Annotated in this window: 47 protein-coding genes and 1 pseudogene; 31 read left to right on the top strand and 17 right to left on the bottom strand. The window is 71.5% G+C overall.

The window, feature by feature from the left end:
- The coding region (gene sdhC / locus ACFE8Y_RS06765) for a succinate dehydrogenase, cytochrome b556 subunit (protein ID WP_375463629.1) at positions 1–331 on the bottom strand (331 nt) is incomplete at its 3' end.
- 161 nt (positions 332–492) lie between these two features.
- Complete coding sequence (locus tag ACFE8Y_RS06770; RefSeq protein WP_375463630.1) at positions 493–1,794, bottom strand: SLC13 family permease; 1,302 nt, start codon at positions 1,792–1,794, stop codon at positions 493–495.
- Between the two features lie 214 nt (positions 1,795–2,008).
- Here ACFE8Y_RS06770 and ACFE8Y_RS06775 point away from each other — a divergent pair, with 214 nt between their 5' ends.
- The 3 genes from ACFE8Y_RS06775 (at position 2,009) to ACFE8Y_RS06785 (ending at position 6,046) form a co-directional block, all read left to right on the top strand.
- Positions 2,009–2,914 carry a LysR substrate-binding domain-containing protein gene (locus ACFE8Y_RS06775; protein ID WP_375463631.1) on the top strand — a complete coding sequence of 302 codons (906 nt, stop codon included), beginning with the start codon at positions 2,009–2,011 and terminating at the stop codon, positions 2,912–2,914.
- Between the two features lie 189 nt (positions 2,915–3,103).
- Positions 3,104–4,291 carry an FAD-dependent oxidoreductase gene (locus tag ACFE8Y_RS06780; protein ID WP_375463632.1) on the top strand — a complete coding sequence of 396 codons (1,188 nt, stop codon included), beginning with the start codon at positions 3,104–3,106 and terminating at the stop codon, positions 4,289–4,291.
- Between the two features lie 66 nt (positions 4,292–4,357).
- A complete protein-coding gene (locus ACFE8Y_RS06785; RefSeq protein ID WP_375463633.1) occupies positions 4,358–6,046 on the top strand; it encodes a thiamine pyrophosphate-binding protein in 1,689 nt (562 codons plus the stop codon).
- 23 nt (positions 6,047–6,069) lie between these two features.
- Here ACFE8Y_RS06785 and ACFE8Y_RS06790 read toward each other — a convergent pair whose 3' ends face one another.
- Positions 6,070–7,404, bottom strand: a complete 1,335-nt coding sequence (locus ACFE8Y_RS06790; protein WP_375463673.1) for an Nramp family divalent metal transporter — start codon at positions 7,402–7,404, stop codon at positions 6,070–6,072.
- Between the two features lie 233 nt (positions 7,405–7,637).
- Here ACFE8Y_RS06790 and mntR point away from each other — a divergent pair, with 233 nt between their 5' ends.
- Positions 7,638–8,099: a manganese-binding transcriptional regulator MntR gene (gene mntR, locus ACFE8Y_RS06795; protein WP_375463634.1), complete on the top strand. Its 462-nt coding sequence runs from the start codon at positions 7,638–7,640 to the stop codon at positions 8,097–8,099.
- Between the two features lie 48 nt (positions 8,100–8,147).
- Here the strand turns inward: mntR and ACFE8Y_RS06800 are convergent, their stop codons facing one another.
- Entirely contained in the window at positions 8,148–8,591 is a 444-nt protein-coding gene (locus ACFE8Y_RS06800) for a DUF488 family protein (RefSeq protein ID WP_375463635.1), read from the bottom strand.
- 204 nt (positions 8,592–8,795) lie between these two features.
- Between ACFE8Y_RS06800 and ACFE8Y_RS06805 the strand changes: the two genes are divergently transcribed.
- The 6 genes from ACFE8Y_RS06805 to ACFE8Y_RS06830 all read left to right on the top strand — a co-directional run bounded on the left by ACFE8Y_RS06805 (position 8,796) and on the right by ACFE8Y_RS06830 (position 16,273).
- Positions 8,796–9,644, top strand: coding sequence for a GH25 family lysozyme (locus tag ACFE8Y_RS06805; protein WP_375463674.1), 849 nt, complete (start codon positions 8,796–8,798; stop codon positions 9,642–9,644).
- 241 nt (positions 9,645–9,885) lie between these two features.
- Positions 9,886–10,275 (top strand): response regulator, encoded by a 390-nt coding sequence (locus tag ACFE8Y_RS06810; protein ID WP_375463636.1) that lies wholly within the window; start codon positions 9,886–9,888, stop codon positions 10,273–10,275.
- On the top strand, positions 10,275–10,745 hold the full coding sequence (locus ACFE8Y_RS06815; RefSeq protein WP_375463637.1) for a GNAT family N-acetyltransferase: 471 nt from the start codon (positions 10,275–10,277) through the stop codon (positions 10,743–10,745). The genes ACFE8Y_RS06810 and ACFE8Y_RS06815 overlap by 1 nt, the downstream gene beginning before the upstream one ends.
- Before the next feature lie 206 nt (positions 10,746–10,951).
- Positions 10,952–14,002 (top strand): excinuclease ABC subunit UvrA, encoded by a 3,051-nt coding sequence (gene uvrA, locus ACFE8Y_RS06820; RefSeq protein WP_375463638.1) that lies wholly within the window; start codon positions 10,952–10,954, stop codon positions 14,000–14,002.
- 478 nt (positions 14,003–14,480) lie between these two features.
- Positions 14,481–15,473 (top strand): transporter, encoded by a 993-nt coding sequence (locus ACFE8Y_RS06825; RefSeq protein ID WP_375463639.1) that lies wholly within the window; start codon positions 14,481–14,483, stop codon positions 15,471–15,473.
- 221 nt (positions 15,474–15,694) lie between these two features.
- Positions 15,695–16,273: a fasciclin domain-containing protein gene (locus ACFE8Y_RS06830; protein WP_375463640.1), complete on the top strand. Its 579-nt coding sequence runs from the start codon at positions 15,695–15,697 to the stop codon at positions 16,271–16,273.
- Positions 16,274–16,393: 120 nt separating this feature from the next.
- Here ACFE8Y_RS06830 and ACFE8Y_RS06835 read toward each other — a convergent pair whose 3' ends face one another.
- On the bottom strand, positions 16,394–17,089 hold the full coding sequence (locus tag ACFE8Y_RS06835; RefSeq protein WP_375463641.1) for an anti-sigma factor domain-containing protein: 696 nt from the start codon (positions 17,087–17,089) through the stop codon (positions 16,394–16,396).
- The gene (locus tag ACFE8Y_RS06840) at positions 17,086–17,637 is read right to left on the bottom strand and encodes a sigma-70 family RNA polymerase sigma factor (RefSeq protein ID WP_375463642.1); all 552 of its coding nucleotides are present in this window, start codon (positions 17,635–17,637) and stop codon (positions 17,086–17,088) included. The genes ACFE8Y_RS06835 and ACFE8Y_RS06840 overlap by 4 nt, the downstream gene beginning before the upstream one ends.
- 386 nt (positions 17,638–18,023) lie before the next feature.
- On the opposite strand from ACFE8Y_RS06840, the gene ACFE8Y_RS06845 reads away from it, so the two are divergent.
- The 5 genes and pseudogenes from ACFE8Y_RS06845 (at position 18,024) to ACFE8Y_RS06865 (ending at position 23,006) form a co-directional block, all read left to right on the top strand.
- Positions 18,024–18,998 (top strand): S1C family serine protease, encoded by a 975-nt coding sequence (locus tag ACFE8Y_RS06845; protein ID WP_375463643.1) that lies wholly within the window; start codon positions 18,024–18,026, stop codon positions 18,996–18,998.
- A 209-nt stretch (positions 18,999–19,207) separates the two neighbouring features.
- Positions 19,208–19,510 (top strand): annotated as a pseudogene (locus ACFE8Y_RS06850) (GCG_CRPN prefix-to-repeats domain-containing protein).
- Positions 19,511–19,932: 422 nt separating this feature from the next.
- Positions 19,933–20,079 carry a DUF1127 domain-containing protein gene (locus ACFE8Y_RS06855; protein ID WP_375463644.1) on the top strand — a complete coding sequence of 49 codons (147 nt, stop codon included), beginning with the start codon at positions 19,933–19,935 and terminating at the stop codon, positions 20,077–20,079.
- 58 nt (positions 20,080–20,137) lie between these two features.
- Positions 20,138–21,571 carry a methylenetetrahydrofolate--tRNA-(uracil(54)-C(5))-methyltransferase (FADH(2)-oxidizing) TrmFO gene (gene trmFO / locus ACFE8Y_RS06860; protein ID WP_375463645.1) on the top strand — a complete coding sequence of 478 codons (1,434 nt, stop codon included), beginning with the start codon at positions 20,138–20,140 and terminating at the stop codon, positions 21,569–21,571.
- 133 nt (positions 21,572–21,704) lie between these two features.
- Positions 21,705–23,006, top strand: a complete 1,302-nt coding sequence (locus tag ACFE8Y_RS06865; RefSeq protein ID WP_375463646.1) for an MFS transporter — start codon at positions 21,705–21,707, stop codon at positions 23,004–23,006.
- A gap of 94 nt (positions 23,007–23,100) precedes the next feature.
- Here ACFE8Y_RS06865 and ACFE8Y_RS06870 read toward each other — a convergent pair whose 3' ends face one another.
- The 7 genes from ACFE8Y_RS06870 to ACFE8Y_RS06900 all read right to left on the bottom strand — a co-directional run bounded on the left by ACFE8Y_RS06870 (position 23,101) and on the right by ACFE8Y_RS06900 (position 29,461).
- Positions 23,101–23,631 (bottom strand): GNAT family N-acetyltransferase, encoded by a 531-nt coding sequence (locus ACFE8Y_RS06870; protein ID WP_375463647.1) that lies wholly within the window; start codon positions 23,629–23,631, stop codon positions 23,101–23,103.
- 117 nt (positions 23,632–23,748) lie between these two features.
- Entirely contained in the window at positions 23,749–25,212 is a 1,464-nt protein-coding gene (locus tag ACFE8Y_RS06875; RefSeq protein WP_375463648.1) for a pyruvate dehydrogenase complex dihydrolipoamide acetyltransferase, read from the bottom strand.
- A gap of 4 nt (positions 25,213–25,216) precedes the next feature.
- Positions 25,217–25,828, bottom strand: a complete 612-nt coding sequence (locus tag ACFE8Y_RS06880) for a Uma2 family endonuclease (protein WP_375463649.1) — start codon at positions 25,826–25,828, stop codon at positions 25,217–25,219.
- Positions 25,829–25,844: 16 nt separating this feature from the next.
- Positions 25,845–26,120, bottom strand: a complete 276-nt coding sequence (locus tag ACFE8Y_RS06885; RefSeq protein ID WP_375463650.1) for a DUF5076 domain-containing protein — start codon at positions 26,118–26,120, stop codon at positions 25,845–25,847.
- Positions 26,121–26,380: 260 nt separating this feature from the next.
- Positions 26,381–27,832: a pyruvate dehydrogenase complex E1 component subunit beta gene (locus ACFE8Y_RS06890; RefSeq protein WP_375463651.1), complete on the bottom strand. Its 1,452-nt coding sequence runs from the start codon at positions 27,830–27,832 to the stop codon at positions 26,381–26,383.
- Positions 27,833–27,894: 62 nt separating this feature from the next.
- Positions 27,895–28,992 carry a pyruvate dehydrogenase (acetyl-transferring) E1 component subunit alpha gene (gene pdhA / locus ACFE8Y_RS06895; RefSeq protein ID WP_375463652.1) on the bottom strand — a complete coding sequence of 366 codons (1,098 nt, stop codon included), beginning with the start codon at positions 28,990–28,992 and terminating at the stop codon, positions 27,895–27,897.
- Between the two features lie 157 nt (positions 28,993–29,149).
- Positions 29,150–29,461, bottom strand: a complete 312-nt coding sequence (locus ACFE8Y_RS06900; RefSeq protein WP_375463653.1) for a septum formation initiator family protein — start codon at positions 29,459–29,461, stop codon at positions 29,150–29,152.
- A 164-nt stretch (positions 29,462–29,625) separates the two neighbouring features.
- Between ACFE8Y_RS06900 and ACFE8Y_RS06905 the strand changes: the two genes are divergently transcribed.
- The 9 genes from ACFE8Y_RS06905 to ACFE8Y_RS06945 all read left to right on the top strand — a co-directional run bounded on the left by ACFE8Y_RS06905 (position 29,626) and on the right by ACFE8Y_RS06945 (position 37,776).
- On the top strand, positions 29,626–30,501 hold the full coding sequence (locus ACFE8Y_RS06905) for an STAS domain-containing protein (RefSeq protein WP_375463654.1): 876 nt from the start codon (positions 29,626–29,628) through the stop codon (positions 30,499–30,501).
- A gap of 4 nt (positions 30,502–30,505) precedes the next feature.
- On the top strand, positions 30,506–30,910 hold the full coding sequence (locus tag ACFE8Y_RS06910; protein WP_375463655.1) for an STAS domain-containing protein: 405 nt from the start codon (positions 30,506–30,508) through the stop codon (positions 30,908–30,910).
- Positions 30,891–31,295 (top strand): anti-sigma regulatory factor, encoded by a 405-nt coding sequence (locus tag ACFE8Y_RS06915; protein ID WP_375463656.1) that lies wholly within the window; start codon positions 30,891–30,893, stop codon positions 31,293–31,295. Before ACFE8Y_RS06910 ends, ACFE8Y_RS06915 begins: the two co-directional genes overlap by 20 nt.
- Before the next feature lie 2 nt (positions 31,296–31,297).
- Positions 31,298–32,305, top strand: coding sequence for a SpoIIE family protein phosphatase (locus ACFE8Y_RS06920; protein WP_375463657.1), 1,008 nt, complete (start codon positions 31,298–31,300; stop codon positions 32,303–32,305).
- Positions 32,302–34,209, top strand: a complete 1,908-nt coding sequence (locus ACFE8Y_RS06925; protein WP_375463658.1) for an ATP-binding protein — start codon at positions 32,302–32,304, stop codon at positions 34,207–34,209. The genes ACFE8Y_RS06920 and ACFE8Y_RS06925 overlap by 4 nt, the downstream gene beginning before the upstream one ends.
- Positions 34,210–34,404: 195 nt before the next feature.
- On the top strand, positions 34,405–35,445 hold the full coding sequence (dinB, locus tag ACFE8Y_RS06930; RefSeq protein WP_375463675.1) for a DNA polymerase IV: 1,041 nt from the start codon (positions 34,405–34,407) through the stop codon (positions 35,443–35,445).
- Positions 35,446–35,549: 104 nt separating this feature from the next.
- Positions 35,550–36,428, top strand: coding sequence for an SDR family oxidoreductase (locus ACFE8Y_RS06935; protein ID WP_375463659.1), 879 nt, complete (start codon positions 35,550–35,552; stop codon positions 36,426–36,428).
- Between the two features lie 88 nt (positions 36,429–36,516).
- Positions 36,517–36,810, top strand: coding sequence for a hypothetical protein (locus tag ACFE8Y_RS06940; RefSeq protein WP_375463660.1), 294 nt, complete (start codon positions 36,517–36,519; stop codon positions 36,808–36,810).
- 405 nt (positions 36,811–37,215) lie between these two features.
- Entirely contained in the window at positions 37,216–37,776 is a 561-nt protein-coding gene (locus ACFE8Y_RS06945; RefSeq protein ID WP_375463661.1) for a hypothetical protein, read from the top strand.
- A 57-nt stretch (positions 37,777–37,833) separates the two neighbouring features.
- On the opposite strand, the gene ACFE8Y_RS06950 is transcribed toward ACFE8Y_RS06945, so the two are convergent.
- On the bottom strand, positions 37,834–38,997 hold the full coding sequence (locus tag ACFE8Y_RS06950) for an iron-containing alcohol dehydrogenase (protein ID WP_375463662.1): 1,164 nt from the start codon (positions 38,995–38,997) through the stop codon (positions 37,834–37,836).
- 661 nt (positions 38,998–39,658) lie between these two features.
- On the opposite strand from ACFE8Y_RS06950, the gene ACFE8Y_RS06955 reads away from it, so the two are divergent.
- The 6 genes from ACFE8Y_RS06955 to ACFE8Y_RS06980 all read left to right on the top strand — a co-directional run bounded on the left by ACFE8Y_RS06955 (position 39,659) and on the right by ACFE8Y_RS06980 (position 47,606).
- Positions 39,659–41,155, top strand: a complete 1,497-nt coding sequence (locus tag ACFE8Y_RS06955) for a CoA-acylating methylmalonate-semialdehyde dehydrogenase (protein WP_375463663.1) — start codon at positions 39,659–39,661, stop codon at positions 41,153–41,155.
- A 161-nt stretch (positions 41,156–41,316) separates the two neighbouring features.
- Complete coding sequence (locus tag ACFE8Y_RS06960) at positions 41,317–42,459, top strand: acyl-CoA dehydrogenase family protein (protein WP_375463664.1); 1,143 nt, start codon at positions 41,317–41,319, stop codon at positions 42,457–42,459.
- A complete protein-coding gene (locus ACFE8Y_RS06965; RefSeq protein ID WP_375463665.1) occupies positions 42,459–43,520 on the top strand; it encodes an enoyl-CoA hydratase/isomerase family protein in 1,062 nt (353 codons plus the stop codon). The genes ACFE8Y_RS06960 and ACFE8Y_RS06965 overlap by 1 nt, the downstream gene beginning before the upstream one ends.
- 222 nt (positions 43,521–43,742) lie before the next feature.
- Positions 43,743–44,642 (top strand): 3-hydroxyisobutyrate dehydrogenase, encoded by a 900-nt coding sequence (gene mmsB / locus ACFE8Y_RS06970; RefSeq protein WP_375463666.1) that lies wholly within the window; start codon positions 43,743–43,745, stop codon positions 44,640–44,642.
- Positions 44,643–44,644: 2 nt separating this feature from the next.
- Positions 44,645–45,415, top strand: coding sequence for an enoyl-CoA hydratase (locus ACFE8Y_RS06975; protein ID WP_375463667.1), 771 nt, complete (start codon positions 44,645–44,647; stop codon positions 45,413–45,415).
- A 469-nt stretch (positions 45,416–45,884) separates the two neighbouring features.
- A complete protein-coding gene (locus tag ACFE8Y_RS06980; protein ID WP_375463668.1) occupies positions 45,885–47,606 on the top strand; it encodes an AMP-binding protein in 1,722 nt (573 codons plus the stop codon).
- Positions 47,607–47,634: 28 nt separating this feature from the next.
- Here the strand turns inward: ACFE8Y_RS06980 and ACFE8Y_RS06985 are convergent, their stop codons facing one another.
- Both ACFE8Y_RS06985 and ACFE8Y_RS06990 read right to left on the bottom strand, forming a co-directional pair.
- Positions 47,635–48,072 carry a DUF3291 domain-containing protein gene (locus tag ACFE8Y_RS06985; protein WP_375463669.1) on the bottom strand — a complete coding sequence of 146 codons (438 nt, stop codon included), beginning with the start codon at positions 48,070–48,072 and terminating at the stop codon, positions 47,635–47,637.
- A 67-nt stretch (positions 48,073–48,139) separates the two neighbouring features.
- Positions 48,140–48,505 (bottom strand): hypothetical protein, encoded by a 366-nt coding sequence (locus ACFE8Y_RS06990; protein WP_375463670.1) that lies wholly within the window; start codon positions 48,503–48,505, stop codon positions 48,140–48,142.
- A gap of 236 nt (positions 48,506–48,741) precedes the next feature.
- On the opposite strand from ACFE8Y_RS06990, the gene ACFE8Y_RS06995 reads away from it, so the two are divergent.
- Positions 48,742–49,515: an outer membrane protein gene (locus ACFE8Y_RS06995; RefSeq protein WP_375463671.1), complete on the top strand. Its 774-nt coding sequence runs from the start codon at positions 48,742–48,744 to the stop codon at positions 49,513–49,515.
- Between the two features lie 75 nt (positions 49,516–49,590).
- Here ACFE8Y_RS06995 and ACFE8Y_RS07000 read toward each other — a convergent pair.
- The coding region (locus tag ACFE8Y_RS07000; RefSeq protein WP_375463672.1) for a branched-chain amino acid ABC transporter permease at positions 49,591–49,996 on the bottom strand (406 nt) is incomplete at its 5' end.

Below are 49,996 nucleotides of genomic sequence, written 5' to 3' on the forward strand. Positions count from 1 at the left end.
CGAGCGCCATGCGCTTGTCGCGGTCGAAGCCGTAGCCGGCATCCCACACGAAGTGGCGCAGGCCCCCCAGCATGTGGTGCAGCAGGACGAAGGTGTAGGAAAACAGCACGATCCGGCCGAGCCACGAGCCGAAGGCCCACGCCACCCAGCCGTAGGCGGCCGGCCCCGAGGCGAGCGCCACCAGCCAGACCGCGACGAGCGCCGTGCCGCCGTAGAGCGCCGTGCCGGTGATGCGGTGGAACACCGACATCGCCATGGTCCAGGTCCAGCGGTAGATCTGGAGATGGGGCGAGAGCGGCTGGGCGACCGAGGGGCGGGCGGTGGGTGCCATCGTGCTGGGGGTCTCGTGCTGCTGCGAACTGGCGGTTGCGAACTGGCGGTTGCGAACTGGACTGTCTCTAATCTGGTAGCGCTAGAGAACGGGCAGGCAAGCCGCAATGCGGCATGGCGGGCCGGTGCTGACGATTCCCGCGCGGTCTCGCATCCGCGTCCTCACGGCAGCCGCCCGATGAGCCGCCACCACAGGAAGTCGAGCGGGGCGGCGATCAGCAGCGACGCGAGGCCGTAGGCGAAGGTCAGCCGGGTCGCTGCGGCCAGCGACACGCCCCCGAGTTCCCGCGCGAACACGATCGGCGGGGCTTGGTAGGGGAAGAACAGGGTCGCGTAGCCCGCCACCTGCGCCATCACCACGTCGATCGGGGAGAACCCGCTCGCGCCCGCCATCTCGCCGGCGAGCGCGGTGTAGAGGGCCGGCGCGCCGTTGGCGGTGACGACCAGCGTCAGCACCGTACTGATGCCGGTGAGCACGGCGAAGTTTTGCGCCGTGGCGCCGGGACTCAAGGGTGCGACCGCGAGCAGGGCGTGGCCGAGCCGCGCGCCCAGCCCCGTCTCGGTGACGAGCGCGACGAGGCCGAGCAGCGCCGCGATGTAGAAGCAGGTGCGCAGCGAGACCTGCGAAAAAGCCTCGGGCGGCAGCACGCCGATCCGCGGCATCAGGCAGATCACGGCGGCCGAGAGGCCGACCCAGGCCGGCGCGATGCCGTGCAGGCCGTCGGTCAGCCACAGGGCCAGCGTGCCGGCAAGGATCAGCGCGAGGCGGCGCTCCGCGCCCGAGGCCGGCGGCAGGGCGGGGAGCGCCGCGGCCCCCGCCGCCAGCCGGTCGGGGAGCATCCGCACGATCACCGCGACCAGCAGCGCGCCCTTGACGAGCGCCAGCACCGGCGCGTGCAGCCACAGGTAGGGCAGGTAGGTGAGGTGCAGGCCCTGGAGCCGCTCGGCGGCGCCGGCCATGACGAGGTTCGGCACGTTGGCGGGCAGGATCGCCGCCGACAGCACCGGGGTCGCCAGCCCCACCGCCATCACCGCGCCGACGCGGCCGTTGCGCCCCGCCGTGAGCCCGAAGGCGTCGCACAGCGCCAGCGTCACCGGGATCATCAGGGCGATGCGCCCGAGGTTCGACGGCATCACCAGCGCGAGGGCGAAGCTGAACGCCACGAGCCCGCCGATGAAGCGCGGGTACGACCCCGAGAGCCGCCCGCTCAGGCCCTGCGCCAGCCGCGCGCCGAGGCCGGTGCGGGTCATCGCCTGCCCCACCACCATCCCCGACATCACCAGCCAGAAGGCGGAGGCGGCAAAGCCCGAGAACACCGTCGCGGCCGAGCCGAGCTTGAGCAGCATGGCGAGCGCGAAGAACAGCAGCGCGGTCACGATCTCCGCCGTGAGCGCGCTCGCCCACAGCCCCATGCACAGCACGAGAAGGGCGCCGGTCGCGAGGATCGCCGCCTCGCTGCCCATGCCGTCCTGCCCTCCCGCGCTGGTTCCGCGTCCAGCTTACGCACCAGTTCGGAGCGGTTCGCAATTCGGCTCTCGTTGACGGAACCTTCGTCGTTGGCGAAGGATCAGGGTTATCGGCGGACCGGGCGGAGGCGGCTCAGACGCTTTCCCTCTCCCGTTCGCGGAGAGGGTTCTTCGGTCGAGGCTTCGTCGTCGACGCAAGGACGCCCCCGCCATGATGCGCTTCGACCTCGTCGACCTCGCGCTGTTCCGCCACGTCGTCGAGGCCGGCTCGATCACCCACGGGGCGGCGCGGGCGAACCTCGCGCTTGCCGCCGCCTCGACCCGAATCCGGGCCATGGAGACCTCGCTCGGCGCCGCGCTGCTCACCCGCACCCGCCTCGGCATCACCCCGACGCCCGCCGGCCGGGCGCTGCTGGCGCACGCCCGCGGGCTCATCGCCGGGATCGAGCGGATGCAGGGTGAGTTGTCGGGGTTCTCCGACGGCACGGTCGGCCAGATCCGGGTGATCGCCAACACCAACGCGCTCACCGAGTTCCTCCCCGACGCGCTCGCCGCCTACCTCGCCAGGAATTCCGGCGTCAGCGTCGCGATCGACGAGCACACCTCCGACGAGATCGTCGGCTTGGTGGCCGAAGGGGCGGCCGATCTGGGCATCCTGTCGGGCACGGTCGACACCGGCGACCTCCAGACCTTCCCGTTCCGGAACGATCGCTTCGTGCTGGTGGCCGCGCGCGGCCATCCGCTGGCGGAGCGCGAGGCCGTCACCTTCACCGAGGTGCTGGCGCACGACCTCGTCGGCCTGGATCGCACCAGCGCGCTGACCCGCTTCCTCGCCGACAAGGCGGTCCGCGTCGGACGCCCGATGCGCCTGCGGGTGCAGTTGCGGGGCTTCGATGCGGTCTGCCGCCTCGTCGAGGCTCGCGTTGGCCTCGGCATCGTGCCCGAGGGCATGGCCCACCGGGTGGCGCGCGGCCTCGATATCCGCGTCGTGCCCCTGGACGAGCCGTGGGCCGCCCGCGACCTGACCCTCTGCCTGCGCGACCTCGGCGCGCTGCCGGTCTTCGCCCGGGATTTCGTGATGCACCTGCGCGGCGGATCGAGCAGCGAGGGACGCTGAGTTGATCGCGATCACGGGATGTACGCTGTGTTTCCGCGTGCCACCGGTGGTCGCCAAGTATCATCCTTGGGCTTGGTAGCATCGAAGCGCTGAAGACTACGTAAACGTCTTCCCAGCCGGAAGGCCCTGCCAATCTGGCCGTAAAATGTAGTGTGCGAAGTCGCCCGCTCCCAGCCGGACCTGCCCGCGATGCACGACCAGACGGACCGTTTCGATGTCGTGGTGATCGGCGCGGGACTGGCCGGGACGTCGCTGGCCGGGTGCCTCGCACGCGACGGCCGGCGCGTCGCCCTGATCGACACCCACGCCACGCATCCGCGTGATTTCCGGGCGGAGAAGTACGGCTCCGCCCAGATGGCCCTGTTCGAGCGGCTCGGGTTCGGAGCGGCGGCCCGCGCCTGCACCACCATGACCGAGGAGGTCCGCGTGGTGCGGTTCGGCCGCCTCGCCCAGTGGGAGCGCAGCACCGAGTACGGCGCCGGCTATCCCGACCTGATCAACGCCCTGCGTGCCGCCCTGCCCGCGGGCCTCCTCACCGTCGGGCGCGTCGCCGACCTCGACCTCGGTCCGGACACGCAGGCGGTGACCCTCTCCGACGGGCGCCGGTTCGAGGGCCGCCTCACGGTGCTGGCGACGGGCCTCGGCGACATCCTGCGCCGCAGGGCCGGGGTGTCGCGGCAGGTGCTCGGCCAGCAGCACTCCCTGGCGATCGGCTTCGACATGGCCGCGCCCCGCGCGGCCTTCCCGTTCCCGGCGCTGACCTACTTCTCCGAGCGGTTCGGCGGGCAGGACGCCTACGTCACGCTGTTCCCTCTCGGCGACACGATGCGGGCGAACCTGTTCTGCTACCGCCAGCCGAACGAACCCTGGACGCGGGCGTTCCGCGCCGATCCGGAGGCGGCCCTGCGCGCGCTGATGCCGGGGCTCGCCCGCCATTGCCCGACCCTCGCCATCGCCGGCCCGGTGGAGGTGCGCCCGATCGACCTCGCCCGCGCGCGAGGCCACGTGCGCGACGGCCTCGTCCTCGTCGGCGACGCCTTCCAGACCGCCTGCCCGGTCCCCGGGACGGGGATCGGCAAGGTGCTCAACGATGTCGAGCGGCTGGCCGGCGTGCACCTTCCGGGCTGGCTCGCGACGCCGGGCATGGGAGCGGACAAGATCGCACGGTACTACGCCGACCCGGTCAAGCGCGCCTGCGACGCCGCGAGCCTGCGCGCCAGCCTCTACGCCCGCGCCCTCGCCACGCAGGCCGGCCTGCCGTGGGCGGCGCGGCGGGCCCGCAACCGCGCCGCGCGCCACGCGATCCGGTACGCGGCCGATGCCGCGCGGGGGGCCACCCGCGCCGCCGCGGCGCTGGCCGCCCTGCTCGCGGTCTGACGGTCCCCGCCTGTCGCTCGACCCGCTCTTCGCGTAGCCTCGACCGCGCAGGCGGGAGGGGCGTTCATGACGATCGCGACGGTGGATGCGCCGGGCCGCCGCCGCGGGGCGCAGGTGCTGCTGGAGGTGCTGCGCTCGGAAGGGGTGCGCTACATCTTCGGCAATCCCGGCACCACCGAGCTGCCGCTGATCGACGCGCTGACCGAGACGCCGGACGTCGCCTACGTGCTGGCGCTCCAGGAGGCGAGCGCGGTGGCGATGGCCGACGGCTACGCCCACGCCGCGCGGCGCCCCGCCTTCCTCAACCTCCACACCGCGGGCGGGCTCGGCCACGGCTTCGGCAACCTGATCAACGCCGGCGTCTCCGGCACGCCGCTCGTCGTGACCGCGGGGCAGCAGGATTCGCGCCACGCCATCACCGACCCGCTGCTGTTCGGCGACCTCGTCAGCCTCGCCACGCCCGCCGTGAAGTGGGCGCGCGAGGTCGCGAGCCCCGACCAGTTGCCGATCCTGCTGCGGCGGGCCTTCCACGACTGCACCGCCGCGCCCTCCGGCCCGGTCTTCCTGTCGCTGCCGATGGACGTGATGGAGGCGATGACCGAGGCGCCCGCCGGCGAGCCCTCGACCATCGACCGCTGCGCGGTGGCCGGCTCCCTCGACCGGCTGGCCGGGCACCTCGCCGCGGTGGCGCCGGGCCGGCTCGCGCTGATCGCGGGCGACGAGATCGAGGCGAGCGACGCCTCGGCCCAGGCCGTGCGGCTCGCCGACCTGCTGGCGGCGCCGGTCTACGGCTCGTCCTGGCCCGCCCACATCCCCTTCCCCACCGCGCACCCGCTCTGGGCGGGAAACCTGCCCACCAAGGCGACGGAAATCGCCGCGATCTTCGGGGCTTACGACGCGGTGTTCGCGCTGGGCGGCAAGTCGCTGATCACGGTCCTCTACACCGAGGGATCGGCGGTGCCGGCCGGCACCCAGGTGTTCCAGCTCTCGGCCGACGTGCGCGACCTCGGGCGCACCTACCAGACCACCCTCTCGATGGTCGGCGACGTCCGCGCCTCGCTCGACGTGCTGCTGCCGCTGCTCGGGGCGCGCCTCGCGGACCGGGCCGAGGCCTACGCGCGCCTGCGGGTCGAGGCGGCCCGCGCCTACGCGGACCGGCGCACCCGCCTCGCGGCGGCCGCCGACGCGGCGTTCTCCGATCCCGTCATCGCGCCGCTGGTCGCTGCCCGCGAGATCGCTCGCGCGGTGGGCGCCGAGACGACAATCGTCGACGAGGCCCCGGCGACGCTGGCGCACCTGCGCATCTTCCTCCACAGCCCGTCCGCGCACCAGTACGCCTCGATGCGCGGCGGCGTGCTCGGCTGGGGCATGCCGGCCGCGGTCGGCTACTCCCTGGGCCTCGACCGGGCGCCGGTGGTCTGCGTCGTCGGCGACGGCGCGGCGATGTACTCGCCCCAGGCGCTGTGGACCGCCGCGCACGAGAAACTGCCCGTGACCTTCGTGGTGATCAACAACGCCGAGTACAACATCCTGAAGACCTACATGAGATCCCAGGCGCACTACGCCTCGGCGCGCGCCGGCCGCTTCATCGCCATGGACCTGACCGACCCGCGCATCGATTTCCTGGCGCTCGCCGCCTCGATGGGCGTGCCGGCTCGGCGGATCGCGCGGGCGGGCGACATCGCGGCCGCGATCGAGGCGGGCATCCGCTCCGGCGCGCCGAACCTCGTCGAGGTGGTGGTGCGGGCGACCTGAACCCCGTGCCGGTGTGCCGCGCGTCAGCCGCCCAGGGTGTCGAACAGGAGCTTGACGTTGAGCACCACGATGACGGCGGCGATGGCCCACGACAGCAGCTTGAGCCAAGCCGGCACGACCAGCGCCCCCATCTTGGCCGGGTCCGAGACGAAGCGGACCAGCGGGATCACCGCGAAGGGCAGTTGCATCGACAGCACCACTTGGCTCAGCACCAGCAGGCGCGCCGTGCCCTGGTCGCCGTAGAGGGCGGTGACGATCACGACCGGCACGATCGCGAGGCCGCGGGTGATCAGCCGGCGCGCCCAATCCGGGATGCGCAGGCGCAGGAATCCCTCCATCACGATCTGGCCGGCCAGCGTCGCCGTGACCGTCGAGTTGAGCCCCGAGGCCAGCAGCGCCACGGCAAACAGCGTCGAGGCGATGCCGACGCCCAGCAGCGGCGAGAGCAGCTCGAAGGCCTGCTCGATCTCCTGCACCTCGGTGCGGCCGGCGCCATGGAACACGGCTGCGGCCAGGATCAGGATGGCGGCGTTGACGAAGAGCGCCAGCATCAGGGCGATGGTGGAATCGGCGACCGCGAAGCGGATTGCCGCGCGGCGTCCCTCCAGGTCGCGCGGATAGGCCCGCGTCTGCACGATGGCTGAGTGCAGGTAGAGGTTGTGCGGCATCACGGTCGCCCCGATGATCCCGATGGCGATGTAGAGGGCGGCCGGGTCAGTCACGATCCGCGTGGTGGGGAGGAAGCCGGACAGCACCGCCTGGATCGGCGGCGCGGCGAGCGCGATCTGCACGCCGAAGCAAACGAAGATCACCGCGAGCAGGCCCATCACGAAGGCCTCGAGCGCCCGGAAGCCGCGCCGCAGCAGAAGCAGGACCACGAACACGTCGAGCGCGGTGATCACGGCGCCGAGGATGAGCGGGATGCCGAACAGGAGCTTGAGGGCGATCGCGGTGCCGATCACCTCGGCGAGGTCGCAGGCGATGATCGCCGCCTCGCAGGCGAGCCAGAGCAGGATGCCGACGGGGCGCGGATACGCGTCGCGGCAGGCCTGGGCGAGGTCGCGGCCCGTGGCGATGCCGAGGCGCACCGCGAGCGCCTGCAGCACGATCGCCATCAGGTTCGAGAGCAGGATGACGGCGAGCAGCGCGTAGCCGAACTGCGCGCCGCCCGCGATGTCGGTCGCCCAGTTGCCGGGGTCCATGTACCCGACCGAGACCATGTAGCCCGGCCCGAGGAAGCCGAGGAGGCGGCGCAGCCACGTGCCGTCGGCCCGGACCGGCACGCTGCCGTTCAGGCCGCCGAGGCTCGGCGCGTCCTGCGTCCCGCGGCTGAACCGCCAAGTCCGATCGTGAGGCATCAGGTTCAAGGCAAAGCGTCCCGTCCGGGCCTCGCGCAATGCGAGGCGTCGGATATAGCTAAGGCTATAACGAATGTGAAGAGCTACAGCGGAGGGCCGCCCTCGACGGGTTGCCGCGCGCACGGGCCGCGCGGCGGCGCGCACGGCCGGTCTGGGACTCCCCGACCTCCTTCGCCTGCGATATGAAGGGACGACGCGGCGCCCTGCCGTCCTTGCGCGAGATGTCTCGACCGATGCAGGCTCGTCGTCCGAACGCCGTCGCCGAGGCCCACCTCGTCGATCCGGAAATTCACGTCGAGAGCTTCCGGCAGGCCCGCGAGGCGCGGCGCTCCGAACTCGTCGAGGACTACGTCGAATTGATCGCCGACCTGATCGGCGACGGCGGCGAGGCGCGGCAGGTCGACATCGCCGCCCGCCTCGGGGTGGCGCAGCCCACCGTCGCCAAGATGCTGAAGCGGCTCTCCGAGGACGGCCTCGTGCAGCAGCGCCCCTATCGCGGCGTGTTCCTCACCGAGGCCGGCCGGGCGTTGGCCGATCAGGCGCGCGAGCGCCACCGCATCGTCGAGCGCTTCCTGCGCGCCCTCGGCGTGAGCCCGGAAACGGCGCGGCGCGACGCCGAGGGCATCGAGCACCACGTCAGCAGCGAGACGCTCGACGCGTTCCGGCGCTTCGCGGAGGGATTGCCGGACGCCTGAGACCGCGCGGGCGCGGGCCGGCACGTCGTCGTCGTGCGCGGGCCGGCCTCATCCGAACAGGTCGACCGTGGCGAAGCCGCGCGCCTCCAGGCGCTCGGCGAGCACGCGCCTGTGGCAGCGGGCCGGGTCGCGCTCGAAGCAGAGCAGGCAGGTCGGTGCCGCCTCGGCCATCCGGGCGAGGTCGTCGAGGGCGAGGCCGCTGTCGGCGGTGTCGAGCACCGCCTCGCAGTAGATCTTGCGCATCAACGCGGCGTCGTGGCCGCGCGCGGCCTCGCGGCCGGCCTTCGGCGTGCCGAGGCCGCGCAGGTGCGCGTAGGACAGCCCCGCCGCCTCGACCCCCGCCTTGAGGGCGCCCTTCGAGAAGCCGCGCTTGCGCGAGTTGGCCACCGCCCGCACGTCCGCGAGCAGGCCGACGCCGGCATTCCCGAGCGCGGCCGTGAGCCGCTCCGGGTCGAGGCCTTCGTAGCCTATGGTGAACAGAACCTTACCCACGGCGCGCGCTCCGAAGAACCGAGGCGGGTCCGCCACTTGACCGCCGCTGCGCGGGCCCGAGCCCGACCGTCTGGCGCCTCCATGTCTCCCTGCCGCAACGGGTTCCGGAATTCCGCCGCATTGAAGTCAAACCTCTGTTAACCGCGCGGAGGGCATCAAGTAGCTCTGTTGGAGCGCTTGGTTGAGATGGCGGGCCGGGCATCGATGTCGCTGAGGAACGGGTTTGCTGTGAGGCCGGCCGCCGCGCGCGCCCTGGTCAGGCGCGTCGTCTCGGCAGCCCTGCTGGCGAGCCTCGCGGCCTGCGCCGCCAACACCGACTTCTACCCGACGAACGGCGATGCCAAGCCCCATCCGGGCGTCGCCCGGGCCAAGAGCCACCCGATCCAGGGCATCGACATCTCGAAGTGGCAGGGTCCGGTGGACTGGGCCTCCGTGCGCGGGGCCGGCACCCAGTTCGCCTTCATCAAGGCGACGGAAGGGGGCGACCACGTCGACGAGCGGTTCCGCGACAACTGGGACGCGGCCGGCCGCGCCGGGGTGCCGCGGGGGGCCTACCACTTCGTGTTCTGGTGCCGCTCGGCGCGCGAGCAGATGGACTGGTTCAAGAAGAACGTCCCCAACGACCCGAGCGCCCTGCCCCCCGTCCTCGACGTGGAGTGGAACGGCCACTCGCAGACCTGCCCGAAGAAGCTGCCCAAGGCCGAGGCGCTGGCGATGACGACCTTCATGCTGGAGGAGATGGAGCGCTACACCGGCAAGCGGCCGATCATCTACACCGACATCACCTTCCACAAGGACGTGCTGGAGGGCGAGCTGCCGGACTATCCGCACTGGCTGCGCTCCACCGCGGCCGAGCCCGAGCAGCGCTTCTCCAACCGCAAGTGGATGCTGTGGCAGTTCACCTCCACCGGCCGGGTGCCGGGGGTGCGCGGCGACGTCGACCGCAACGCCTTCTACGGCACGCCGGCCGAGTGGGCCTCGTTCCTCTCGACCGACTGCGACCCGCGCGAGCACGGACGCCTGACCGAGCAGGGCCTCTGCACCGGGAAGTAGCCTCCAGGCCATCGCCGCGAAGACCCTGCGCGACGCCAGCGCGGAGACCGGAGGGGGATCGCGGGGCGCCCGCGTGTCGCGACGTCGGAGAGCCCGGCCCCGCCGCGCTGAACCGGCTGCGATCGGGGCCGGACCGGAGGCGGTGCGAATGCGAGCGCGTCCCGACGGCGTGGAAACCGGTTCGGCCCTCGGAATCGTCGGGATTTCAGGCAACGTTTCACCATCCCGCCGATTGTCGCGGATGAATCCTGTCGCACCGGCCCTCGCTTCGCGACCCCTGGCGCTCCTCGTCGACGACGACGCGATCATCCGGATGGAGGCGGCCGACCTGCTGGACGAAGCCGGCTTCGCCGTCGTCGAGGCCTGGAGCGCGGCGAGCGCGCTGGACCTGCTGGAGCGCCGCCCCGACATCGGCCTGCTGCTCACCGACGTCTGCATGCCCGGCGCGGCGGACGGATTCGGTCTCGCCCGCGAGGTGGCGCGACGCTGGCCGGGCATCCGGATCGTCGTCATGTCCGGGCCGATGACGCCGGCTGGCCACGACCTGCCCGACGGGGCCCTGTTCATCGACAAGCCGTTCAGCGCAAGGCACGTGCTCGACGCCGTGCGCGGGATCGAGGGCCTGAGCTGATGCCGCGTGCCGTGCCGACGGAGATCCGCCTCGCCCGGGCGGCCGACCGGGCGGCGGTCGAGGCGATCGTGGCGGCGGCCTACGCGCCCTACGTCGCCCGGATCGGCCGCAACCCCGCACCCATGGACGACGACTACGCCGCGCTGATCGCGGCCGGCCGCGTCCACGTCCTCGTCGTGGAGGGCGCCGTCCGCGGCCTCGTCGTCCTGATCCCCCGGGCGGACGCGCTGTTCATCGACAACGTCGCCGTCGCCCCCGAACTCCGAGGCCGCGGTCTCGGCCGATCCCTGCTGCGCTTCGCCGAGGCCGCGGCCCGTCGCTCCGGCCTCGACACGATCCGGCTCTGCACCAACGAGGCGATGACCGAGAACCGCGCGCTCTACGCCCGCATCGGGTTCGCGGAGACGGGACGCGGCGAGCAGGCGGGCTTCAAGCGCATCGACATGGTCAAGCGCTTGGCTCCCGTCTGACGGTGCGGGCGTTCCCGCAGCGCTCCGTCGCGAAGCGGAAGCCCGACCGGGGTCGTGTTGCCCTCGTACTCACTTCGTTCTAGCACGGCCCTGTGCATGCGAGGCGTGCGTCTTGCCTGTCGCGCCTTGCCCGCGGACGGGGACCGGCCGACATGAGCCGGCGTCGCGGCCTTGCCGTCCGCCCCCGCCGAAAGACCTGCCGCCCCATGGCCGACGCCAAAGCTGCCGCCAAGAAGCCTGCGACCAAGGCGCACGAGACGAAGAAGTCCGCCCCGAAGAGGACCGCCACGAAAACAACCGGGGTCGCGGCCGCATCCGCCGAGGCCGGTATCGATGCTCGCCTCGAAGCTCTGTTCGACGCAGCCCCCGCTGCCCGCGACCAGCGGGTGATCACGGTGCGCGGCGCACGCGAGCACAACCTCAAGAACGTCGACCTGACGATCCCGCGCGACAAGCTCGTGGTGTTCACGGGGCTCTCCGGGTCCGGCAAGTCGTCGCTGGCCTTCGACACGATCTACGCGGAAGGCCAGCGCCGCTACGTCGAGTCGCTCTCGGCCTATGCCCGCCAGTTCCTGGAGATGATGGCCAAGCCCGACGTCGACCAGATCGACGGGCTGTCGCCCGCGATCTCCATCGAGCAGAAGACGACGTCCAAGAACCCGCGCTCCACGGTGGGCACCGTCACTGAGATCTACGACTACATGCGCCTGCTGTGGGCGCGGGTCGGCATCCCGTACTCGCCGGCCACCGGGCTGCCGATCGAGAGCCAGACGGTGAGCCAGATGGTCGACCGGGTGCTGGCGCTGCCGGAGAAGAGCCGGCTCTACCTGCTGGCGCCGGTGGTGCGCGGGCGCAAGGGCGAGTACCGCAAGGAGATCGCCGAGTTCCAGAAGAAGGGCTTTCAGCGCCTGCGGATCGACGGCGAGTACCACCCCATCGACGACTGCCCGAAGCTCGACAAGAAGCTCAAGCACGACATCGACGTGGTGGTGGACCGGATCGTGGTCCGCGCCGACATCGCGAGCCGGCTGGCGGATTCGTTCGAGACGGCGCTGGAGCTTGCCGACGGCATCGCCCTGATCGAGTTCGCCGACACCCCCGAGGGCGAGGCGGCGCAGGAGGCCGTCACGTTCTCCTCGCGCTTCGCCTGCCCGGTCTCCGGCTTCACCATCGCCGAGATCGAGCCGCGGCTGTTCTCGTTCAACAACCCGTTCGGGGCCTGCCCCACCTGCGGCGGCATCGGCCACGAGATGCGGATCGACGCCGACCTCGTCATCTCGGATGCGGCCTTGAGCCTCAAGCGCGGCGCGGTCGGGCCGTGGGCGAAGTCCACCTCGCCCTATTACGGGCAGACGCTGGACGCGCTGGCGGGCCATTACGGCTTCAAGACCACCGTGCCGTGGGGGCAGCTCCCGGAGGCGGCGCGCGCGATCATCCTCTACGGGTCGGGTCGTCAGTCGATCCGGTTCGACTACAACGACGGCATGCGGGCCTACGCGGTCAACAAGCCGTTCGAGGGCGTGATCCCGAACCTGGAGCGGCGCTACAAGGAGACCGAGAGCGACGCCGCCCGCGAGGAGATCGGCCGCTTCATGAGCGAGACGCCGTGCGCGGCCTGCGCCGGCAAGCGGCTGAAGCCCGAGGCGCTCGCGGTCAAGGTCGCGCTGGCGGATATCGGCGCGGTCACCGCGCTGTCGGTCAGCGACGCCCACCGCTGGTTTTCGGACCTGCCGGGCAAGCTGACGGACAAGCAGAACGAGATCGCGGTGCGCATCCTGAAGGAGATCCGCGACCGGCTCTCGTTCCTCGTGGATGTCGGGCTCGAATACCTCACCCTCGCGCGCGGCTCGGGCACGCTCTCGGGGGGCGAGAGCCAGCGCATCCGGCTGGCCTCGCAGATCGGCTCGGGGCTGACCGGCGTGCTCTACGTGCTCGACGAGCCCTCGATCGGCCTGCACCAGCGCGACAACGAGCGCCTGCTCGGCACGCTCAAGCGCCTGCGGGATCTGGGCAACTCGGTGATCGTGGTCGAGCACGACGAGGACGCGATCCTGAGCGCCGACTACGTCGTCGATGTCGGCCCCGGCGCGGGCATCCACGGGGGCAGGATCATCGCCCAGGGCACGCCCGAGGAGGTGCTGGCCCACCCGGACTCGCTCACCGCCAAGTACCTCACCGGCGCGATGAGCGTGCGCACGCCCGCCGCGCGCCGGAAGGGCCGCAAGGGCCGGCTCGGGCTCGTCGGCGCCCGGGGCAACAACCTCAAGGACGTCGACATCGCAATCCCGCTCGGCACCTTCACCTGCGTCACCGGCGTCTCCGGCGGGGGCAAGTCGACGCTCATCATCGACACCCTCTACAAGGCGGTGGCGAAGAAGCTCAACGGTGCCCTCGAACACCCGGCCCCGTTCGAGCGGCTGGAGGGATTGGAGCACCTCGACAAGGTGATCGACATCGACCAGTCGCCGATCGGGCGCACGCCGCGCTCGAACCCGGCGACCTACACCGGCGCCTTCACCCCGATCCGGGACTGGTTCGCGGGGCTGCCCGAGGCCAAGGCGCGCGGCTACCAGCCGGGGCGGTTCTCGTTCAACGTCAAGGGCGGGCGCTGCGAGGCGTGCTCGGGCGACGGCGTCATCAAGATCGAGATGCACTTCCTGCCCGACGTCTACGTCACCTGCGACGTGTGCAAGGGCAAGCGCTACGACCGCGAGACCCTGGAGGTGCGCTACCGCGGAAAATCCATCGCCGACGTGCTCGACATGACGGTCGAGGAGGCCGCCGACCTGTTCAAGGCCGTCCCGTCCATTCGCGAAAAAATGGAGACGCTGGCCCGCGTCGGGCTCGACTACGTCCATGTCGGCCAGCAGGCCACGACGCTCTCCGGGGGCGAGGCGCAGCGCGTCAAGCTGTCGAAGGAGCTGTCGAAGCGCGCGACGGGCCGCACCCTCTACATCCTCGACGAGCCGACCACCGGCCTGCACTTCCACGATGTCGCCAAGCTCATGGAGGTGCTCCACGAGTTGGTCGACCAGGGCAACACCGTGGTGGTGATCGAGCACAACCTCGAGGTCATCAAGACTGCCGACTGGGTGATCGACATGGGGCCGGAGGGCGGCGACGGCGGCGGCCGGGTGGTGGCGCAGGGCACGCCCGAGCAGATCGCCGCGTCGAAGGCGAGCCACACCGGCCGCTTCCTGCGCGATGTTCTGGCCCGGAGGCCGGCGCAGGCCGGACGCCGCAGCGCCGCCGAGTAAGGGGCCCTCCGGTAGGCAGATTCTGCCGCCGCCGGCTGGCGCGGTCCTTCCCGCGGTCGCCGATTCGCCTCGCACGGGCCCGGTTCTAAGGGCCCACGCCGGCCGAGGTGGCCCACGCGCGGCAGTGCCTGATCGCCCGCCTCACCTTGCCGAATCCTCCTAGCCGGCGGTCCAGCAACAGCTTGACGGTTCAGCGATATCTTGCTGAATCCGGTCGGCCCTTTCCTGCATCGTGCGTGTGTTGCATCGCGGCAAAAATGAGGCTTTTGCGCAACGGTTCGGCTGGTTCTGGCGCGTGCGTGGGCATTTCACTGTCAATCCAGGAGCCTCTGTAGAATAGTCCCAGACGTTGAGACGGGCAGGCTCCGTTGGGGACACTCGGCACTTCCAAAGCGGCGGCCGCCACAGGCGAGCAGACCGGCAATGAAGTGCCGAATGCGGGACGGACGCCTTGAGGACCTTGGGAAGGACTGAAACGATGATAAAGAACTGGCTCGCCGCCGGTGCGGTGGCGCTTTCGCTCGGGCTGACGGCCACCGCCGCTCAGGCCCAGACCACGACGGTCCCCGGTGAGCAGGTCGGTCTCGCCACCGGCGCCCCGCTCCCAGAGGGTATCTACGCCCTGAACACGTTCCTCTACCGCACGCCGGACGCGTCTCCCGCCAACATCGGCGTCGATGTCGGCGTCAACATCCCGGTGCTGGTCTGGTCAACCCCCCTGGTGCCGTTCGGTGGCCGCATCGAACTGCTCCTCGCGCCCCCGACCGTGTTCACCTTCGGCCGTCAGAGTGGCGCGAACGGCCTGGGTCGCGACACCTCGATCAACGTCGGCACTTTCGTCGGCGGCATCTGGGCGTTCAACCTCGGCGGCAACGTCGGCGTCAGCCTGCTCGGCGGTGTCTACCTGAACGAACTGAACGGCGACCGCGGCGTGCTCACCACGAACGCCGGTGGCTTCGCAGGTCTCGCCACTCCGCAGCTCGCCTCGAACACCTACCGCGCCGGCATCGCCATCAGCTACACCGGCGACGGCTACAACCTCACCGCCAACCTGACCGGCAACTTCTACGACTCGCCGGCCACCTTCAGTGGCAATAACTCCTTCGGTACGCGCGGACCGTTCATCATCTCCGACTCGCTCAACCTCGACCTGACCGCGACCAAGAAGTTCGGCAAGTTCGAGATCGGCGCCATCGGCTATGGCACCGTGAACCTCGACACCAGCTTCAACAGCCTCGCCTTCAACAACCGCGGCCGCTTCGCCCTCGGCGCTCTCATCGGATACGACTTCGGACCCGTCACGGCGCAGGTTTACGCTGCGCACGATGTGGTCAGCAGCGCCCGCTTCACCACGGCTGCCGGCAACACCCGCGAGGATCTCAGGACGGAAATTTGGGGCCGCCTGATCGTGCCGCTGTACTCGCCGACCCCGGTCGCCGCGGCCCCCACCCCGATCGTGCGCAAGTACTGATACCGACGGGACGACGAGGATCGGAGCACTCGACGCTCCAGTTCCCCGCAAGCCGAGACGAAGCCGTCCGACCCGATGGGTCGGACGGCTTTCTTGTTGCACGATGCCCGCTTCACGCCCGCGCAAGCCTGGAACGGTGCGATCGTCGTGAAACTTTTCTTAACACGCGTCCGTACAGCAGCCCGACGCCACGGTTCGGGCATCGCTGGGAAGGACACGACATGACCAACGCTTTCATCCGCCGCCCGCTGGGATCACGGGCCGCCGCCGTTGCGCTCGCCGTCGCGCTCGGTGCCGCGCTGCCGGCGGCCGCATTCGCCAAGAACCCGATGGTCGGCGGCGCGCCGATGTATGCCGACAAGACGATCGTCGAGAACGCGGTCAACTCCAAGGACCACACGACCCTGGTCGCCGCGGTGAAGGCCGCCGGCCTCGTCGACACCCTGTCGGGCCCCGGTCCGTTCACGGTGTTCGCGCCGACCAACGCCGCGTTCGCCAAGCTCCCGGCCGGCACAGTCGAGACGCTGGTGAAGCCCGAGAACAAGGCGACGCTCACCAAGATCCTGACCTACCACGTCGTTCCGGGCGTCCATACCGCCAAGGCGCTGATGGCCGAGGTCAAGAAGGGCGGCGGCGAGGCCCAGCTCAAGACCGTCGAGGGCGAGCCCCTCACGGTCACGAGCAAGGGCAAGAAGGTCTACGTGACCGATGCCAAGGGCAGCACCGCCACCGTCACCGTCGCCAACGTGATGCAGTCGAACGGCGTCATCCACGTCATCAACGGCGTGCTACAGCCCTGATCCGGGATGGAAGCGGTCCGGGCTTCGGCCCCGACCGCGGCATCGTGAGACGAGACCCTGGGCCTCGCGGTCCGGGGTCTTTTCCTGTGCGACGTCCGGATGGGTGAGGCGGGCCCCCCCTCACTCCCGGATCAGCTTGCCCGTGTAGACCACCGGACCGGTCGGCGCACCGCTCGGCGACCCGCCGGGGGGCTCGACCGAGACGGCGAGCACGTCGTCGGCCGCGGTGCCCGGCGGCAGGGCGACCTGCGTCACCGCCCCGCCCACGAGCCCGAGGGTCTTCGGTGCCGCGCCCGCGCCGACGTACCAGAGTTCCAGGCTCCGGCCCGCCGGCGCTTCCGCTCCGACCGGGCGCACCTGCGCGGTGCCGGCCGCCGTGTCGATCCGCACCACCATCGCCGGCAGGGCGCCCCCGCCCTGCACCACGGCGAGGTAGCGCGTGCCCGGCGCGACCGCGTCCGGACTCCGCCGGTCGACCGCGACGAACAGCGCGAGGCCGGCCGCGAGCAGCCCGGCGCCGGCCGCGGCGAGGCGCCAGCGCCGGACCTGCGCGCCGAGGCGGAGCACCCGGTCGTCGTTGGCGGCGGTGTCCCCGCGCGGCGGCAGGGCGCGGGCGATCCGGGTCCAGAGGTCCGGCGACGGGATCGCGGCCGGCGCGGCCAGCGAGAGCGGCGCGAGGCGCAGTTCCCAGGCCAGCACCGCCCCCGCGGTCGCCGGATCGACGGTCCGTTCCCGCTCGAACGCCGCCCGTTCCGCGGCCGACAGCGTCCCGAGCACGTACTCCGCCGCGCGCAGGTCGCGCTCGCCCTCGCTCACGACTCCTCCTCCAGGCAGCCCTTGAGGGCGGCGAGCGCGCGGTGGAGCCAGGTCTTGACGGTGTTCACGGGCCGGTCGTAGCGCCGGGCCAGCTCCTCGCGGGACCAGCCCTCGCAATAGGCCAGCACGACGCAGGCGCGCTGCGTCGCCTCCAGGCGCCCGAGGCAGGCCCCGAGGGCGTCGCGAACGAGGATCGCCGCTTCGGTGTCATGGGGATCCATGAGCCGTTCCACCCAATCCTCGCCGTCCTCGCGCACAGGTCCCTGCACCTCGCCCCTGCGGCGGATGCCGTCGATCGCCCGGTTGCGTGCGATGGTGCAGAGCCACGTCATCGGCCTTCCGGACTCCGGAGCGTAGGAGCCTGCCGCCTGCCAGACCCGGAGGTAGACGTCCTGAAGCACATCCTCGGCCACGCTTCGGTCCCGCTGGATACGCAGGATCACGCCGTAGAGTTTCGGTGCCGTGAGATCGTAGAGCGCACGCAGCGCCCGCGCGTCGCCGGCGGCGACGGCGCCCAGGATCTCGGTCAGGGCGGCCTCGTCGCGCACGGATCGGCCCCCTCCAGTCACCCGCGCGCCCCCTCGCCCCTCGTTCGGTCCGGCCGGATCGTCGCCGACGGGAACGTTCGCGGAAGGACTAGCCTATTTTCGCACGAATTGAAGGCGCCTTCGCTGCGATCCGGCGCCTCGCCCCACCGATCCCGCCTGTCGCCCCGGGCTCTCGGCCCGTCCCGGGACCGGCCGCGAATCCGCGCGACGCGCTCGACCCGGATCGCACGGACCGGGATGAGGTCCGCGTCGCCGCGCCGGGGTGTCGGCGGCTCCGGCGGCGTCCTATCTCCTGACGCGGGCGCGCGGATTGCGCGCCGGAACTCGACCGACCCTCCGGCGCCCGTGCCGGAGGCACAGACGGAACCTCGAAGGATCGACGCGGCATGGCCTCGCAGGGCGACTGGAAGATCCCCGCTTCGACGCAGCCGAAGCCCGGCGACTATGGCTACGACCTCGACCGGGCGCTCGCCGCGATGGTCTCCCTCTCCGCCCGCGTACCGGCCGAGGCCTTCACCGCCGAGACGCTCGGCACCGAGCGGGCCGGCAACGGTGTCGTCATCGGCGAGGACGGCTTGGTTCTCACCATCGGCTACCTCGTCACCGAGGCCGAGAGCGTCTGGCTGACGACGAACGACGGGCGTTCCGTCCCCGGCCACGTGATGGGGTTCGATGCCGCCACCGGCTTCGGCCTGGTTCAGGCGCTGGGCCCCCTCGGCGTGCCGGCACTGAAGCTCGGCACGTCCGGCACTCTGAAGATCGGCGACCGGGCGGTCATGGCCGGCGCCGGCGGGCGCCAGCGCTGCGTCGCCGCCCAGATCGTCGCGCGGCAGGAGTTTGCGGGCTACTGGGAATACGTCCTCGACGAGGCGCTGTTCACCGCGCCCTCGCACCCGAACTGGGGCGGCACGGCCTTGATCGGCCCGGCGGGCGACCTCCTCGGCATCGGCTCGCTGCAATTGCAGCAGGGCGGCACGTCGGGGCCGCGGGCGATCAACATGGTGGTGCCGATCGACCTGCTTCCGCCGATCCTCGACGACCTGACCTCGCGCGGCCGCGCCAACCGCCCGGCCCGGCCCTGGCTCGGCCTCTACGCCACCGAGGGCGAGGACGGCGTCGTGGTGATGGGGCTGGCCGACGGCGGCCCCGCGGAGGCTGCGGATCTGCGCGCGGGCGACCTGATCGAGGCGGTGGCGGGCGAGCCGGTGGCGGACTTGGCCGATTTCTTCCGCAGCGTCTGGGCGCTCGGCGAGGCCGGGGTGCGCGTGCCCCTGACGATCCGCCGCGACGGGCGGGCGATCAAGCCGACGCTGCTGTCGGGCGACCGCGAGCGCTTCCTGATGAGTCCGCCGCTGCACTGAGCGTTGCGCCTCGCCGCTCCCTTTCCGGACGCCCGGAACGTCGGCGAACCACGATCCGGGACCCGGCGCGCGGCGTGCCGCGAAGGGGCTCCTCGATTGCACGATGGCTGCCTGTACGAACGACGGCGCTATCAGCAACGCTTCATCCGCGACGGCACAGGTTCGCCCTCGCCCGGCCGTTCCGGTCGGACATCGCAGGAGACCGCGTCATGGCCCACGTGACGACGTTCGGTGTGAAGACCCTCGCGGTGCCCGCCTCCCTCGCCGGGGGCCTCGTTCTCGCGAACGCGGCGCGGGCGATGCCCCTCGTCCCGTTCGGCGGCGGTAGCCGGATCGAGACGGCGGCCGGCGGCTGCGGCCCCGGCTTCCATCCGAATCCCTGAGGGCTGTGCCGTCCGAACTGGGGCTTCCGCCCCGGTTGGGGGCCGCCGGTCAACGGACCGTACGCCTACGCGCCGCCGCGCCCGTTCCACGGCCGGCCCGGCTTCTACGGCCCGCGCCCGTTCTACTGAGGCGTGGGGACAGTCTCGTCGACCCGACCTTCCGCACCGCAAACGCCGCACCGCGCGCTCAGCCGGCGCGACGTTTCGCATGTCCGGCGTCGCGGTCGAGGACTAGTCTATCGAGACTACGGGACACCCGAGTACCGATCTCGATCGAGCAGCAGCAGCACGGCGACAGTATCGCGCCATCACGCCGACCTCATATCCCGGACGTGCGACCGCTTCGAGGTGACGGTCCTCCGGACGCCGTAAAAACAGGCTTCGCGGAACCTTGCCAAATCGTTGAGCGCCACATGCCGACCTTGCATGGCAGGCCAACGAGCTTAGCCCTGCCGCCGCAGCGCGGCTGGCTTATATGTGCATTGCACCAACAAGAGGCAGCGGCGCTCAAGCAATTGTCACCGCCTGCCCGAACAAAGGTCACTCACATCATGTCCACCGCCCGCAGCGTCCTGAACCGGTTCCGCGCCTACCTGCGTTACCGCGAGACCGTCACCGAACTGTCCCGCCTCTCCGACCGCGACCTCGCCGACCTCGGCATCCACCGTCACGAGATCCACGGCATCGCCCGCGGCTGATCTTCTCGGAGTAAGCCGGCCCGTTGCTTCGGGCCGGCCCGTTCCGGTATTCCGGGACATGCCCAAGTCAGACACCACCATCCACGTCGTCGGCGGCGGCTTAGCCGGCTCGGAAGCCGCTTGGCAGATCGCCGAGGCCGGGGGGCGCGCCGTGCTGCACGAGATGCGGCCGGTGCGCGGCACCGAGGCCCATCACGGCGCGGGCTTGGCCGAACTCGTCTGCTCCAACTCCTTCCGCTCGGACGATCCGCACGGCAACGCCGTCGGCCTGCTGCATCAGGAGATGCGTGCCCTCGACTCGCTGATCCTGCGGGCGGCCGATGCGCATCAGGTCCCGGCCGGCGGGGCGCTCGCCGTCGACCGCGACGGCTTCTCGGCCGCGGTCACCGCGGCGCTCGAAGCGCACCCCAACGTCACGATCGTGCGCGCGGAGGTCGCGGGCCTGCCCCCGGAGGCGTGGGGACCCTGCATCGTCGCCACCGGCCCGCTCACCGCGCCGGCCCTGGCCGAGGCGATCCGGGCGCTCACCGGCGCCGACGCGCTCGCCTTCTTCGACGCCATCGCCCCGATCGTCCACCGCGACTCGATCGACATGGGCAAGGCGTGGTTCCAGTCGCGCTACGACAAGGTCGGACCGGGCGGGAACGGCGCCGATTACATCAACTGCCCGATGGACCGCACCCAGTACGACGCCTTCATCCAGGCCCTGATTGCCGGCGACAAGATCGGGTTCAAGGACTGGGAGGCCTCGACGCCCTACTTCGACGGCTGCCTGCCGATCGAGGTGATGGCCGAGCGCGGCCCCGAGACACTCCGCCACGGCCCGATGAAGCCCGTCGGGCTGACCAACCCGCACGATCCGACCGTGAAGGCCTGCGCCATCGTGCAGCTTCGCCAGGACAACGCGCTCGGCACCCTCTACAACATGGTCGGCTTCCAGACCAAGCTGACCTATTCCGAGCAGGTGCGCGTCTTCCGCACGATTCCCGGCCTCGAGAACGCCGAGTTCGCCCGTCTCGGGGGTCTGCACCGCAACACCTACCTCGACAGCCCGCGGCTGCTCGATGGGACGCTCCGCCTGAAGGTCCGGCCGAGCTTGCGCTTTGCCGGGCAGATCACCGGCTGCGAGGGCTACGTCGAGAGCGCCGCGATCGGGCTGATGGCCGGCCGCTTCGCGATGGCCGAGGCGGAGGGACGCGCGCTCGCACCCCTGCCCCCGACCACGGCGCTCGGCGCGCTGATCGCCCACATCACCGGCGGCCACCTGTCGGAGGATGCGCCCGAGCCAGCCAAGCCGCGCTCGTTCCAGCCGATGAACGTGAATTTCGGGCTGTTCCCGCCGCTGGCCGCGATGCCCCGCAACGCCACCGGCAAGCGCCTGCGCGGGCCGGAGAAGGCGATGCTCAAGCGCCGCGCGCTCACCGACCGCGCGCGCGCCGACCTCTCGGCGTGGGTTTCGGGCGCCGCCTCGCGGGCGGAGGCGGCGGAATAGGGCGCGTCCACCGTCTCCGATCGCCTCTCAGCGAAAATCTCAAGCGCGCGAAATCTTCGCTTGAGCCGGCGCCCGTCCCGGCGAAGAGTGCCGCCCGAAACGGCGGACGCCGTGTGCGGCGCGAGGAGCGGCCATGGCCGGTGACGATCAGACAACCTCCGGAACGGTCGGCACGGTCCTGCGCGTGACCAGCGGCAACTTCCTGGAGATGTTCGATTTCTTCCTGTTCGGCTTCTACGCGAACGACATCGCGCGGGCGTTCTTCCCGGCGGGCGACGAGTTCACCTCGCTGATGCTCACCTTCATGACCTTCGGCGCCAGCTTCCTGATGCGCCCGCTCGGCGCCGTGCTGCTCGGCGCCTACGTCGACCGGGTCGGGCGCCGCCAGGGCCTGATCACGACGCTCGCCATCATGGCCGCGGGCACCGTGCTGATCGCCTTCGTGCCGAGCTACGGGACGATCGGGCTCGCCGCGCCGGCGCTCGTTCTGATCGGCCGGCTGCTGCAGGGATTTTCCGCCGGCGTCGAGCTCGGCGGCGTCTCGGTCTACCTCTCGGAGATGGCGACGCCCGGCCGCAAGGGCTTCTACGTCTCCTGGCAGTCCGGCAGCCAGCAGGTCGCGATCATGGCCGCTGCCGCGATCGGCTACGGGCTGAACCGGGCGCTCCCGCCCGTGCAGATCGCGGATTGGGGCTGGCGGGTGCCGTTCTTCATCGGATGCCTGCTGGTGCCGTTCCTGTTCTACATCCGGCGCTCGCTGGAGGAGACCCAGGCCTTCGCGCAGCGCACGCACCGTCCCGAGGCACGGGAGATCTTCCGCACATTGGCCCTGAACTGGCGGATCGTGCTGCTCGGCATGCTGATGGTCGCGATGACCACGATCGCGTTCTACACGATCACCGTCTACACCCCGACCTTCGGCAAGAACGTCCTCAAGCTCACCGATGCCGACAGCCTGCTCGTCACCTTCTGCGTGGCGGTCTCGAACCTGTTCTGGCTGCCGGTGATGGGCGCCCTCTCCGACCGCATCGGCCGCAGGCCCCTGCTGCTCGCGTTCTCCGCGCTGACGCTCGCCACCGCCTACCCGGCGCTGACCTGGCTCGTCGGCCACGCCAGCTTCGGGGCGATGCTCGGGGTGCTGCTGTGGTTCTCCTTCCTCTACGGCAGCTACAACGGCGCCATGGTGGTGGCGCTGACCGAGGTCGTGCCGGTGGAGGTGCGCACCGCCGGCTTCTCGCTCGCCTACGCGCTCGCCACCGCGCTGTTCGGGGGCATGACGCCGCTGGTCTCGACGTGGCTGATCCAGGCGACCGGGGACAGGGCGGCGCCGGGCCTGTGGATGTCGCTCGGCGGCGCCTGCGGGCTCGTCGCGACGTGGCTGATCTATCGCCGGCGGGAGGCGGTGCCGACGGGGGCGCCAGTGCCGGCGCGGTGAGGAACCGCCGACAAGGCGTTGAAGGTGGCGAGCCGCTTCGCGTGCTCGTTGAAGCGCTTGGCGGCGAGCTTCCGGTTACGGTCGTCGACCACCGTCAAACCGTCCGCAGCGCCATCAGCCTCCGGCCCGGCCGGTGGCCCTCCTCGCCGGTGTCGCGGAACCCGAGCTTGTGCAGGAGGCCCCAGGAGGCGACGTTGCCGGGACGGCACTCGGCGACGATCGACCGGCGCGGGAAGCGGCCGGACAGCAGCGTGAGGATGCCGGACACGGCCTCCGTGGCGAATCCCCGTCCGCGCGCCGCGCCTCCGACCCAGTAGCCGATCTCGACCGCGTCCGTGCCGCGCAGGTGCGTGCCGACGACGCCGACGAGGGTGCGTCCCTCGCGCATCCTGGCACCGAAGAAGCGATCCCGGCCCCGTCGCCCGGAGAGGATCAGGGTGCGGGCGTCGGCGAGCGTGAAGGGGGCCGGCAGAAAATCGACGGCGCCGGTGATCGCGGGGTCGTCGGTCAGCGCCCGCAGGGCGTCGGCATCGTCCGGCGCGAGCGGGATGATCGACAGCCGCTCGGTCTCGACGCCGGCGAGATCGGCGAGGCTGTCCCCGCGCAGGCGACGGAAGATCTGCATCGCGTCACAGTATGGGGCGGCGCGCCCTTTTCAGGAAGAACGATCCAGCCCGGCCTTCTCATCCGCGGCACCGCGAGGGGCCGCGCGGCGAACTGGTCGCAGGTCGGGCCCGCTGCCTCAGACCAGCATTCCCATCGGGCTCTCGATCAGCCCCTTGAACGCCTGAATCAGCTCGGCGCCGAGCGCCCCGTCGAGGACGCGGTGGTCGCAGGAGAGCGTGGTCGTCATCACCTGGACGACCGCCGGCGCGTCGCCCTTGACGACGACCCGCTTCTCGCCCGCGCCGACGGCGAGGATCGTGGATTGCGGCGGGTTGATCACGGCGGTGAAGTGCTTGATGCCGAACATGCCGAGGTTCGACACCGAGGTGACGCCGCCCTGGTACTCCTCGGGTTTCAGCTTCTTCGCCCGGGCGCGGGCGGCGAAGTCCTTCATCTCGTTGGAGATGGTGGACAGCGTCTTCCGGTCGGCCCCGCGGACCACGGGGGTGTAGAGCCCGCCGTCGATCGCCACGGCGACGCCGACCTCGGCGTGCTTGAACCGCAGCACCCGGTCCTCGGCGAAGACCGCGTTGGCCGCGGGCACCCGCACGAGCGCCAGCCCCATCGCCTTGATGATGAAGTCGTTGACCGAGAGCTTGAACCGCGGCTTGCCGTCCTTGTCCTTGCCCGCACTGGCGTTGAGCTGCTCGCGGAGCGCCATCAGCGCGTCGAGTTCGCAATCCACCGTCAGGTAGAAGTGCGGCGCCACCTGCATCGCCTCGGTCAGCCGTTTGGCGATGGTCCGGCGCATGCCGTCCAGCGGCACCTCCTCGTAGGCGTCGGCCGCGAAGAAGCCGCGGACTTGGTCGGCGGTGAGGCCTGCGGCCTTCGCGACGGGGGCGGGCGCCACGGCCTTGGCCGGCGCCGCCTCGGGCGCCGCGGCAGCCTGCGGTGCGGCCGTCTCCTTCGCCGGCTTGCCCGCGCCGGCCGCCTTGCCCGTGCCGGCCGCCTTGGCGGCGCGCACGTCGCGCTCGATCACCCGGCCGCGCGGGCCGGAGCCCTGCACCGCGGAGAGGTCGATGCCGTCCTGGCTCGCGATGCGGCGGGCGAGCGGCGAGGCGAACACGCGTCCGCCCGCCCCGGCCGCGCCGCCCTGCGGATGCGCCGCTCCGTTGGTCTTTGCAGCCGGCTTGGCTCCGTCGGGCGCTTCGTTGACGCGCCCGTAGGACATGTGCCCGCCGCCGGGCGTCGTGTTCCGGTCGGCCGCGGAGGCGTCGGGCGCGGGCTTCGGCTCGGACTTCGCCTCCGCCGGTGCCGCGCCGCCGGCCGCCGGCCCCTGCACGCTGCCCGGGTCCTCGCCCTCCGTGGCGATCACCGCGATCAGGTCGTTGACCGGCACGTCCGCCGTGCCCTCGGGCACCACGATCCTCGCCAGCACGCCCTCGTCGATGGCCTCGACCTCCATGGTCGCCTTGTCGGTCTCGATCTCGGCGAGCACGTCGCCGGATTTGACCGCATCGCCCTCCTTCTTCAGCCACTTGGCGAGGTTGCCCTTCTCCATCGTCGGCGACAGGGCGGGCATCAGGACGTTGATCGGCATGGCGTCAGGTCTCTGGCGAGGGCACGGGCAAGGGCGCGGGCGGGACGGCCGGATCGTCGAAGGGAAACAGGTCGTCGAGCGGGAACGGGACGGCGTCGAAGGGGGCTAAGCCGACCGTCTCGCCGCGCTGGACGGTCCCCAGCAGCAGCCAGCGGCCGCCGGTGAGCGCGAAGGCTTCGAGCACGCCCTCATTCGGATCGAGCAGCCAGAGGTGCCCGACCTCCGCCTCCGCGTAGATGCGGCGCTTCGGACCCCGGTCGATCCGGGTCGTCGACGGCGACAGGATCTCGCAGATCCAGTCCGGCGGGGTCTCGATGAAGGCGGTGGCCGGCTCGGCTAGCAAACGTTCGCGGCGCCAGCCGGCGAGATCGGGCACGATCACCTGCGGCCCGAGGTGAAGCTCGGGCTCAACCATGAAGATCCAGCCGCCCGGGCCGCCGCGCCCACGGCCGAAGGGCGGCCCGAGTTCGGTGGCCAATCCCATCGCCGCTGACGCGTGGCGCGGGCGCGGCCGCGGATGCGTCTCCAGCATCCCGTCGACGATCTCGGCCACGAGATGGTCCGGCACGGCCTCGAGGTCCGCGTAGGTGGCAAGACGGGTCGCGGCCTCAGGCATGTGCGAGACCTCGATGCTAATTGAAGCCGCCGGGGCGGAGGCTCTCGGCCTCCCACCCGGCGCGGATGCGCTCGAACGCCTCCTCCTCCGACATCTCGGTCTCCAGGGCGTAGGCGCGGGCCGCCTGCCGGGCGAGGTCGATCAGGAGGCGGCCCCAGGTCGCCGCGTCGTCGAAGGAGCGGCGCAACGCCACGCTCACCGCCCCGTCCACGACCGCCGCGCGCAGGACCTCGATGCCGCCCTGCTCCCGGGCTTCTGGTGGGATATCGAGGGCCTGGAACGGGTCGCTCATGTGACGCAAAAGGGTGTCGAGAGATCGCGGGTTGGGCCGCGCGGCTCCCTCTCCCAGGGGGAGAGGGCTGGGGTGAGGGGCCTGCCCTCTTCTGATACGTCACGCCCCTCAACCTGTCCTTCTCCCGATCCAAGTCGGGCCTGCCCGACTTGGACAAGCCAATGGTACATCTCGGGCAGGTCCGAGATGTGTCGGAGAAGGGACCGGCGCCCGGTTTGAGCGGGTGTGGAGAGGCAGGCGTCACGCGCCATGGCGGCGAATCACTTGTAGCAGACGGCTTTTACGGCCTCGACCACCTCGGCGACGTTGGGCAGCGCGAGCTTTTCCAGGTTGGCCGCATACGGCATCGGCACGTCCTTGCCTGTCACCCGCAGCACCGGCGCGTCGAGGTAGTCGAACGCGTCGACCATCAGGCGGGCCACGATCTCGGCGCCGATGCCGCTTTGCGGAAATCCCTCCTCGACGGTGACGCAGCGACCGGTCTTCCTGACCGATTCCACGACGGTCTCCGTGTCCATCGGCCGGAGCGTGCGCAGGTCGATCACCTCGGCCTCGATGCCCTGCTCACTGAGCGCCTGCGCCGCCTTCAGCGCGTAGGTCATGCCGATGGCAAACGAGACGAGGGTCACGTCGGTGCCGGTGCGGTGGACCTTCGCCTTGCCGATCGGCACGACGAAGTCGTCGAGCTTCGGCACCGGGAAGGTCTGCCCGTAGAGGATCTCGTTCTCCAGGAAGATCACCGGGTTCGGGTCGCGGATCGCGCTCTTCAGCAGGCCCTTGGCGTCGGACGCCGTGTAGGGCGCGATCACCTTGAGGCCGGGAACGTTCGCGTACCACGCGGAATAGTCGTGGCTGTGCTGGGCGCCGACGCGGGCGGCCGCGCCGTTGGGGCCGCGGAACACGATCGGGCAGCCGAGCTGGCCGCCGGACATGTAGAGCGTCTTGGCCGCCGAGTTGATGATGTGGTCGATGGCCTGCATGGCGAAGTTGAAGGTCATGAACTCGACCACCGGCTTCAGGCCCGACAGCGCCGCGCCGACACCGATGCCGGCGAACCCGTGCTCGGTGATCGGGGTGTCGACGACGCGGCGCGCGCCGAACTCCTGCAGCAGCCCCTGCGTGACCTTGTAGGCGCCCTGGTACTCGGCGACCTCCTCGCCGATGACGAAGACGTCCCCGTCCCGGCGCATCTCCTCGGCCATAGCATCGCGCAGGGCCTCGCGCACGGTCATCGTGACCATGGCCGTGTCGGCGGGAAACTCCTCCATCACCGGCGCTGGCGCCTTGTTCGTGATGATGGCGGGCGCGGCGGGCGCAGCCGGCTTGTCGTCCCCGGTCTTGGCGGTGGCCGCCGGGCCCGACGCCATGCCTTCGGCCTGCATCGTCGGAGTCGGTGCCGCTTGGCCGGCGGCATCGTGGCCGTTCGCCGTCGGTTTGGGTCCCCCGGCCGCCGCAGCGGATACATCCTCTCCCTCGCCCGCGATGATCGCGATCGGGGTGTTGACCGCCACATTCTCGGTGCCCTCCGCGATCAGGATACGCGCGAGCACGCCCTCGTCGATGGCCTCGACCTCCATGGTCGCCTTGTCGGTCTCGATCTCGGCGAGCACGTCGCCGGATTTGACCGCATCGCCCTCTTTTTTAAGCCACTTGGAGAGCTTGCCCTCCTCCATGGTCGGCGAGAGCGCGGGCATCAGGATGTCGGTCGCCATGGGGTACTCTGTCGATGGGGCGGGCGGGGCGGCCTGAAGGTTCGTGTCGGAAAGCGGCGCCCTCAGGCGCGCGCCTCCAGCAAGATGTCGGTCCAGAGCTCGGCGGGGTCCGGCTCGGCGTCGTGGGTCGCGAACTCGGCGGCCCCGTTGACGGTCTCGCGGACCTGCGCGTCCGCGGCCTTCAGGTCGGCCTCCGCCACGCCGTGCAGTTCGATCAGGCGCTTGCGCACCATCTCGATCGGGTCGTGCTCGTCGCGCATCCGCGAGACCTCGTCCTTCGAGCGGTACTTGGCCGGATCGGACATCGAGTGGCCGCGGTAGCGGTAGGTCTGCATCTCCAGGATGTAGGGTCCCTCACCGGTGCGGGCATGCGCGATGGCGCGCCCCGCCGCCTCGCGGACGGTGCGCACGTCCATGCCGTCGACCTGCTCGCCGGGGATGCCGAAGGAGATGCCGCGGCGCGAGAAGTCGGTCTGCGCCGAGGCGCGGGCGACCGAGGTGCCCATGGCGTAGCGGTTGTTCTCGATCACGTAGACCACGGGCAGCTTCCAGAGCTGGGCCATGTTGAAGCTCTCGTAGACCTGACCTTGGTTCGCCGCGCCGTCGCCCATGTAGGTCAGGCTGACCTTCCCGTTCCCGCGGTAGGCGTCGGCGAATCCGAGCCCCGTACCGAGCGAGACCTGCGCGCCCACGATCCCGTGCCCGCCGAAGAACTGTTTTTCGCGACTGAACATGTGCATGGAACCGCCCTTGCCGCGGCTGTAGCCCCCGCGCCGGCCGGTGAGCTCCGCCATGACGCCCTTCGGGTCCATGCCGCAGGCCAGCATGTGGCCGTGGTCGCGGTATCCGGTGATGACCTGATCGCCCTCGACGGACGCCATCTGCATGCCGATCACCACGGCCTCCTGGCCGATGTAGAGGTGGCAGAAGCCGCCGATCAGGCCCATGCCGTAGAGCTGCCCCGCCTTCTCCTCGAAGCGGCGGATCAGCAGCATCTGGTGATAGGCGTGCAGATCCTCGTCGCGGGTGAATTGCGGCGCGTTCGGCGCCGGCATGTGCGCGGCCTCGGCCGTCGCCCCGGACTTGGAAGGCTCAGGCTTGGAAGAGTCAGACTTGGAAGGCTCGGACTTCGGCAGCCCCGCTTCGTTCGCGGCATCCATCGGCGTGCTCCCGTGATCGCGTCTCTTCGCGTCACGGTTTAAGGCACGGTGCCCGGGATTGCGAGGGCCGGCGCTCTGACAGGCGGCAAGGGTTGTCAGAAAACCGGTTGTCAGAAGACCGGTTGTCAGAAGACCTGTCGTCTTGAGCGAAGATCGGTCACGGGTCGATGACGACCACGTCGTTGGCGTGCACCCGGCCCAGCACGACCCGGGCGCGCTCCTCCAGGAGGTCGCGGTCGATCTGCTCGCTGCGCAGGAGCGCGACCCGGTGCTCCCAGACCGCCCGCTCGGCCTTGGCCGCCGCCAACTCGCGGGTCAGCCCGTAGGCCTGGATCTTGAGGGCGCGCTTGGCCTCCAGGCCGCGGTTGCCGTTCTCGGCCTGGACCACGAAGTAACCGACGACGAGCCCCGACAGGGTCCACAGACTCAGCGGCAACACGACCATTCTGACGCGGCGACGGACGACCATGCGTTGGAGCATCGCGGGCCGCGGTTAACAAAGGGTGTGGCCCGGGCCGGCCGGCCGCAAGGGCCGGGATGTTCCCGCGCGCCTGCTCGCGCCGGGCGCTATCGACGCCGTCCCGCTTGGGCTACAGCCCGCAACACGACGATACGCGCTCGGAGACGGACGGCATGGAGACGGACGGCACCCACATCCTGGTCAGGGCGGTCACCGAGGACGAGGGCGCGATCCTGGCGGGATGGCTCCGCCTGCTGAGGGACGGCGGGTCGCTCCAGGCCGGGCGGATCCGCGAGGCCGAACTCGAAGGTCAGGCGCGCTTGGTGCTCGGGCTCCTGCGCGAGGCGCTGGCCTCGGGCGGGAGCGAGGCCGGATCGAGCCCCTACGACGGCGTCCGCGACGTCCTCGCCGAGATGTCCCGTTCCCGCGCCGTGCAGGGATTTACGCCGAGCGACACGGCCAACTTCGTGTTCTCCCTGAAGGAGCCGGTCTTCTCGGCGCTGAACCGGGTGTGCGCGGGCGATGCCGGGCTCGTCGCCGCGGGCACGTGGGCGGCCAGCCGCATCCTCGACCGGCTCGGCCTGCACACGATGGAGGTGTTCCTGTCGAGCCGCGAGGCGGTGATCGGCCGGCAGAGCCAGGAGATCGCGGAGCTCTCCACCCCCGTGGTGCGGCTCTGGGACGGTATCCTGGCGCTGCCGCTGATCGGCACGCTGGACAGCGCGCGCACCGGCGTGGTGATGGATAACCTGCTCCAGGCGATCGTCGACGAGGAGGCGGAGATCGCCATCATCGACATCACCGGCGTGCCGACCGTCGACACGCTGGTGGCTCAGCACCTGCTCAAGGCCATCGCCGCCGCCCGGCTGATGGGGGCCGACTGCATCATCTCCGGCATCCGGCCGCAGATCGCCCAGACCATGGTGCATCTCGGCGTCGAGCTGAACGTGGTCTCGAAGGCCAACCTCGCCGGCGCCTTCGCCGTGGCGCTGCGGCGCACCGGCCGGGCCGTGACCCGCCGGCCCGCGCCGGCGGCGATCGCGGACTAGGACGATGGACCGCATCCCGATCCTGAAGCTCGGCGGCGCGCTGATCGTGACCATCCAGGTCGACATGCACGACCGCCTCGCGCTGGCGCTGGAGGAGGATCTCACCGCCAGGATCGTGGCGACCGGCGCCGGCGGCGTGCTGATCGAGATCTCGGCCCTGGAGATCGTCGATTCCTTCATCGGCCGGGTGCTCGACAACATCGCCGCCGTCTCGCGGGCGCTCGACGCCGAGACCGTGGTGGTCGGCATGCGGCCGGCGGTGGCCATCACCCTGGTCGAGCTCGGGCTGACGCTCTCGGGCATCAAGACCGCGCTCAACGTGGAGCGCGGGATGGCGATGATCCGGGCCCGTCTCGACCGGGATGCGGTCGACGGCCCGGGGAGCGCCCATGGCCGTCACGAAGACTGAGACCCTGCCGATCCGCTCCGGCGCGGACGTGGTGCGCGTGCGCCAAGCGGTGCGCACCCGCGCCGTCGAGGTCGGGCTCGGCCTCGTCGACCAGACCAAGATCATCACCGCCGCGAGCGAGCTCGCCCGCAACACCCTCGACTACGGCGGCGGCGGGCAGGTGGAGATCGCGGTCGTGCAGGAGGGCCTGCGCCGGGGCCTGCGCCTGTGCTTCGCGGATCAGGGACCCGGCATTCCCGACATCGAGAAGGCCCTGACCGACCACTTCACCACCGGCAGCGGCCTCGGGCTGGGCTTGGGCGGAGCCAAGCGCCTCTCCAACGAGTTCCATATCGCGTCGACCCCCGGTGCCGGCACCCGCGTGACCATCGCGCGCTGGAAGTGAGCATGATCAGCGTCCCCGTGACGGAAGCCAGCCAGGTCGCCGACGCGCGTCGGCGGGCGGCGGCGCTCGCCGCGACCCTGGGTTTCGACGAGGTCGCGGGCGGGCGCGTCGCCCTCGTCGCGACGGAACTCGCGACCAACCTCGTCAAGTACGGCACCGCGGGCGAGATCCTGCTCGGCGCCTTCGAGGACGACACCGGGCGCGGCGTCGAGATCCTCGCCCTGGAGACCGGCCCCGGCATCGCCGACCTCGCCGCCGCGCTCCGCGACGGCCACTCGACCGGCGGCAGCCCCGGGACCGGGCTCGGCGCGGCCCGGCGCCTGTCCCAGGCCTTCGACATCGCCTCCTGGCCCGGGCGCGGGACGGCCGTGCTCGCCCGCCTTCAGGCCCGATCCGCCGGCCCGCCGGCGGTGCCGTGGTTCGGCGCCGTCGCCGTCCCTCTGCGCGGCGAGACCGTCAACGGCGACGCCTCCTGCGCGCGCCGGTACGGGGCGGGCTGGACGATCCTCGTCGCCGACGGTCTCGGGCACGGACCGAGCGCGGCCGAGGCCTCCGGTGAGGCGGTGAGGCTGTTTCGAAGCCGCGAGGCCGAGGCGCCCGCCGCGATCCTCTCGGCGATCCACGCCGGCCTGCGCCACACCCGCGGCGGCGCGGTCGCGATCGCCCGCTACGAGCCTGAGCGGGGACGGGTGCTGTTCTGCGGCATCGGCAACGTCGCGGGCGCAGTCGTGACCGGGGCGGAGACCAAGCGGATGGTCTCGCTCGCCGGGACCGCCGGCCACGTGGCGCGGCGCTTCCAGACGTTCGAGTACCCCTTCACCCCCGACAGCCTCCTCGTGATGTGCTCGGACGGCATCGGGACGAGCTGGTCTCTGGACGCCTATCCCGGCCTGCGCGGCGCCCATCCGAGCCTGATCGCCGGCGTGCTCTACCGCGACTTCGCCCGCGGCCGCGACGATGCGACGGTGGTGATCGCGCAAGGGACGGCGGCCTTCGGGGCGGCCCCGTGAGGTGGCCCCTCCTCACCCTGCCGATCCGGCACGAGGACGACGTGTTCACCGTCCGTCAGCGGGTCCGGCGGCTTGCCGGGCATCTCGGCTTCAGCAGCCCTGACCAGACGCGGATCGCGACGGCGACCTCCGAGATCGCGCGCAACGCCCACGACTACGCCGGCGGCGGCAGCGCCACCTTCGGCATCGACGAGGCGAACGGGCGCCAGTCCCTCGTCATCCGCATCGGCGACCGCGGCCCGGGCATCGCCGACCTGCCCGCGATCCTGGAGGGCCGCTACCGCTCGACCACCGGTCTCGGCATCGGCATCACCGGCTCGCGCCGCCTGATGGACCGCTTCGAGGTCGCGACCGACCTCGGCCGCGGCACCGTGGCGACCTTGGGCAAGGACCTGCCGCCGGGGCGGGATCGCCTCGCGGCCTCCGCCGTCCCGGCGCTGTCGGAGACCGTGCGCGGCTGGACGGAGGGCGCGCAGGCGGCGATGCGGGAGCAGAACCGCGACCTCCTCCGGAGCTTGGCCGAGCTTGCCGAGCGCCAGGAGGAGGCCGAGCGCCTCAACCTCGAACTCGCCGAGACCAATCGCGGCGTCGTCGCGCTCTACGCCGAGCTGGAAGTCCAGGCCGAACGCCTGCGCGAGGCCGGGGCGACGCTCGAGAGCCAGGTCCATGTCCGCACCCGGGAACTGGCCCAGGCGAACGAACGCCTGAAGGCGGAGGCCGCCGAGCGCGAGCGCATGGGCGAGGATCTGCGCCAGTCGCAGAAGATGGAGGCGGTGGGCCAGCTCACCGGCGGCATCGCCCACGACTTCAACAACCTGCTCACCGGCATCGTCGGCTCGCTGGACCTGATGCAGAGCCGCATCGCCAAGGGTCGCACGGAGAACCTGAACCGCTACATCGAGACCGCGATGGCCTCGGCCAACCGGGCCGCCGCCCTGACGCACCGCCTGCTGGCGTTCGCCCGCCGCCAGCCCCTCGACCCGGTGCCCACCGACGCCAACGCGCTCATCCGCGGCATGGCCGACCTCCTGCGCCGCAGCATCAGCGAGGCGATCGACCTGCGCATCGAGACCTCGCCCGACCTGTGGCCGACGCTGTGCGACCCGCACCAGCTCGAGAACGCGATCCTCAACCTCGCGATCAACGCCCGCGACGCCATGCCGGACGGCGGCATCCTCACCGTCCGGACCGAGAACGGCGTCTCCCCGGATGCGCGCGACCGGGCGCAGGGACCGGCCGAGTCGGTGCGCATCGCGGTGAGCGACACCGGCACCGGCATGAGCGCGGACGTGATCGCGCGCGCCTTCGACCCGTTCTTCACGACGAAGCCGATGGGCCAGGGCACGGGGCTCGGCCTGTCGATGATCTACGGCTTCGCCCGCCAGTCCGAGGGGCGGGCGCGGATCGAGAGCGTGGTCGGCCGGGGCACGACGGTCGTCATCGAGCTGCCGCGCCACAGCGGCAACGCGCGCGCGCCGGTGACGGCGGCCGGCCCGGCGGAGATGCCGCGCGGGGCCGGCGAGACGGTGCTCGTGGTCGAGGACGAGGGGATCGTGCGCGACCTCATCGTCGAGGTGCTGCACGACCTCGGCTACGCGGCGCTCCAGGCGCCCGACGGCACCGCCGGCTTGGCGGTGCTGCGCTCGCCCGCGCGGATCGACCTCTTGGTCACGGATGTCGGCCTGCCCGGCCTCAACGGCCGGCAGCTCGCCGACCAGGCCCGCGAGACCCGGCCCGACCTGAAGGTCCTGTTCATGACGGGCTACGCGGAGGGCGCCGCGACGCCCGCCGGCTTCCTCGATCCCGGCATGGCGATGATCACCAAGCCCTTCGCCGTCGACGCGCTGATGGCGCGCATCCGGGCGATGATCGAGGGGCCCTCGCCGGGTCGGGCCGCCGGCTGACGCGGACCGCGTGCCAGGTCTCACCCGCTCGGAACGGTGGATGACCGCTCCGCCGGGGCTTGAATCCCCGGCCTGCCTCGTCCAAAATTTGGAACAAATGTCGAACATCCGTCCGGCTCCACCGCGCGGGCCGCCGGACGCGCGCAGCAGGACGAGGTTGTGACCGCCCCGGTCCGCAAGGTCATCCACATCGACATGGATGCGTTCTACGCCTCCGTCGAGCAGCGCGACGATCCGGCCTTGCGCGGGCGACCGGTGGCGGTCGGCGGCTCGCGCGAGCGCGGCGTGGTGGCGGCGGCGAGCTACGAGGCGCGGGCGTTCGGCGTGCGCTCGGCGATGCCCTCCGTCACCGCGCGCCGGCTCTGCCCCGACCTCGTCTTCGTGCGCCCGCGTTTCGACACCTACCGCGCCATCTCCGACGAGATCCGCGCGGTGTTTGCCGCGCACACGCCGGTGATCGAGCCGGTCTCCCTCGACGAGGCCTACCTCGACGTCACCGGGAACCTGCAGGGGCTCCCCACCGCCACCGCGGTCGCCCGCGCCATCCGCGCCGAGATCCGGGCGCGCACCGGGCTCGTGGCCTCGGCGGGCGTCTCGTACAACAAGTTCCTGGCCAAGGTCGCCTCGGACTTCAGGAAGCCCGACGCGCTGTTCGTGATCACGCCCGCGATGGGGCCGGGCTTCGTCGAGGCGCTGCCCATCGGCCGCTTCCACGGCGTCGGCCCGGTGACGGAGGCGAAGATGCGCCGCCTTGGCATCCTCACCGGCCGCGACCTGAGGGCGCGAAGCCTCGACGACCTCGTGGCCGCCTTCGGCAGTGCCGCGCCGTACTATCACGGCGTCGCCCGCGGCATCGACGAGCGCCCGGTCCGAGCCCACCGCATCCGTAAGTCCGTCGGCGCCGAGACCACGTTCGCGGACGACACCGCCGACCCGGCCCTCCTCGCCGCGCGCTTGGCGCCGATCCTCGACAAGGTCGCGGCCGCCTGCCGCGCCAAGGGCCTCGGCGGCCGCACCGTGACCCTGAAGGTGAAGTTCTCGGATTTCGCGCAGGTGACGCGGGCGCGTTCCCTGCCCGATCCGGTGGCCGACCGCGCCGGCCTGGAGGCGGTCAGCCTCGCCCTGCTGCGCGACCTCTGCCCGCTCCGGCGCAGCGTGCGCCTCCTCGGCGTCTCGGTGTCTGCGCTGGATCACGGCCCGGCCGAGGGCCCGCGCCAACTCGGGCTCGCGATCTGAGGCGGCGGACGACGACACCGCGTCGCAGGACGCCGGCTCCGCCCGCCGGGCCCTACATCGGGACGGATGGGGCGGCGTTCCGCCCGGCAAGCGAGAGGCATCCGATGAGCGACGATCCGCGCGCGGCCGGACCGCGGCCCCCCTTCCCCGGCGATCAGCAGCAGGAGCGGCCGGGTCTGACGTCGCGGATGCGCCCGGCCCCCGACCACGGCGAGACGAGCTACGTCGGCAAGGGCCTGCTGACGGGCCGCGTCGCGCTGATCACCGGAGGCGATTCCGGCATCGGCCGCGCCGTCGCCATCGCCTACGCCCGCGAGGGCGCGGACGTGGCGATCGCGTACCTGCCCGTCGAGCAGCCGGACGCCGAGGAGACCGCGCGCTGGATCGAGAAGGCCGGGCGCCGCGCCCTGCTGCTGCCGGGGGATCTGCGCGACGCGCAGCACTGCCGCGACCTCGTCGCGCGGACAGTCACCGAGCTCAGCGGCCTCGACATCCTGGTCAACAACGCCGCCGCGCAGACCGTCAACGACGGGCTCGACGACGTGACGGCGGCCGACCTCGAAGGTGCGTTCCGGGCCAACGTGTTCGCGATCTATTATCTGTGCCAGGCGGCGGTCCCGCACATGAAGCCGGGCTCGGCCATCGTCAACTCCACGAGCCAGCAGGCCAAGATCGCCGACAAGACGATGCTGATCTACGCCGCCACCAAGGGCGCGATCGCGAGCCTGACGATCGGCCTGTCGAACCTCCTGGCGCCGCAGGGCATCCGCGTGAACTGCGTCGCGCCCGGCCCGGTCTGGACGCCGATCCAGCCGATCGTGAAGAGCCCGGAGCAGATCGAGGCGCTCGGCGCCGACACGCCGCTGGGCCGGGCCGGGCAGCCGGCGGAACTGGCGCCCGCCTACGTGCTGCTGGCCTCGCGCGAGGGCAGCTACATGACCGGCGCGCTGGTGCCGGTCACCGGCGGCACGCCGATGTTCTAAGCCGCGCCGCGGGCGCCGGAACACCGCCTGCGCCTGCGGGATTGACGACCCATCGCGACCGATCGCTCGCCCAGACCGGAGCCCACGGATGCCCCAGACCATCTCCGCCACGTTCGAGACCCGTCGCGACGCCGAGATGGCGGTGGAGCACCTCGTCCAGGAGCACGGGCTCGACCGCGCGGCGGTGACGATCGCCCCGGTCTCGGCCGACAACAGCGCCGGCACCGAGACGGCGGGCGCCGACATCGAGGACGGTCACGCGAAGGCCGACACCGAGGGCGAGCCGGCGCTCGCCGGCAGGCTCCGGGTCTCGGCGACCGTCGACCCGACGCTTGCCGACAAGGTGGAAACCTCGTTCGCGACCTACGGCGGCACGCCGTGAGGTGCGGCGCCGGCGCTTCAGTTCGAGACCTGGGAAGGTCGAGCGTCCTCCGCCGTCCCGCGCAGCGGTAGAAGCGGCCGAACGGGACGGTTCACGGCTCGGAAGTCAAGATGTCGCCAGTCACCGCGCTCGACGCCTTCCCGCGCCGGCCCATCGCGGTCAGGGCGCGGCCGTCGCGCCATCCTCACCGCCGCAGGCTCCGCACTCGTCGCACTGGCCGTCCTCGGGGGCGCAACCTGGTTCGTTGTCCTCTTCGGGCCGGGTCTCCTGCGAGATCCCTGGGTCTGGCGCCACGGACGGCCTGCCCCCGTCACGGCGATGGCGGGCTCCTGCACCGTCAAGCTGAGTTTGCTTCCCTTCTCCTGGTGCACGCTGGACGTATCGTACCGGTGCGTCGCCGGGCGCGTGGCCACGCAGTCCGTCACGGCACTCACCTTCGTCGATTTCGATCGGAGCGCGCCTCCGAGCCTCAAGGTCGACCCCGGCGACGACGAGGCGGTCGCGCTGTCCTGGTTCGTCGATGCGCTCCCCGCGCGTTGGGTCGCGCTCGTCGTCGCGTCGGGCGGCCTCGCGTTCCTCGCGGCCGTGATCGGAGGGGGCGCCTGGGCCTTGCTGAGCGAGTTCCGGCTCTATCGAACCCTGGCCCGGGACCCGAAGCCGGTCGAGGCCAGGGTCGTCGGGATGCGCCTCGTGAGCAGTCCGGGCTGGGCCCGCGAGGTCAGGTTCAGCTACCGGGCCGCCGACGGGAGCGAGCGCACGGCCAAGCAGCGCCTGAGGGTGCTCAAGGGGAAGCGCGGCGTCGCGCCCGAGCACTGGACCTACGAGGAGCCGGTCCTGCTTTCGCAGGGAGGCGACTGCCTGTTGGCTCTGGCCGGCACGCGCGGAGCGCGGCTGGTCAAGACTTCGTTCGAGCCGCTCGTGCTCACCGATGCGGAGAAGCAGCGGCTCAGGACGGTCGCGGCGTAGGCCGAGCCGGTAAGCGCCCCGCAACTCACGTCGATGCAGGACCGGCGCGGCCGGGCGTCAGGCGGCCCAGACCCGCCGGTAGAGCGCCGCGATCGCCTCAGCGTCCGGCACGACCGGGTTGTTGGCCGGCGAGCCGGAGGCCAGGGCCTGCGCCGCCATGGTCGGGATCAGGGCCTCCCAGCGCGCCGCGTCGAGGCCGTACTCCGCCGGCCCGGGCACGTCGAGGTCGTCGTTGAGCGCCTCCAATTCGGCCACCAGTCGCGCCACCGCGGCCTCATCGCCCTCCCCGTCCTGCGCGACGCCGATCGCGCGGGCGCAGGCCGCGTAGCGGCCGACCGCGCCGGGGCCCGAGAACGCGGTCACCGCCGGCAGCAGCATCGCGTTCGAGAGCCCGTGCGGCACGTGGAAGTGCGCGCCGATCGGCCGGCTCATGCCGTGCACCAGCGCCACCGAGCTGTTCGAGAAGGCGATGCCGGCTTGGCAAGCGCCGAGCATCATCGCCTCGCGCGCACCCCGATCGCCCGGATCGGTCCAGACCCGGCGCAGGTTCGGCGCGAGCGCCCGCATCGCTTCGAGCGCGAACCCGTCCGAGAACGGGTTGGCGCGGCGCGAGACGTAGGCCTCGATCGCGTGCGTGAGGGCGTCGATGCCGGTGTCGGCCGTGAGGCGCTTGGGCTTGCTCAGCGTCAGCTCGTAGTCGACGAGCGCCGCCACCGGCAGGTAGGCGAGCCCGGCGCAGAGCATCTTCTCGTCGCTCGCCTCGTCGGTGACGATGGTGAAGCGGGTCGCCTCTGAGCCGGTGCCGGCCGTGGTCGGGATCGCCACGATCGGCAGGCCGGGCGCGTCCTGGCTGTGCGGCGCCTTGTAGTTGCGCATGGGACCGCCGTGACGCGCCAGCACCGCCACGGCCTTGGCGGTGTCCATCGGGCTGCCGCCGCCGAAGCCGACGACGCAGTCGTGATCGCCCTCCGCGAGGCGCGCCAGCGCCGCCTCGACCGAGGCCACCGTCGGGTCCGGCACGGTCTCGGAAAACACCGCGCTCCGCAGGCCGGCCGCCGCGAGCCGCTCGGTCAGCGCCGCCGCCCGGCCGCCGTCGGCGAGGTAGCGGTCGGTGACGATGAAGGGTCGGGACAGGCCGAGCTGCGCCAGCACCTCCGGCAGCAGCGCCGAGGCGCCGGCCCCGATCCGCATCAGGCGCGGCAGGGCGATGGGGCTGATCATGTGTCCGTATCCTCGGGCCGGATCGCGTCCCAAGCCGTCTTCGGAAAGCCTAGGGGCCGCGCGGCCGAGCGCAAGCCCGGTTGCCGGTACGGGCTCGCGCTACGGCGCCGCCCCGGCGAAGAGCCCCTGCGCCGCCTCCACCTCGCTCGCGATGAACGCCGCGACCTCGCGGACGGGGGCGGCTGCCGGTTGTCCTCGTGGATGTGCATGTGGAAGGCGCGCGTCGGCGAGGGCTTCTCCGGCAGCATCGGCATGAGGCCGAGATAAGCCTCCGTCAGCGCTTTCGCGCGCGACCGCTGGAGCGCTTCCCGACGAAGTGGGCACCGGTTCGTCGAAAGGAAGCGCGTCAAAACAAAGGCCTAGAGCCGTGCCCGATCCAACGTGATCGGGCACGGCTCTAGGAAGAAGGGCCGGTCGTCCCGGTTGGGGACTGGAATTCATGCCGCACCCTACCCAGCCGGAATGCCCTCTGCGGGGGAGGGTGGCCCTCGCGTCGGCGGGGGTCGGGAGAGGGAGCGGATGCTTTGGCTGGCCGTGCAGCGATGCACAGCGGCTGCGAGCGGGTCCGGCTTTATCGCTCGGGCGATCCTGCTATGGTCCCGCCAAAATCGGGCCGGCTTCGGCGCACGCCCGACGATCGAGGAAGCGAACAGGAGGCGCGATGCGCACGATCGGGCATTTCATCGGCGGCAAGGCCGTTCCGGGCACGAGCGGGCGGTTCGCCGACGTGTTCCATCCCTCGACCGGCGAGGTCCAGGCCCGGGTGGCGCTGGCGAGCGCGGCCGAGCTTCGCGCGGCGGTGGTGAACGCCCGCGACGCTCAACCCGCCTGGGGCGCCACGAACCCGCAGAAGCGCGCCCGCGTGATGATGCGCTTCCTTGAACTGATTCGGGCCGAGATGGAGCCGCTGGCTGAATTGCTCGCGAGCGAGCACGGCAAGACCGTGCCCGACGCCAAGGGCGACATCCAGCGCGGCGTCGAGGTGGTGGAGTTCGCCTGCGGCATCCCGCACCTGCTCAAGGGCGAGTACACGGAGGGCGCCGGCCCCGGCATCGACGTCTATTCCCTGCGCCAGCCGCTCGGCGTGGTGGCCGGCATCACGCCGTTCAACTTCCCCGCGATGATCCCCCTGTGGAAGTGCGCCCCGGCGATCGCCTGCGGGAACAGTTTCATCCTCAAGCCCTCCGAGCGCGACCCCGGCGTGCCGCTGCGCATCGCCGAGATCTTCCTGGAGGCGGGCCTGCCGCCGGGCATCCTCAACGTCGTGAACGGCGACAAGGAGGCGGTCGACGCGATCCTCGACGACGACGACATCCGCGCGGTGGGCTTCGTCGGCTCTTCCTCGATCGCCGAGTACATCTACGTCCGCGCCGCCCAGACGGGGAAGCGCGCGCAGTGCTTCGGCGGCGCCAAGAACCACATGATCGTCATGCCCGACGCTGACATGGGGCAAGCGGTCGACGCGCTGATCGGCGCCGGCTACGGCTCGGCCGGCGAGCGCTGCATGGCGATCTCGGTGGCCGTGCCCGTCGGCGAGGGCACCGCCGACCGGCTGATGGAGCGGCTGATCCCGCGGGTCGAGGCCCTGAAGATCGGCCCGTCGCACGACGCGTCGGCCGATTACGGTCCGCTGGTGACGCGCGAGGCCGTGGAGAAGGTCCGGGGCTACATCGAGACCGGCGTCTCCGAGGGGGCGGACCTCGCCGTCGATGGCCGCGGCTTCAAGCTCCAGGGCTACGAGAACGGCTTCTACATGGGCGGCTCGCTGTTCGACCGCGTGACGCCGGACATGACGATCTACAAGGACGAGATCTTCGGCCCCGTCCTGTCCGTGGTGCGGGCGCGGGATTACGAGGAGGCGCTGGCGCTCCCCTCGACGCACCAGTACGGCAACGGCGTCGCCATCTTCACCCAGGATGGGGACGCGGCGCGCGACTTCACCGCGCGGGTCAACGTCGGCATGGTCGGCGTCAACGTGCCGATCCCGGTGCCGATCGCCTACCACACCTTCGGCGGCTGGAAGCGCTCCGGCTTCGGCGACCTCAACCAGCACGGGCCGGACTCGATCCGCTTCTATACGAAGACCAAGACGGTGACGCAGCGCTGGCCGTCGGGCATCAAGAGCGGCGCGGAGTTCTCGATCCCGACGATGCGCTGAGCCAACCCTCCCCCTCTGCGGGGGAGGGTGCAGAGCGGAGCGAAGCGGGAGAGGGGAGCGGCCCTCTCCGGCATACGGCGCTCCCCTCTCCCGACCCACTTCGCGGGCCACCCTCCCCCGCAGAGGGGGGAAGGAAACGCCGGCGATCAGGAGAACCAGCGATGCGCTTCGGGCTCGACGAGGATCAGGTCGCGATCCGGGACATGGCGGCGGCCTTCGCCGCCGCGCACATCGCGCCCCATGCGCTCGACTGGGACGCGCGCCGGCACTTCCCCGTCGAGACGTTTCGCGCGGCGGCGGCGCTCGGCATGGCCGCCATCACCGTGCGCGAGGATGTCGGCGGCTCGGGTCTCAGCCGGGTCGACGCGAGCCTGATCTTCGAGGCCCTGGGCGAGGGCTGCCCGACGGTGGCGGCCTTCCTCTCGATCCACAATCTCTCCGCCTGGATCATCGACGCCTTCGGCAGCGAGGCGCAGCGCCGCCGCTGGCTCCCGGCGCTCGCGCGGATGGACCTCATCGCGAGCTACTGCCTCACCGAGGCCGGCTCCGGCTCGGACGCGGCGGCACTGCGCACCCGCGCCGTGCGCGAGGGCGACCATTACGTCCTGAACGGCGAGAAGCAGTTCATCTCGGGCGCGGGCGCCAGCGACCTCTACCTGTGCATGGTCCGCACCGGCGGCGAGGGCGCCAAGGGCGTCTCGGCGATCCTCGTGGAGAAGGACACGCCCGGCCTCTCGTTCGGCGCCAACGAGCGCAAGATGGGCTGGAACGCGCAGCCCACCCGCGCGGTGCGCTTCGATTCCTGCCGGGTGCCGGTGGAGAACCGCCTCGGTGCGGAGGGCGAGGGTTTTGGCTTCGCCATGGCCGGCCTCGACGGCGGGCGGCTCAACATCGCCGCCTGCGCGCTGGGCGGGGCGCAGGCGGCGCTCGACAGAACGGTCGCCTACCTCGGCGACCGTCGCGCCTTCGGCCAAAAACTCTCCGGATTCCAGGCCTTGCAGTTCCGGCTGGCCGACATGGCGACCGACCTGGAGGTGGCCCGCGCGTTCCTGCGCCACGCGGCCGCCGCCCTCGACGCGAAGGCACCCGAGGCGACCAAGCTCTGCGCCATGGCCAAGCGCCACGTCACGGACGCGGCCTTCCACGTCGCCAACGAGGCGCTGCAACTGCACGGCGGCTACGGTTACCTCGCCGATTACGGCATCGAGAAGATCGTCCGGGATCTGCGCGTCCACCAGATCCTGGAGGGCACCAACGAGATCATGCGGGTGATCATCGCCCGCGCGCTCCTCGGGGGGCGCTGATGTCCGACGTGATCGTCGAGCGCGTCGGGTCGCTCGGGCGCATCCGCCTCGACCGGCCGCGGGCGCTGAACGCACTGACCCACGGCATGGTCGGCGCGATCGATGCGGGTCTGGACCGGTTCCTCGCCGATCCGAACGTCGCCGCGATCCTGCTCACCGGCGAGGGCGAGCGCGGCTTGTGCGCCGGCGGCGACCTTCGCTCGCTCTACGAGACGGACGGGACGTCGTTCGCGGAAACGTTCTGGCGCGACGAGTACCGGCTCGACGCCCGCATCGCCCATTGCGAAAAGCCGTTCGTGGCGGTGATGGACGGCATCACCATGGGCGGCGGCGTCGGGCTGTCGGGGCATGCCCGCCACCGCATCGTCACCGAGCGTTCGCGCATCGCCATGCCGGAGACCGGCATCGGCTACCTGCCCGACGTCGGCGGGACGTGGCTGCTGCCGCGCGCGCCCGGCGAGACCGGGACCTATCTCGGGCTGACCGGCGAGGCGTTCGGTGCCGCCGACGCGATCCTGTCGGGCTTCGCCGACGCCCTCGTGCCGGCGGGAGCCCTCCCCGGCCTGATCGAGGCCCTCACCGCCCTCCCCCCGAGCGCCGACGACGCGGCCGTGCGCGCGCTGATCGCGCGCGCGGCGCGGGCGCCGGAGGCGGCCCCGCTCGCGGGCGCGCGGGCGGTGATCGACCGCTGCTTCGCCTTCGACCGGGTCGAGGATATCCTCGCCGCGCTCGCCGCCGACGGCTCCGACTTCGCGATCCGAACGCACGCGACGCTGCTGGAGAAATCGCCCGCGAGCCTCGTGCTCACGCTGTGCCTGCTCCGCCTCGGGCGCGCCTCCGCGACGCTCGAAGCCTGCCTGGAGCGCGAGTTCCAGGCCTCGCTCGCCCTGCTCGCCGAGGGCGATTTTCGCGAGGGCATCCGCGCCGCGGTGATCGACAAGGACAAGGCCCCGCGCTGGTCGCCGGCGACGCTGGCGGAGGTCGATCCGGACAGGATCGTGCGCTGGCTGGAGCCGCGGGCGGCACCGGTGTTTCCGGAGCGTGCCGTCGAGCCGAACTGACCCGCATCCTCCGCTCCGACCACCTCATCTCGAAGGGCCGGAGCGCGGGGGCGGTCTCGAAGAAGGGATTCGGCACGCATGGCGATTTCGGGAGCCCTCCTTCGAGGCCGCTTACGCGGCGCCTCAGGATGAGGTGGTGGGTGAAAATCGGTTGGGTTTCGATAGACCTGTAAAGCAGGCTCAAGGCCGCGCCTCGCGCAGGACGGGACGGGAGGATCACGGATGAGCGCACCGCAAACGATCGCCTTCATCGGGCTCGGCAACATGGGCGGGCCGATGGCGGCCAACCTCGTCCGGGCCGGCTTCAGCGTGCGCGGGTTCGACCTGAACCCGGCCTCCCTGGAGGCAGCCGGGGCGGAGGGCGTCGCGGTGGCCGGCTCCGTCCTGGAGGCGGCCGAGGGCGCGCACGCCGTGGTGACGATGCTGCCGGCCGGCCGCCCCGTGGTCGAGGTCTGGTCGCAACTCGCCGAGGCGGTGCCCGCCGGCACGCTGCTGATCGATTCCTCGACGATCGACGTCGAGAGCGCCCGCGCGGCGCACGCGCTGGCCGACGCCCGCGGCTGCCCGGCGATCGACGCGCCGGTCTCCGGCGGCACCGGGGGCGCGAAGGCCGGTACGCTCACCTTCATGGCCGGCGGCTCGGACGGAGCCTTCGCCGCCGCCGAGCCGATCCTGAGGCGCATGGGCAAGAGCGTGTTCCACTGCGGCGCGGCCGGCGCGGGGCAGGCCGCCAAGATCTGCAACAACATGATCCTCGGCATCTCGATGATCGGGGTGTGCGAGGCCTTCGCGCTGGCGGAAAAACTCGGGCTGCCGCAGCAGGCGCTGTTCGACGTGGCCTCGGTCTCGTCCGGCCAGTGCTGGTCGCTGACCACCTACTGCCCGGTGCCGGGGCCGGTGCCGGCCTCGCCCGCTAACGCCGGCTACAAGCCGGGCTTTGCCGCCGGGCTGATGCTGAAGGACCTCAGGCTCGCGCAGGCGGCGGCTAAGAGCGCGGGCGCGTCGACGCCGCTGGGCGCCGAGGCCGAGCGGCTCTACGCCGCCTTCGACGCGGGCGGACAGGGCGCGCGGGACTTTTCCGCGATCATCCATATGCTGCGCGGGCGGAGCGAGGAGCCTTGAGCATGGACGAGACGATCCTCACCGAGACGCGCGGACGCGTCCGGCTGATCACGCTGAACCGGCCGAAGGCGCTGAACGCCATCGACGCGCAGCTCACCCGCGAACTGATCGCGGCGGCCCTCGCGGCGGACGCCGATCCGGGCATCGGCTGCATCGTGATCACCGGCTCGGCTCGGGCCTTTGCAGCCGGCGCCGACATCAAGGAGATGCAGGCGGCCACCTACGCCGAGATGTACGCGGGCGACCGCTTCGCGGAGTGGGAGCGGTTCACGGCGGTCCGCACGCCGATCCTCGCGGCGGTGGCGGGCTACGCGCTGGGCGGCGGCTGCGAACTCGCGATGATGTGCGACCTGATCCTGGCCGCCGACACGGCGCAGTTCGGCCAGCCCGAGATCAAGCTCGGGGTGATGCCCGGCATCGGCGGCAGCCAGCGGCTCACCCGCTTCGTCGGCAAGGCCAAGGCGATGGAGATGTGCCTGACCGGGCGCATGATGGACGCGGCCGAGGCCGAGCGCGCCGGCCTCGTCTCGCGGGTACTCCCCGCGGACCTGCTCCTCGCCGAGGCGATGACTGTGGCCGAGACGATCGCATCGATGTCGCTGCCGATCGCGATGATGACCAAGGAGGCGGTCAACCGCGCCTACGAGACCACGCTGACCGAAGGCGTGCGCTTCGAGCGCCGGGTGTTCCACGCGATGTTCGCGACGGCCGACCAGAAGGAGGGCATGGCCGCCTTCGTCGAGAAGCGGCCGGCGCAGTTCGGGCACAGTTAGGCAACTTCTTTCCCTCTCCTCTCTGCGGGCTAGCAGATGCACCCATCTCTCGACGCGATCGGATGAGGCGCGGGTCCCCTCTCCCCGCACGCGGGGAGAGGCCCGGCTGCACCTTGCCGTGCAGCCGGGACGCGAGAGGCGAAGCCGAAGCGACGGTGAGGGGCCGAGCCCGGACGCGGCGCATCCGGTTTCCCTCCTCACCGTCGGCTGCCGCCTCGCTTGGCCGACGCCCCAAGTCGGGCCTGCCCGACTTGAGCACCAAAGATCGGAGCTCGGGTAGACCCGAGGTCCGTGGTCGGCAAAGCCCTTTCCCCGCAAGCGGGGCGAGGGGATGCGCGGCCCCCGACGCGTCAAGCGCCGGGATGTGTGAAGCCGCAAGCGCAGAGGGGGGAGGGATGCGGCACGCGATCGAACGCCTTCCGGCCGGGGAACCGAGAATCAAAAACCCAAAACCACAGGGAGAACGCCGATGCCGAGCTTTCGCGAATCCCGAGACTTCCTGCTCGCCCATCGCACCGACTACGCGGCCGCCTATGCCGGCTTCCGGTGGCCGGACGCGGCGGCGTTCAACTGGGCGCTCGACTGGTTCGACGCCGACCTCGCGACCGCGCCCGAGAGCCGCGACAGGCCGGCGCTGTGGATCGTCGACGCGGCGTCCGGCGTCGAGACCAAGCGCTCCTTCTCCGAGATGAGCCGCCGCTCGAACCAGGTCGCCAACCACCTGCGCGGCCTCGGGCTGTCCCGCGGCGACCCCCTGCTGCTCCTGCTCGGCAACGTGCCGGCCCTGTGGGAGACGATGCTCGCGGCGATGAAGCTCGGCGCCGTGGTGATCCCGGCGACCACGCTGCTGACGACTGAGGAACTCGCCGACCGGCTGGAGCGCGGCCGGCCCAGGGTGATCGTGGCGGGTCCCGAGCAGGTCGCGAAATTCACCGGGCTCGACGCCGGCCCGGCCGTGCGCGTCACCACCGGGCCGGCCGAGCCGGGCTGGCGCCCCTACGACGCCGGGTTCGCCGAGCCAGAGACCTTCGCGCCGGACGGGCCGACGCGGGCCGGCGATCCGCTGCTGCTGTACTTCACCTCCGGTACGACGGCGAAACCCAAGCTCGTGCGGCATAGCCACCGCTCGTACCCGGCAGGCTCCCTCTCGACGATGTACTGGCTCGGGCTTCAGCCCGGCGACATCCACTGCAACGTCTCCTCGCCGGGCTGGGCCAAGCACGCGTGGTCGTCGGTCTTCGCCCCCTGGAACGCGGGCGCCACCGTGTTCGTGGTGAACCAAGCGCCGTTCTCCGCCCCGGCGCTGCTCGCCGTGCTAGGGCGCTGCCGCGTCACCACGCTCTGCGCCCCGCCGACCGTGTGGCGGCTGATGATCCAGGAGGACCTGACCGGGTACGACTTGGCGCTCCGCGAGGTGTGCGCGGCGGGCGAGCCCCTCAACCCGGAGGTGATCGATCGGGTCGGCCGGGCCTGGGAGCTGACGATCCGCGACGGCTACGGCCAGACCGAGACCACGGCCCTGGTCGCCAACACGCCCGGACAGGCGGTCAGGCCCGGCGCCATGGGCCGCCCGCTCCCAGGCTACACGGTGCGCGTCCTCGACATCGACGGGGAGCCGGCGACCGAGGGCGAGGTCTGCCTCGCACTGGGCGTGCATCGTCCCGCCGGCCTGATGCAGGGCTACGACGACGGCGCCGGCACCCTCGTCGGGGCCGAGGGCGCGGTCTACCGCACCGGAGACGTCGCCTTCGTGGAAGCCGACGGCACGCTGACCTTCGTCGGACGCGCCGACGACGTGTTCAAGTCGTCGGGCTACCGCATCAGCCCGTTCGAACTGGAGAGCGTGCTGCTGGCGCACGCGGCGGTCGCCGAGGCCGCGGTGGTGCCGGCACCCGACGCCATCCGCTACACGATCCCGAAGGCCTACGTCGCGCTGGTGGCCTCGGCCGAGCCGAACGCCGAGACGGCACTCGACATCTTCCGCTTCACCAACGCGCGGCTCCCTCCCTACAAGCGCCTGCGCGCGATCGCGTTCGTCGCCGACCTGCCCAAGACCATCTCCGGCAAGATCCGCCGGGTGCAGCTCCGCCGCCTGGAGCACGAGGGCGCCGCCGATGATCCGCAGCGCGGCCGCGCCTTCGCGCAGTCGGACTTTCCCGAGCTGAGGGCGGAGGAGCGCAAGCCCGGCTGAGCCGTCCGGGGCGCCCGCGTCGGCGGCCCTACCCAGGCGGCCGCGGCGGGAGCCGGCCGCCGCGCGTCGTCCGCGGCGCGGCGTAGGCCAGCGTAGCGTGCGCGGGCGTCGGATGGCGGATCTTGGAAGGGCGCCCGCAGGCCCGCATCCGCCGGTCGGCCTCCCGCCAGTCCGGCAGGCCGGGATCGACGGCCTCCCAGCGCGCGACGGAGGCCTCGTCGCACCACGCGGCGAGCTTGGCCATCGCGGCGCGGTGGTCGCCGGCCAGGATGTAGGCGTGCAGGGCCGCCGCGTCGGTCCAGGCGGTGAGTGTCCAGAAGGTCAGCCCGCGGTCGGCGAGGATCGCCCCGTCGAGGTAGCCGGCGGCGCGCCGCGCCTGCTCGGCCGAACGGTACGCGCGCGGCGCGAAGGCCGGCACGAGACGCCAGGAGCGCAGGCGCAACCGCGTCAGGCTGATCGTTGGCATGTCGGCATCCCCGCGACCCGAGCGCCGACGCTACCATAGGTCCCGCGCCGCGTTGCCGTGCGGCCGGTCAGCCGTGGCGGCTGTCCAGGCGCGGTCCGCCGAGGCTGATCCGGCCGGTCTGGGTGCGGTGGCTGCCGTAGGAGGGCGGGGCGTAGGGGCGGCGCGACAGGTCGTAGAGGGTGTTGCCGACGAGGCCCGCGGCGCGGCGCAGGGTCGAGCCCTCGCAGGTGGCCGCGATCCGCACCCCGAGCTCGTGGGTGTGGCTGCGTCCGTAGAGGTAGACCGCGAGCCGCGCCCGCGTCGCCTCGGGGATGCCGTCGACGAGGACGGTCAGCGTCTCGGAATCCGCGCGGGCAATCCGCCCGAGGGCCTCCGGCGAGATCGGGCAGTCGGCGGCCGGATCGTCGACGCTGAGCGAACGGGCCTGGGTCATGGCAGCACCTGTTGGCTGGGTTCGATCCAAGATGAAAGCGAAAAGGTTAACGAACCCTTGTCAGGCCAAGCGACCGCCCGGATCACGTCGCCCCCCAATTCCTGGCACACCGCCGCAAGACGGCACGCCTATGTTCTCATGGTTTCAAGACCTAAATCTCACTCGTGAAGATCGTTGTAAATCTTCCTTAACCACGTTGATCCAGAAATGTGGACATGACCTGACAGGAGCTTGACGTGACGCGCCTCCCCCTCGCGGCCCTTCTGCTGGGTGTCAGCATGACGGCCCATGCCGCCGACCTGCCGCTGCGCGGCTCGATCCAGACCTTCGATCCGCCGCCGTCCGCCTTCACCTGGACGGGGTTCTACCTCGGCCTGAACGTCGGCGCCGCGGCGGCGGGCGACTTCCGCGCGGAGACGTTCGCGCCGCTGCCGCAGGCCGAGTTCCGCACCTCGCTGGGCGGCTTCACCGGCGGCGGCACGCTCGGCTACAATTACCAGTTCACGCCCGGCAGCGGGTTCGTCGTCGGCATCGAAGTGGACGGCGGCTACGCGGATTTGCACAATCGCACGTCCTTCGGCCTGCCGGGTTACCGCTTCCAGGCGAGCGGCGGCCTCGACACCGACAGCTACTTCGTCTCGCTGCGCGGTCGCGCCGGCTACGCCTTCGGGCCGATGCTGGCCTACGCCACCGGCGGCTGGTCCGCGACCGAGGTGGGGTTCTCAGGCAGCGTGACGGTCCCATCGGTCGGGCACTTCAAGGGCTACGACGGCGCCTACGCCAAGTCGATGCCGATCGACGGCTACACCGTCGGCGCCGGCCTCGAATACGCGGTGATGCGGAACGTCTCGGTCAAGGCGGAATACCTCTACGCCGACCTCGACCGCACGATGCACCAGTACTACCATGGCGTCCCGCTGCACTTCAGCGGCGGCCTCGACGTGCATCAGGTCAGGATCGGCGCGAACTACCGCTTCGACGGCTTCCCCGGCGGGGTGCTCGGCCTCTGACGCCGCGCCGTCGGAGGATCGGCGGTCCAGCCCTGACGCAGGCGGCGGCCGCCGTGCTCAGCGCAGGCGCCGAGTTCACAGCGGCCTCCTCACGATCCGCGCGGCCAGCCCGACGATGCCCTCGCGGAACAACAGCACGCAGAGCACGAAGACCACGCCCTGGATGATCGTCACCCAGGCGCCGAACTGGGCGAGGTAGGTCTCCATCGTCACGATCACCAGGGCGCCGACGATCGGGCCGAACACCGTGCCCATGCCGCCCACCAGCGTCATCAGCACCACCTCCCCCGACATCGCCCAGTGCACGTCGGTGAGCGAGGCCAACTGGAATACGATCGCCTTGGTGGAACCGGCGAGACCCGCGAGCGTCGCCGACAGCACGAACACGGCGAGCTTGTACTGGTTGACCCGGTAGCCGAGGGAGATCGCGCGGGGCTCGTTGTCGCGGATCGCCTTCAGCACCTGCCCGAACGGCGAGTGG

It is taken from the genome of uncultured Methylobacterium sp. (assembly GCF_964242245.1).
In the GTDB taxonomy this organism is placed as follows: domain Bacteria; phylum Pseudomonadota; class Alphaproteobacteria; order Rhizobiales; family Beijerinckiaceae; genus Methylobacterium.

Coding starts and splice junctions, on each gene's coding strand:
- mntR (WP_375463634.1), top strand. CDS start 7,638: ATGCAGGCTCGTCGTCCGAACGCCGTCGCCGAGGCCCACCTCGTCGAT.
- dinB (WP_375463675.1), top strand. CDS start 34,405: ATGGATGCGTTCTACGCCTCCGTCGAGCAGCGCGACGATCCGGCCTTG.
- ACFE8Y_RS06950 (WP_375463662.1), bottom strand. CDS start 38,997: ATGATCAGCCCCATCGCCCTGCCGCGCCTGATGCGGATCGGGGCCGGC.
- ACFE8Y_RS06920 (WP_375463657.1), top strand. CDS start 31,298: ATGATCAGCGTCCCCGTGACGGAAGCCAGCCAGGTCGCCGACGCGCGT.
- ACFE8Y_RS06915 (WP_375463656.1), top strand. CDS start 30,891: ATGGCCGTCACGAAGACTGAGACCCTGCCGATCCGCTCCGGCGCGGAC.
- ACFE8Y_RS06770 (WP_375463630.1), bottom strand. CDS start 1,794: ATGGGCAGCGAGGCGGCGATCCTCGCGACCGGCGCCCTTCTCGTGCTG.
- mmsB (WP_375463666.1), top strand. CDS start 43,743: ATGAGCGCACCGCAAACGATCGCCTTCATCGGGCTCGGCAACATGGGC.
- ACFE8Y_RS06885 (WP_375463650.1), bottom strand. CDS start 26,120: ATGAGCGACCCGTTCCAGGCCCTCGATATCCCACCAGAAGCCCGGGAG.
- ACFE8Y_RS06870 (WP_375463647.1), bottom strand. CDS start 23,631: ATGCAGATCTTCCGTCGCCTGCGCGGGGACAGCCTCGCCGATCTCGCC.
- ACFE8Y_RS06865 (WP_375463646.1), top strand. CDS start 21,705: ATGGCCGGTGACGATCAGACAACCTCCGGAACGGTCGGCACGGTCCTG.
- ACFE8Y_RS06975 (WP_375463667.1), top strand. CDS start 44,645: ATGGACGAGACGATCCTCACCGAGACGCGCGGACGCGTCCGGCTGATC.
- ACFE8Y_RS06825 (WP_375463639.1), top strand. CDS start 14,481: ATGATAAAGAACTGGCTCGCCGCCGGTGCGGTGGCGCTTTCGCTCGGG.
- ACFE8Y_RS06985 (WP_375463669.1), bottom strand. CDS start 48,072: ATGCCAACGATCAGCCTGACGCGGTTGCGCCTGCGCTCCTGGCGTCTC.
- ACFE8Y_RS06790 (WP_375463673.1), bottom strand. CDS start 7,404: ATGCCTCACGATCGGACTTGGCGGTTCAGCCGCGGGACGCAGGACGCG.
- ACFE8Y_RS06940 (WP_375463660.1), top strand. CDS start 36,517: ATGCCCCAGACCATCTCCGCCACGTTCGAGACCCGTCGCGACGCCGAG.
- ACFE8Y_RS06905 (WP_375463654.1), top strand. CDS start 29,626: ATGGAGACGGACGGCACCCACATCCTGGTCAGGGCGGTCACCGAGGAC.
- ACFE8Y_RS06810 (WP_375463636.1), top strand. CDS start 9,886: ATGAATCCTGTCGCACCGGCCCTCGCTTCGCGACCCCTGGCGCTCCTC.
- ACFE8Y_RS06910 (WP_375463655.1), top strand. CDS start 30,506: ATGGACCGCATCCCGATCCTGAAGCTCGGCGGCGCGCTGATCGTGACC.
- ACFE8Y_RS06990 (WP_375463670.1), bottom strand. CDS start 48,505: ATGACCCAGGCCCGTTCGCTCAGCGTCGACGATCCGGCCGCCGACTGC.
- uvrA (WP_375463638.1), top strand. CDS start 10,952: ATGGCCGACGCCAAAGCTGCCGCCAAGAAGCCTGCGACCAAGGCGCAC.
- ACFE8Y_RS06805 (WP_375463674.1), top strand. CDS start 8,796: ATGTCGCTGAGGAACGGGTTTGCTGTGAGGCCGGCCGCCGCGCGCGCC.
- ACFE8Y_RS06955 (WP_375463663.1), top strand. CDS start 39,659: ATGCGCACGATCGGGCATTTCATCGGCGGCAAGGCCGTTCCGGGCACG.
- ACFE8Y_RS06890 (WP_375463651.1), bottom strand. CDS start 27,832: ATGGCGACCGACATCCTGATGCCCGCGCTCTCGCCGACCATGGAGGAG.
- ACFE8Y_RS06980 (WP_375463668.1), top strand. CDS start 45,885: ATGCCGAGCTTTCGCGAATCCCGAGACTTCCTGCTCGCCCATCGCACC.
- ACFE8Y_RS06780 (WP_375463632.1), top strand. CDS start 3,104: ATGCACGACCAGACGGACCGTTTCGATGTCGTGGTGATCGGCGCGGGA.
- ACFE8Y_RS06960 (WP_375463664.1), top strand. CDS start 41,317: ATGCGCTTCGGGCTCGACGAGGATCAGGTCGCGATCCGGGACATGGCG.
- ACFE8Y_RS06815 (WP_375463637.1), top strand. CDS start 10,275: ATGCCGCGTGCCGTGCCGACGGAGATCCGCCTCGCCCGGGCGGCCGAC.
- ACFE8Y_RS06965 (WP_375463665.1), top strand. CDS start 42,459: ATGTCCGACGTGATCGTCGAGCGCGTCGGGTCGCTCGGGCGCATCCGC.
- ACFE8Y_RS06880 (WP_375463649.1), bottom strand. CDS start 25,828: ATGCCTGAGGCCGCGACCCGTCTTGCCACCTACGCGGACCTCGAGGCC.
- ACFE8Y_RS06900 (WP_375463653.1), bottom strand. CDS start 29,461: ATGGTCGTCCGTCGCCGCGTCAGAATGGTCGTGTTGCCGCTGAGTCTG.
- ACFE8Y_RS06845 (WP_375463643.1), top strand. CDS start 18,024: ATGGCCTCGCAGGGCGACTGGAAGATCCCCGCTTCGACGCAGCCGAAG.
- ACFE8Y_RS06875 (WP_375463648.1), bottom strand. CDS start 25,212: ATGCCGATCAACGTCCTGATGCCCGCCCTGTCGCCGACGATGGAGAAG.
- ACFE8Y_RS06775 (WP_375463631.1), top strand. CDS start 2,009: ATGATGCGCTTCGACCTCGTCGACCTCGCGCTGTTCCGCCACGTCGTC.
- ACFE8Y_RS06830 (WP_375463640.1), top strand. CDS start 15,695: ATGACCAACGCTTTCATCCGCCGCCCGCTGGGATCACGGGCCGCCGCC.
- trmFO (WP_375463645.1), top strand. CDS start 20,138: ATGCCCAAGTCAGACACCACCATCCACGTCGTCGGCGGCGGCTTAGCC.
- pdhA (WP_375463652.1), bottom strand. CDS start 28,992: ATGGATGCCGCGAACGAAGCGGGGCTGCCGAAGTCCGAGCCTTCCAAG.
- ACFE8Y_RS06935 (WP_375463659.1), top strand. CDS start 35,550: ATGAGCGACGATCCGCGCGCGGCCGGACCGCGGCCCCCCTTCCCCGGC.
- ACFE8Y_RS06785 (WP_375463633.1), top strand. CDS start 4,358: ATGACGATCGCGACGGTGGATGCGCCGGGCCGCCGCCGCGGGGCGCAG.
- ACFE8Y_RS06855 (WP_375463644.1), top strand. CDS start 19,933: ATGTCCACCGCCCGCAGCGTCCTGAACCGGTTCCGCGCCTACCTGCGT.